This window comes from Leclercia sp. CFBP8987 (genome assembly GCF_034044995.2).
Classification (GTDB): Bacteria; Pseudomonadota; Gammaproteobacteria; order Enterobacterales; family Enterobacteriaceae; genus Enterobacter; species Enterobacter tamurae.
The window spans coordinates 3,725,561-3,783,231 of sequence record NZ_CM188255.1; the positions used below are offsets into that span (position 1 = coordinate 3,725,561).

The following is a 57,671-nucleotide window of genomic DNA, read 5'->3' on the forward strand; positions in this document are numbered from 1 at the left end:
ACTCGACCGTCACGGTCAGCAACGATCTGGGCGTTATCTTAGGCACGGCAATAGCGGATGCCAACGGGGCGTTTTCAGTGACCCTGAGCGCCGCTCAGCTCAACGGCGAGACGCTAAGCACAGCAGCCACCGACAGGGCGGGTAACGAAGGGCCAGCTACGGACCTGACTGCCCGGGACACCACCCCACCGGCAGCACCGACCGCCCTCGTGGTGGCCGCAACGGGCGACAGCGTCAGCGGTGAAGCCGAAGCCGGAGCGCGTATCTCGGTGCGTGACGCCGGGGGAACAGAGCTCGGCTCCGGTGAAGTCGGCCTCGACGGCAAGTTCACCGTCAACATCGCCCCTGACCAGCTCAACGGTGAAGTGCTGACGGTGCTCGCGTTCGATACCGCTCAGAATGAGAGCCCTCCGGGTCAGGTCACCGCCGCTGACTCCACCCCACCACCACCGCCTGCGGAGCTGGATGTCTCTACGGATGGCCTGACGCTCACCGGCACCGCGGAAGCGGGCAGTACGGTAGTGATTATGGAAGGCACCACCAGGCTCGGTGAAGTGGAGGTTGGCGAATCTGGCAGCTTCTCCTTCGCTCTGAGCCCCGCCAGGCTGAACGATGAGATCCTGAGTCTTACTGCCACCGATCTGGCGAAAAACACCAGTGCTGCCAGTACGGTAGAAGCCGATGACACCACCCCTCCGGCCACGCCAATCATTACTAACGTGGTGGATGATGTCTCCACCACCACCGGAACCATCATTAGCGGGACGACAACCGATGACCGCACTCCGCTGATCTCCGGGACGGGCGAGCTGGGCACCAAAATATTTGTCTACAGCGAGAATATTCAGATCGGCTTTACTGAGGTCAATTCTGCGGGCAACTGGTCGTTCCAGGTTCCGGCCAGTCTGACCGACGGGGCTCACTCCCTTACCGCCGATGCCGTTGACCGCCGCGGCAATCACAGCGTGATGTCCGACATCTGGGCGATTAACGTCGACCCGGCAGCGCCAAATCCGCCAACCGCAACGGTTGCAACCGCGGCATTCACCCAGAGCGAGGAGCCGGTGGTCAGCACCCTGAGCGCCAGCACCACCGGCGAAACGCTGATCTATAACGTGCTCAATGAGACCGGTGGCGACCACGTCAGCAACTTCTCGCTGGCGGCGGGGGACAAAATCGACATCAGCGAACTGCTGGTCGGCTGGAACGGCGATCGCGCCACGCTGGGGGAGTTTATCCAGGTCAGCAACAGTGATGGCAACACCGTTATCAGCATTGACCGGGACGGAGCCGACACCCGCTATGCACCCGCAACCCTGGTGACGCTGGAGGAGGTTCAGACCACATACGAGGAGCTGGTAAACCAGAACCACATCATTACCGGTTAGAAGGTAAACGCCGGGTGGCGGAGGTAAACGCAAAACGGCAACCCAGGTTGCCGTTTTTTATGTTTGCTCCCTCTCCCTGTGGGAGAGGGTTGGGGTGAGGGCATTCAGGCCGCACTATGCAACATCTTACCCGTCCTGGAAACCACAAAAACGAAAATAACCGAACAAAAGCGAAAATATTTATATTGCCCGGAATTAATAACCCTAAGCTTAATGCAATTACTATTGTGATCACACTCTCATACTATTTTTTCTACCAAATACCGCTGTTGCCTTAACTTAAACGATGGACTAAATAGCAGAGCCTTTTATTAATGCAACTTGTATATATCAATATAAAAAAACAGCTAAAGATATATCATATTCACTATCTTATTAACCCTGACTTAATTATTTACACAGCCTCACTTAAATATAATTTCGCCTGTTTTACACATCCAGATTATTCCTAAGTAATTAAATTAACATTAAAATAAGCGTCCCTCCCCCGCGCTACGCCAGCCACGCCAACCCGCAGCCCGCCTGGACTCCATGACTCAATACCCGCACAAATAACGCCTTCAATATCGCTAACGCTTTATTAATCGGTGCTTAATTTGCGCTTTTAGTACTTTCTGGCTATATCAAATTAAGTCAATCCGAAATTGTTACCAATATTAAAGACAAGGATTTTACTGCTGAGAAATATACCCCCATTCGTTTTACCCCCCCTGAATACCAAGGGCAAAATACCGCTGCCACCATCGCTTTATCGGCAGCCATTAATAACTTTTAAATAATTACCCTGGGTCATTGTTGCAAATAAACAGTTTCCCTACGGGTGGCGCTCAATCTGCTCAATAGAAATGGCTTAAACCGCTCGCCATTTCATTGCACTCTGCCGGGAGTAATATACATGAGTAAAATCACTGTCATCTCCAAACTGACGCACGTGGAATCGGTAACAGACGGGACTCAGGTCACGCTGAATGACTCCTCCATCGTTAAGATCAACGCCGAACGGGCCGACATTCTCGGCTACGAACGCAGCGGCAATGACCTGATTGTTAAGCTGGCCGACGGCGAAACCCTGACCCTCAAAAATTTCTTTGTCGCCGGCGATCAGGGTATCAGCCAGCTGGTGCTGGAAGAGGAGAATGGCGCGCTGTGGTGGATTGCCGATCCAATGGCCGCTGAGAGCTACCAGTCGATTGCCTCCATTGATGCCCTGCTGGCAGGCACTACCACCGCGTCGGCAGGTGAAGCGGCGATCTGGCCGTGGGCCCTGGGTGGCGTGGCGGTGGCAGGGGGCATTGCCCTTGCCGCCGGTGGTGGCGGCGGTGGCGGCGGTGGTGGAAGTGACAGTGATAATGGTAATGGCGGTGGCAGCGACGGCGGCAATGGCAGTAACCCCACTCCGCCGGTCACCAACCCGAACGACACCACGCCTCCCGGCGCGGCCGGCAACCTCAGATTCTCACCAGACGGCACTCAGCTTAGCGGGAGCGCCGAAGCCAACAGCATCATCACCGTCACCGACGCCAACGGGAATGTGGTCGGCAGAGGTCAGACCGACAGCAACGGTGAATTCACCGTCGATCTGGGCACCCCGTACACCAACGGCGAAACCCTGACCGTCACCCCTACCGACGGGGCAGGCAACACAGGACCGGGCACCCCGGTGACCGCCGCGGATACCACCCCGCCGCAGGCCCCAACCATCAACTCCGTTGTCGATGATGCTGGCAGCGCGACCGGATCGCTCACCAGCGGCCAGATCACCGACGACGCCCGCCCGACCTTTAGCGGCAGCGGCGAACCCGGCAGTACCATCACGGTTTACGACAACGGTAACGCCATCGGCACCGCACAGGTCAACAGCGACGGCAGCTGGAGCTTCACCCCGGACACCGCGCTGGGCGAAGGCGCACACCAGATCACCACCCGGGCCACCGATGGCGCGGGTAATACCGGCCCGGCCTCACCGGCCTTCAGCCTTACGGTTGACACCGTCGCCCCAAATGCCCCGTCCGGCGTGACGATCACTGACACCACCGGAACGGTGCAGGGCGTACTGGTCGCGGGACAGTCCACCGACGCCAACCGCCCTGCCCTGAACGGCACCGGCGACGTGGGCAGCATCATCACCCTCTATGACAACGGCCAGGTCGTGGGCCAGGCTACCGTTGGCGCGGACGGCAAATGGAGCTTTACGCCAGACACGCCGCTTGCCGATGGCGCGCACAGCATTACCCTGACGGAGACCGATTTGGCGGGCAACACCAGCGCCCCCTCCGCCCCGTTTGCCTTTACCATTGACCGCACCCCGCCGGACCAACCGACCATCGGCCTGATCCCTGGGGGCACTGAGGTCACCGGCACCGCCGAACCAGGCAGCACCATCATTATCACCGACGGGAATGGGAAGGAGATTGGCAAGGGCCAGACCGATGCTAACGGCGACTACAGTGTTCCCCTCACCGAGGCACAAACCGAAGGGGATACCATCAACGTGGTGGCCTCCGATGCTGCCGGAAACCAGAGCCCGCCAGTGAGCACCGTGGTTGGCGATGTCACCCCGCCTGACGCCCCGACCAACCTTGCGATCAACCCTGAAGGCAGCATCGTCACCGGTAACGCCGAAGCGGGCAGCACCGTCACCATTCGTGATGGCGACGACATCATCGGCAGAGGGACCGCCGGTCCGGACGGCAGCTTCGAGATTATCCTCACCACCCCACGCCTGAACGGGGAAGACCTGGCGGTCACCGCCACCGATCCGGCGGGTAACACCGGGCCGGAAGGGGCCATTACCGCCCCGGACATCACCCCACCGCAGGCCCCGGTCATCACCAGCGTGGTGGATGACGTGGAGGGCATTACAGGCGTGGTCCTTAATGGGCAGATCACCAATGACACCCGTCCGGTAGTCACCGGTACCGGCGAACCGGGAGCCACCATTAATATCTACAACGGCGCGCTCCTGGTGGGTTCTGCCGAAGTGGATGCCGACGGCAACTGGTCCAGCGAGCTGGAGCTGAACGACGACGGCGGCTATGTGCTGACGGCGCAAGCCGTTGACGGGGAAGGCAACCGCAGCGAATCCTCCAACAGCTGGACCCTCATCATCGATGCCACCCCACCGGCCACCCCGGCCATTTCCCAGGTGATCAACGATCTGCCTGAGAACGCGGTGGCCATCAGCAACAACGGCACCACCAACGACAACCGTCCGACCCTGTACGGCACCGGCGAAGCGGGTTCGACCATCAGCATTCGGGTGGATGGCGTGGAGGTTGGCACGGCGCAGGTGGGCGACGGCGGGGAGTGGAGCTTCACCCCAGCCACGGCGCTGCTGGATGGTCTGCATGAGATCACCACGGTGGCGACAGATGCCGCCGGTAACAGCAGCCCTGCCTCCGGGACCTTTACCCTGACCATCGATACCGTCGCCCCTGAGATCCCGGCGATCACCCGGGTGGTGGATAACACCGGCAGCGTGCAGGGCGATGTCAGCAACAACGTCCCGACCGACGAAACCCGTCCGGTGATCGAGGGGACTGGTCCGGCGAATTCGCAGATCAGCATCTACGAAGGCACCACCCTGCTCGGCACCACCACCAGCAATGCGGATGGCACCTGGAGCCTGCGGCTCGCCACGCCGCTGGTTAATGGCACCCACGTTCTGACCGCCTCGGTCAGCGATGCGGTGGGCAACATCTCCACCTCCGGCAACTTTAACCTGGTGGTGGATACCCTCGCCCCGGGCACCCCGGAAGTACCGGCGATCACCGTCAACCCTGACGGAAGCGGTGAAGCGCCCCTCACCTCCGGCGGCAGCACCCGCGACACCACCCCGACCCTGAGCGGCACCGGGACGGAAGGCGATATCGTCTCCATCTATGATGGCACCACTAAAATCGGGGAAACCACCATCCCACCGGGTGGCAACTGGACCTGGACCCCGCCAGCAGCACTGCCGAACGGCACCTACGATCTCAGCCTGACCGTGACCAACAAAGACGGCGCGGGCAACGAGAGCGCCCCGTCGCAGCCGGTGTCCATCACCATTGATACCGACGCGCCGGATCAACCTGATGCGCCGGTCGTCACCGATAACGTGAGCGAAATTACCGGGCCGGTGGGCAACAACGGCGCGACCAACGACACCCGTCCGGTGCTGAGCGGTACCGGCACACCGGATGACGTGATCGGCATTTACGACCAGACCACGGCTGGTAACGTGCTGGTGGGTGAAGTGGTGGTCGACATCAACGGCAACTGGACCTGGCGCGCCGAGGAGCCGCTGGCCGAGGGGTCACACAGCTTTACCGTTGTCGCCACCGACGCGGCGGGCAATGCCTCGGTGGTATCAGATGCCATCACCGTGACCGTCGACACCCTCGTGCCTGCGATCCCAACCATCGCCAGCGTGAATGACAATCCTGCCGCGGGCGGCAGCACCAACGACAACACCCCGACCGTCACCGGGACCGGCGAAAACGGTACCACGGTGATCCTCTACAGCAACGGGGTTGAAGTGGGCCGCGGGCTGGTCACCAACGGCAGCTGGTCTATCACCACGCCAGCGCTGAATGACGGCCCGACCACCCTCACCGTGGCGGCGGTGGATGCCGCCGGGAACGTCAGCGGCACCGGCAGCGACTTTGCCTTCACCATCGACACCGTGCCGCCGGGCAACCCGCAGCTGCTGGAGATCTCTGACAGCACCCTGGCCAACGGCACGCTGTACGTGAAGAGCGACATCCCGACCCTGAGCGGCACCGGCGAACCGCTGAGCACCCTCACCGTCCTGATCGACGGTAATCCGGTGGGCGAGGTGCAGGTCAACGAGCAGGGAGAGTGGACCTTCCCGCTGCCGGTCGGCAGCGAACTGTCGGATGACACCCATACCTTCACCGTGGTGGCGACCGATGCGGCAGGCAACACCAGCCAAAGCAGCCCGGTCACCCTGGTGGTGGATACTGACGCACCGGATAGTCCAGTGGTCACCGGGATCGTCTCCGGCGGCACCCCGCTGAACGGCACCGCTGAACCGGGCTCCACCATTACGGTCACCGGCCCGGGCAACGTGGTGCTGGGTACCGGCGTGACCAACGCCGAGGGGCAGTTCTCCATCGCCCTGACCCCACCGCAAAGCGACGCGGTGCTTCTCAGCCTGACCGCCAGCGACCCGGCGGGCAACGCCAGCGACCCGGCAACCTATGAAGTTCCGGCGTCAACACCTCTGCCAGCCGTGCCGACCATTGACGCCATCCTTGATGACAACGGTACAGACGGCAACGTTAACGTCAAAGGCGGCAGCTCCAACGACACCACCCCGACCCTCACCGGCACGGCGATTGCTGGTAGCCTGGTGACAATTTACCTGGACGGCAGCACCACCGCGCTGGGCACCGTTACCGCCGACGCCACGACCGGCGCCTGGTCGTACCCGGTCACCCTGACCGAAGGCAACCACAGCTTCAGCGTGACCGCCACCGTCGACGGCCAGACCAGCGGCCTGTCGCCAGCGGCAACGGTCAATATCGATCTCACCGCCCCGGACGCCCCGGCGTTTGGTTCCGTGGTGGACGACCTCGGTCCGCTGACCGGAACGGTGGTCAGCGGCAGACCAACTAACGATGACCTGCCGACCTTCACCGGTACGGCAACCCCGGGGGATGTGATCCGCCTCTACGCGGACGATACCCTGATCGGCACCGCCACGGTGGGCAACACCGGGGCCTGGAGCATCACCCTGACCGAACCGCTGGATGATGGCACCTACGCCCTGACCCTCAGCGCCACCGATCCGGCCGGGAACGAAAGCCCACGCTCGGAGCCGTTCTCGCTGGTGGTGGATACCACCGCGGGCGAAGCGATCATCACCGGGGCCAACGATGACGTCGGGCCGGTCACCGGCAACGTCGCCAACAACGGCAGCACCAACGACAACACCCCTACCCTGACGGGCACCGCGGAAGCTGGCAGCAGCGTCGCCATCTACGACGGCATCAACCTGATTGGCACCGTGATTGCCAGCGATACCGGCGCCTGGAGCTTCACCCCGACTACCGTGCTGGCGGAAGGTCAGCACGTCTTTACCGTGGTCGCCACCGACAGTGCGGGCAACGTCAGCCCATTCTCGGAGGCATACACCCTGGTGGTGGACATGACCCCACCGGCTACCCCGGTGATTGTCAGCATCAACGATGACGTGCCGGGCAATACCGGTCTGCTGACCAACGGGCAGATCACCAACGATGTGCGTCCGGAACTGACCGGCACCGGCGTGGCAGGCAGCACTGTCCACATCCTGGATAACGGAATCGAGATCGGCACCGCGCTGGTCAGCGCCAGCGGCAGCTGGAGCTTTACCCCAACCAGCGATCTGGCCGCCGGACCACACGACCTGCGCGTCAACGCCACCGATGCCGCGGGCAACGTCTCCGGTACCTCGCCAGTCTTCAATATCAATATCGATATCGCCGCCCCACTGGCACCGGTCCTCAACACCGTGGTAGATGATGTCGGCACCGTGACCGGCACGCTGGACAGTGGCGATGTCACCAACGACGCGCGCCCAACCTTCACCGGCAGCGGCGAAGTGGGGGCCACCATCCGCATCATTGTTGACGAGCTGGAGATCGGCACCGCGGTGGTTAACGCCTCGGGCAGCTGGACCTTCACCCCGGAAACGGCGCTGGCAGAAGGCACCCGCAGCATCCGCTTTACCGCCACCGACGCCGCCGGCAACACCAGTCCTGCCAGCGATCCCTTTACCCTGACGGTGGATACCCTGGCCCCAACGGCGCCGACGCTTACCGCCATCAGCGATAACGTGGGCACCATTCAGACGCCAATCACCACCTCCGGCCAGACCACCGACGACACGACCCCGACCCTGACCGGCCAGGCTGAAGCCAATTCCAGCGTGGCGATTTACGACAACGGTGCCCTCGTCGCCACCGTGCAGGCCAACGAAACCGGCGACTGGAGCTGGACCCCAGCCACGGCCCTGACCAGCGGCAGCCATACCTTCACCACCAATGCCCGTGATGAAGCGGGCAACCTCAGCGAGACCTCCCCGGGCTTCACGCTGATTGTCGATACCCTGCCTCCTGCCCCGCCGACGATTACCCTGGCGATTGACAACATCGACCCGGTGACCGGCTCGCTCACCAGCGGCCGCACCACCAACGACGACCAGCCGGTGCTCACCGGCACCAGCGAACCGAACGCCCGGATACAGATTTTTGCCGATGATGTGCTGGTGGGCGAAGGTATCGCGAATGCCGACGGCAACTGGTCGATCGAGGTTAACACCCCGCTCAGCGATGCTCAGCACAGCTTCACCGCGGTGGCGACCGATGCAGCAGGCAATGCCAGCGATCCGTCCGCCGTCTTCACCCTGACGGTGGATACGCAGGTTCCGGTCGCGCCGGTGCTGGTTTCGGTGGTCGATGATGTCGGCACCGAGGTGACCCTCACTAACGGCCAGCTGACCAACGACGCCAGACCAACCCTCAGCGGCACGGCGGAAGCGGGCACTACGGTGAACGTTTACGACGGCACGACCCTGCTGGGCAGCGCCCTCGTCGGGGAAAACAACGCCTGGAGCTTCACCCCGCTCAGCCCGCTGGCTGACGGGGAACACACCCTGACGGTGACCACCACCGATGCGGCAGGCAACGTCAGCCCGCCGACCACCGGGTTTATCGTTAACGTCGATGCTACCGCCCCGGTCGCACCGGCCATTACCTCGGTGGTGGATAACACCGGTTCGGTGCAGGGCCCGGTTCTCAACGGCAGCCCGACCAACGACACCCGTCCGACCCTCAACGGCACCGCCGAAGCCAATGCCATCGTGCGCATTTACGACGGCGAGACTCTGGTGGGCGAGACCACCGCTAACGCCGATGGCCAGTGGACGCTGGATCAGACCCTCGTCGCCCTTGAGGACGGCGAGCATAACTTCACCGCCGTCGCCATTGATGAGGCAGGCAACCTCAGCGCGGCCTCGCCGGTGGCCTCGATTATCATCGACACCCTTGCCCCGGGGGCACCGGACAGCTTCACCGTCCTTAATAACGGCACTACCCTTACCGGCCGTGGTGAAGCGGGCAGCACCATCACCGTACGCGATGGAAACGCAGTGATCGGTACCGGCGTGGTTGACGACAGCGGCAGCTTCTCCGTCACTCTCACCACGCCGAAACTGAACGGTGAACTGCTGACGGTCACCGCCACTGACATCGCCGGAAACACCGGCGCGGAAGGCCAGATCGCCGCCCCGGATACCACCCCACCGGCCATCCCGGTGATTACTGACGTGGTGGACAACGTGACCGCTGTCACCGGCACCGTCACCGACGGGCAGACCACCAACGACTCAACGCCGCTGGTGCGCGGTACCGGCCCGGCCAACGCCATCATCCAGCTCTACAGCGGTACGGTGCTGATTGGCACCACCCAGGCCAGCGCGGAGGGTACCTGGGAGATCCAGGTCAACGCTGCCCTGCCTGACGGCGGCCACGTCCTGACGGCGCAATCCGTCGACGCCGTGGGGAACAACAGCGCCGCCTCCAACAGCTGGAGCATCGTGGTGGATGCCACCGCCCCGGACGCACCAGCGATCACCTCCGTGGTGAACGATCTCTCCGGCAGCCCGGTGGCCATTGCTGACAACGGTGCCACCAACGACACCCTTCCGACCCTGAACGGCACCGGGGAAGCCGGGACCACCATCAGCATTCGGGTGGATGGCGTTGAGGTCGGTACCACCCTGGTGGGTGCAGGAGGGGTATGGACCTTCACCCCTGAGGATGCCCTCGCCGAGGGGCCGCACGCGATCACCGTGGTGGCGACGGATGCCGCCGGTAACATCGGCGAGCCTTCCCCGGCCTTTAACCTCACCATCGATACCGTCCCGCCAGTCGCCCCGGTCATCACCGTAGCGGTGGACACCAGCGGAAGCGTCACCGGCGACGTGGTCAGCGACCAGCCGACCGACGAAACCCTGCCGCTGATCCGCGGGACCGGCCCGGCAAACGCGCAGATTAGCCTCTATGACGGCACCACCCTGCTCGGCACCGCCACCACCAACGCAACGGGGGCATGGAGCATTCAGCTGACCGTGCCGCTGGGTAACGGCATCCACGCCCTGACCGCCACGGTCAGCGATGCGGCGGGCAACACCGCCACCTCCGGCACCTTTAACCTGGTGGTGGATAACGTGCCGCCTGCCACGCCGGACATCCCGGACATCACCGTCAACCCTGACGGCAGTGGCGAGACGGCTATTTCCGGCGGCGGCAGCACCCGCGATACCACCCCAACCCTGAGCGGCACCGGGAATGAGGGCGATATCGTCACCATCTACAACGGCACCACCCCGATCGGGGAAGCCACCGTGCAGCCAGACGGGACCTGGACCTGGACCCCGCCAGCGGGCCTGCCGAATGGCACCTACGATCTGAGCCTGACCGTGACCAACAGCGACGGCGCGGGTAACGAAAGTGCGCCGTCGAATCCGGTGACTATCACCATCGATACCGACGCGCCGGACGCGCCGGGGCTGCCAGTCGTCACGGATAACGTCAGCGACATCACCGGACCGGTGAGCAACAACGGCGCCACCAACGATACCCGTCCGGTGTTGAGCGGCACCGGCACGCCGGACGACACCATCACCATCTATGACCAGACCACGACAGGTAACGTGCCGGTGGGCGAAGTGGTGGTCGACATTAACGGCAACTGGACATGGCGTCCGGACCAGCCGCTGGCCGAGGGATCACACAGCTTCACCCTCACCGCCACCGACGAGGCGGGCAACGTCTCGCCGATCTCAGGCAGCATGACGGTGACCGTCGACAGCAGCGTGCCTGATACTCCGGTGATCGCCAGCGTGGCGGATAACGCCGGGCCGGTCACCGGCAACGTTACGGCGGGCGGCAGCAGCAACGATAACACCCCAACCGTCACCGGCAGCGGGGAGGACGGCACCACCGTCATTCTCTACAGCAACGGCATCGAAGTGGGTCGCGGCCTGGTCACCAACGGTAGCTGGACCATCACCACCCCAGCGCTGAACGATGGCTCTACCACCCTGACCGTGGCGGCGCTGGATGCCGCCGGGAACGTCAGCGAGGCGGGCAGTGACTTTGTCTACACCATTGACACCGTGCCACCGGCGATCCCACAACTGCTGGAGATCACCGACAGCACCCTCGCCAACGGTGCGCTTTACGCCAACAGCAGCACGCCGACCCTGACCGGTACCGGCGAGCCGCTGAGCACCATCACCGTGCTGGTCGACGGTAATCCGGTGGGCGAGGTGCAGGTCAACGCTGATGGGCAGTGGGCGCTGCCAATCCCGGCCGGTACGCCGCTGTCCGATGCCTCGCACACCTTCACCGTGGTGGCGAGCGATGCGGCGGGCAACACCAGCCAAAGCACGCCGGTTAGCCTGATCGTCGACACCCAGGCGCCGGGTGCGCCTGTGGTGACCGGCATCGTCTCCGGCGGTACGCCGCTGACCGGCACCGCCGAAGCGGGTTCCATCATTACGGTAACTGGCCCGGGCAACGTGGTGCTGGGCACCGGCGTGACCAACGCCCAGGGCCAGTTCTCGGTGGCCCTGACCCCGCCGCAAAGCGATGCGGTCACCCTGAGCCTGACCGCCAGCGACGTGGCGGGCAACACCAGCCTGCCGGGATCCTATGACGTTCCGGCTACGCCAGCCCTGCCGGACGTGCCGGTTATCGACGCCATTGTGGATGACAACGGCACCGGCGGCGGCGTTAACGTTAAAGGCGGCAGCTCCAACGACGCTACCCCAACCCTGACCGGGACAGCGATCCCGGGCAGCCTGGTCACAGTCTATCTGGACGACAGCACCACGCCGTTGGGCACCGTGACCGCCGACGCCACCACCGGAGCCTGGTCGTTCCCGGTCGCCGCCCTCGGGGAAGGTAGCCACAGCTTCAGTGTGACCGCCACCGTTGACGGCCAGACCAGCGGCCAGTCGCCAGGGGCGACGGTGAATATCGACCTCACCCCACCTGCGGCGCCGACCCTCGGCACCCTCGTGGATAACGTCGGCACCGTGACCGGGTCAGTGGTCAGCGGCACGCCGACCGACGACAACCAGCCAACCCTGAACGGCACCGCGACGCCGGGCGACGTGATCACCATCTACTCCGGTGACGCTGTCCTTGGCACCGTACCCGTGAGCGCCACTGGGGCATGGAGCTTTACCCTGCCAGCAGCGCTGGACGATGGCACCTATACCCTGCTCATCACCGCGACCGATCCGGCGGGTAACCAGAGCCAGCCTTCTGCACCGTTCTCACTGGTAGTGGATACCGTAACGGCGGCACCAGTCATCACCGGGGCTAACGACGACGTGGGGCCGGTCACCGGCAACGTGGCGAGCGGCGGCTTCACCAACGACAACACCCCGACCCTGTCCGGCAGCGCGGAAGCGGGCAGCAGCGTCGCCATCTATGAAGGCGGCAGACTGCTCGGCACCGTGCTGGCTAACGCCAGCGGGATCTGGAGCTTCACCCCAACGCTGGTGCTGGCCGAAGGCCTGCACAGCTTTACCGCCATCGCCACCGACACCGCAGGCAACGTCAGCCCGGCGTCCGGGGCTTACACCCTGACCGTCGACATGACCCCACCGGCCACCCCGGTGCTGGTCAGCGTTAACGACGACGTGGCGGGCAATACCGGCCTGCTGGTCAGCGGCCAGCTCACCAACGATGCCCGTCCGGAACTGACCGGCACCGGCGTGGCGGGCACCACCATCCGCATCCTGGATAACGGGGTCGAGATCGGCACCACGGTGGTGAACGCCGACGGTGACTGGACCTTTACCCCGACCAGCGATCTGGCCCAGGGGCCGCATGAGTTGCGCGTCAGCGCCACCGATGCGGCAGGTAACGTCTCCGGCACCTCGCCAGCCTTCTCGCTGAGCGTTGATACCGTCGCCCCCGTGGCGCCGGTTCTCGGCAGCGTAGTGGATGATGTCGGGACCATTACCGGGCCGATCACCAACGGCGGCCTCACCAACGACGCCCGTCCAACCTTTAACGGCACCGGCGAAGCGGGCTCCACGGTGCGCATTCTGGTCGACGGGCAGGAGATCGGCTCCGCGGTGGTTAACGCCTCGGGCAGCTGGACCTTTACGCCTGACACCCTCCTTGAGGACGGGCTGCACAGCGTGACCCTGACCGCCACCGACCTTGCCGGAAATACCGGTCCGGTCAGCGGAGCCTTTACCCTGACGGTGGATACTCTGGCACCAGCGGCACCGACCATCGTCGCGGCCGCCGATAACGTGGGCACCATCCAGACGCCGCTCACCGTCTCCGGCCAGGTTACCGACGACACCACGCCGACCCTGTCGGGCAGAGCCGCGGCGAACGCCACGGTCACCGTCTATGACAATGGCGTCGCCCTCGGCACCGTGCAGGCCACCGCCGCAGGCGACTGGACCTTCACGCCGGGGACCGAACTGGGCAACGGGAGCCACACCTTCACCGCCAGCGCCGTCGATGCGGCAGGCAACCTCAGTGAACTCTCGGCGGGCTTCACGGTGATTGTCGATGCGATCAAACCGATCGCGCCGGTCATCACTCTTGCCCAGGACGACGCTGGCACCATCACCGGCGCCCTGACCAGCGGCCAGCGCACCGACGACACCCTGCCGGTGCTCACCGGCACCAGCGAACCGAACGCCCGGGTACAGCTGTTTGAAGGTCAGACCCTGCTGGGCACCGCCATCGCCGATGGCAGTGGCAACTGGACCATCGCCCTGACCACGCCGCTCACCAACGCTCAGCACAACTTCACGGCGGTGGCGACGGATGCGGCAGGCAACGTCAGCGATGCCTCCGCTACCTTCAGCCTGACGGTGGATACCCTGCCGCCAGCGGTGCCGGTGCTGGTCTCGGTGGTGGATGATGTCGGCACGGTGGTGTCGCTCACCAGCGGCCAGCTGACCAACGACGCCAGACCGACCCTCAGCGGCACGGCAGAAGCGGGCTCAACGGTGAGTATCTATGACGGCGACCTGCTGCTGGGCACCGTGGTGGCCGACGCCAACAGCGCCTGGAGCTTTACCCCAGCCACGCCGCTGCCCGACGGCCAGCGCGTCCTGACGGTCACCGCCACCGATGCGGTGGGCAACGTCAGTCTGCCGACCGCGGGCTTTAACCTTAACCTCGATGCCACCGCCCCGGGCGCGCCAGTCATTACCTCGGTAGTGGATGACGTCGGCACGATCCAGGGTCCGGTACTCAACGGCAATCCAACTAACGACACCCGCCTGACGCTCAACGGCACCGCCGAAGCCAACGCCGTGGTGCGGATCTACGACGGCACCACCCTGGTGGGCCAGGTGACGGCCAACGCCCAGGGTCAGTGGACCCTGCCGCAGACCACCACCACCCTCACCGACGGAGTGCATAACTTCACCGCCACCGCGACCGATGCGGCAGGCAACCTCAGCGCGGCGTCACCGGTCACCTCCATCACCGTTGACACCGTTGCGCCAGGCGCACCGGGCGGCTTCACCGTGCTTAACAGCGGGGGCCAGGTCACCGGCACCGCCGAGGCGGGCAGCACCGTGACCATTCTCGGTACCGACAACGTGACGGTACTGGGGACCGGCGTGGCTGATGCCAGCGGCAGGTTCAGCGTCACGCTCTCCACGCCGCAGGTTAACGCCGAGCTGCTGCACGTCTTTGCCACCGACCGGGCCGGTAACGCCGGGCTGACGGTAGATCTGCGGATGCCGTACTCGCTGGTGCCGAACCCACCGGTCATCACCAGCGTCAACGACAACGTGGGCAGCATCATCGGCAACCTGCTGAGCGGCCAGAGCACGGACGACACCACCCCGACGCTGACCGGCACCGCGCAACCGCTCTCCACTATCACCCTGTATGACAACAACGTGCTGTTAGCCACGGTGACCACCAACAGCGCGGGGGTCTGGACTTATACCCCAACCGTGCCGCTGGGTAACGGCTCCCACGCCTTTACCGCCACCGCGGGCAATGCGGTCGGCACCAGCCCGTCCACGCCACTGAGCACGGTTATCGTGGATACCGTCGCCCCGGGCACGCCGCAGGGAACCTTCAACGCCGACGGCAGCGTCCTGAGCGGTACTGCCGAAGCGGGCAGCACCATCACCCTGCTGCTGAGCGATAACAGCGTGGTGACCACCACCGCCAACGCCCAGGGAGCCTGGAGCTACACCTTTCTCGACAAGCAGTCCGAAGGGGAGCGGATCACCCTCTCGGCTACCGATGCGGCGGGTAACACCTCCGTCACCGGGACGGTAATTGCGCCGAACCTGCCGCTGTCGGCCAGTGACAACGTGGTGGGGCTGGACCTGACGACCACCGCCACCGTCAGTACCGCCCAGTACAGCGACTACGGCGTGCAGCTGGTGGGCGGCGTCGGCAACGTGCTGTCCCTGCTGGGGGATAACTCCGCCCAGGTGACCTTCACCGTACCCACCGGCGGCAGCGCGAACATGGAGATCAACGCCAGCGCCACCGGCATCGTGCTCTCCCTGCTCAACACCCTGGAGGTGATTGTTCAACGCTGGAACGGCACCACCTGGACCACGGAAGTGGATACCGGTCTGCCGCAGTTCGCTAACCTGCTGACGCTGGGTGCCAGCGGCGTGACCCTCAACCTGGACGGCCTGCCGGGCGGGCAGTATCGCGTCCTGAGCTATAACACCAACCTGCTGGCGACCGGGTCCTATACCAGCCTGGATGTGGACGTCACGCAAACCACCGCGGGCACCCTGACCGGCACGCTGGTGCAAAACGGCAACGTCATCACCGACACCGATCCGGTGAGCGGCAGCGACAGCGCCCCGAACGGCACGGTGGTCACCAGCGTCACCAACGCCAACGGCGTCACCGTCAACGTGGCGGCGGGCGCGGCGGGCACCACCATCAACGGGCTGTACGGCACCCTGACCCTGCACGCTGACGGGAGCTACACCTACACCCTGACCAACACCAGCACCTCGGTGCTGGGCCGGACCGACACCTTCACCTATAACATCACCGGGAAAGGGGCGACGGACGATGCCCGCCTGGTGATCACCCTGGGTGAAAACACGGTGCGCAACAGCGTGACGGCGGTGGACGATACCGCCTCGCTGACCTTCAACACCCAGGTACAGTCCATCGACTATGGTCCATCGAGCCAGAGCGGCTTTACCGTGGTAGGTGTCAATCTGGGTACTGTACTGAACCTCAACCTGCTGGACGATCGCAGCGAGACCATGAAGTACAGCGTCCAGGAAGGCACCACCCGCACCATGACCATTCAGGGTTCTGTCGGCGGGGTAGCCCTGGCGTCGGTGTTTGACCTCTATATCTACAAGTTCAACCCGGCGACCCAGAGCTATGAGCGGATGCGCACCGAGGCGGGCTGGCTGCGCGCGCCGCTGCTGGGGGGCACCTCGGCACCGCTGACGCTGACCCTGCCGGCCGGGGAGTATCTCTTCCTGATGAACACCGCGGCGGGGATCACGGTGCTGACCGGCTACCAGATCAACATTCTGGAGGACCATGTCTACGCCGTCACCAGCACCACTGCCGCCACCACCGGCGACGTACTGCAGAGTGACATCGTGCCTGCCGGCACTGTCGTTACTCAGGTGAACGGTGTTGACGTGAACGCTACGGGCACCACCCGCATTGAGGGGCAGTACGGCACTCTGGATATCGACGCCCAGGGGAAATACACCTATACCCTGCGGAACGGGGTCGGGGCGGACCTGATCAGCACGCCGGATACCTTCGTCTATACCGTGACGGCACCGAATGGCGATAAGGACACCGCCTCGCTGAACATCACCCCAACGCCGGTGGCGCTGGATGCGGTCAACGACGTCAGCGATGCGCTGGTCTTCGACACCACCTCGCAGGTCGCAGCCTATCGCGATGATACGGTGGGTAACGCGACCTGGAACGCCGCCCTGCTGGCCTCTACCTCGGGCCGGGGTAGCGGAACATTTGTGGTGGCGGCCAACACCGCCCTGCATGACGTGGTGCTGCACTTCAACGTCGCCTCACTGTTGTCGCTGGGCGGCCTGAACGTGAACTGGACCATCACCGGGGCAGGAGTGACCCGAAGCGGTTCCTTCAATGGCGGTCTGCTGTTGGGCGGCGTGGCCACCATCAACCTGCCGGATCTGGATCTGAACGCCGGGACCTACACCCTTAACTTTACCGGGGCAATGGGTCCGCTGGGGTTAGGCCAGATCTCCATCACGCCGTACGTCACCGGTACCACGGTGTTCCTCAACAGTGAGCTCACCACCGCGGGCCACACCGTCACCGGCAATATCTTTGACGGCTCGGATTCGGGCGGCGTGCTGGATCAGCTCCATTCGGTGGACAGCCGTCTGAGCATCACCAGCTATACCGGCACCGTCACCACCCTGGACCCGTATACCACTGCCACGGCCACCGCCACGGTTCAGGGGCATTACGGGGTGCTGACCATCGGCGTGGACGGGGCGTATACCTACACCCTGAACAGCGGCGTCTCGCTGGCATCAATGACCACCAAGGAGACCTTCACCTACAAACTGACCGGCGATAATGGCACCACCGATACCGCGACCCTGACCATTAACATGGCACCACAGTTCGCCAGCTCCGAGCATAACGATACCTTCACCGGTAGCGCCTATGGCGACACGCTGATTTACGAGGTGCTCAACAGTACGGCGGGTAACGGCACGGCGGGCAACGGCGGCAACGACCACTGGACCAACTTCTCTCTGGCGCAGGGAGACAAGATCGATATCAGCGATCTGCTGGTGGGCTGGAACGGGGACAACGCCACGCTGGGCAACTATCTGAGCGTTACCAACAGCAATGGCAATACCGTGATCTCTGTCGACCGGGACGGTGCAGCAAATATTTACACCAATACTACACTGGTAACATTGGATAACGTTCAGACAACCTACGAGGAGCTGGTTAACCAACAACACATCATCACCGGATAGCGCTAATAACAAGACCCGGGCGCACGTCGCCCGGGCTTAACATTATAAAGTTGTTCAGTTTTTTAGGGATAATGCCATGAACAAAGCACCTTGCTGGTGGCTTGGGTGCTGCCTGTTGTCCGGGCACGCCCTGGCTGCCGACTCCCCTGCGGTCATTAGTTTTGGACAAGTAAATGAAAATCAGGAGCTGCCCTCGCTGAATGGCCGGGTAGCGTTGCCGACAAGCCCGGCTGCCCCCGGCACCTTAACCCTGGGCGATGCGGTGAACCGTGCCGTTAACTGGCATCCCACCATCCGCGAAGCGGTGGGCAAACTCTACGAACAGATCCAGCAGGTTGATGTCGCCAAATCGAAGTACTACCCGCAGATCAGCGCCGGGATCAACAACGGCTACAGTAACAACTCCAGCGACACCGGCTTTACCCCTTCCGTGGTGCTCTCCCTCTCCCAGATGCTCTATGACTTCGGTAAAGTTTCCAGCCAGGTGCGGGCCGAAGACGCGGGCGTGGTGCAGCAGCAGGCCAACGTCCTGCTGAGCATTGATACCGTCGCCCGGGATACCGCCACCGCGCTGGTGCAGGTGCAGATGTGGCAGCAGATGGTGGAGACCGCCGAAGAGCAGCTTGAGGCCCTCGGCAGCATCGGCAAACTGACGCGCCAGCGTAACGACGAAGGGGCTACCTCGCTCTCGGACGTGGTGCAGACCGACGCCCGTATCGAAGGGGCACGCTCGCAGCTGATGCAGTATCAGGCCAATCTCGACAGTGCCCGCGCCACGCTGATGAGCAACCTCGGCTGGAACAACCTGAACGAGGTGAGCAACGCCTTCCCGGCCAAACTGGCCCAAAGTTGCGACATCAAAGATCCGGATGACCGGCTGGTGCCCGCGGTGCTCTCCTCCTGGGCGCAGGCCAACGTGGCGCAGGCCAATCTGGACTACGCCAACGCCCAGATGACCCCGACCATCTCGCTGGAGCCCGAGGTTCGCCACTACATTAACAATCGCTATCCCGGCCACGACACGCTGGATAAAACCCAGTACAACGTGTCGGTCAACGTCGAGATGCCGATCTACCAGGGCGGCGGCCTGGACGCCCGGCGTAACGCCGCCAGCCACGCGGTAGAGGCGGCGCAGTCCAACGTGCAGCGCACCCGGCTGGACGTGCGGCAAAAATTGCAGGAGTCGCGCAGCCAGGTGATGAGCCTGATGAGCACCCTGCAGATCCAGTCCCGCCAGGAGACCCTCAGCCAGCGCACCCGCGAACTCTATCAGCAGCAGTATCTGGATTTGGGCTCCCGCCCACTGCTGGACGTGCTGAACGCCGAGCAGGAGGTCTACCAGACCCGCTTTACCCAGTGGCAAACCGCCGGACAGCTGCACCAGCTGCAGATCAACTGCCTGTATAACACCGGGCGAATGCGCAACTCCTTCAGCCTTGAAAACCACACTATTCAGTCAGTGGAGATCCAGCCATGACGCGAGACGATATCCTTCACGAGGAGCCACTGACGCAGGAGGCGCTGGAGCACTGGGCGCAGGCGTTTGGCTATGTCGCCACCCGCTACCGGGTGGCCTGCTCCCCCGGCGCGCTGGTGGCTGGCGCCCCCTGGCTACAGGGGAAGAGCAAAACCCCGGCCCTGAGCGGGCTGGCCCGTGAGGCGGGGCTCTCCTTTAAGCTGCTCAATAACGGCCAGGAGTCGATCAACAGCTGGCGTCTGCCGGTGGTGGTGGAGCTTAATGACGGCAAGATCGGCGTCATTGAGCACTTCGACGGGGAAGACATGCTCGACGTCTGTTTCTTTGACGGCAAGGCCCAGACCAACCGCATCTCGCTGGCGGCGCTGCTGCCGGCCATTCATCAGGTGGTGGCCCTGCGTCCGCTGGCGGCGTTAAAAGACAGCCGCGTGGATGCCTATATCTCAAAATATCGCCCGGACTGGCTCTACCGGCTGGTGATGCGCGACCTGCGCCCCTACACCTACGTGATGCTGGCGGCGCTGTTCATCAACCTGCTGTCGCTGGCCGGGATTCTGTTTTCGATGCAGGTCTATGACCGGGTGATCCCCGCCCAGTCCTACCCTACCCTCTACGTGCTGACCATCGGGGTGCTGATTGCCACCCTGTTCGGCTTTATCCTGCGTCTCGCCCGCTGCCACATTATGGATCTGCTGGGCAAACGGGCCGACCTGCGCGTCTCGGATCGGGTGTTCGGCCATGCCCTGCGCCTGCGTAACAGCGCGGTGCCGCGCTCCACCGGCAGCTTTATCTCCCAGCTGCGCGAGCTGGAGCAGATCCGCGAGATGGTCACCTCCTCGACCATCTCCACTATTGTTGACCTGCCCTTCTTCTTCCTGTTTGTCGGCGTGCTGGCGATCATCGCCCCGTCGCTGGCGTGGATCGCCCCGGTGGCGGCGGTGCTGATGGTATTGCCGGGCCTGCTGCTGCAGAAAAAGCTGGCGGCGCTGGCGAAGCAGTCGGCCCATGAATCAACCCTGCGCAACGCGGTGCTGGTGGAGAGCGTGCAGGGGCTGGAGGACATCAAGCTGATGCAGGCGGAGAACCGCTTCCTGCAACAGTGGAACAGCTACATTCAGATCACCGCCGAGTCGGGCCTGAAGACCCGCGAGCTGACCCAGGGCCTGATCAGCTGGGGAATGACCATTCAGAGCCTGGTCTACACCGCGGTGATTGTGGTGGGTGCCCCGATGGTGATCGAAGGCGAAATGACCACCGGTGCGGTGGTGGCCGCCTCGATGCTGGCCTCGCGGATGATTGCCCCGATGGCGACCCTGTGCGGCGTGCTGGCCCGCTGGCAGCAGGTGAAGGCGGCCAAAGAGGGGCTGGACAACATTATGCAGCTCCCCACCGAGAACCAGCGTGAAGAGACGCCGATCCGCCAGGATGTGCTGCGCGGCCACTACCTGTTCGAACAGGCGCAGTTTGCCTACGGCGGTGACGTGCAGAACCCGGTCCTGCGCATCAACCGGCTGGAGATCAAACCCGGCGAGCATGTGGCGATCCTGGGCCGTAACGGCGCGGGCAAATCGACCCTGCTGCAGGCGATGGTCGGCGGGATGGATCTGGTGGGCGGCGAACTGCGGCTCGACAACCTCAGCCTGCCCCATCTCGACATGGCGGACGTGCGTCGTAACGTCGGCCTGATGAGCCAGAACGCGCGGCTGTTTTACGGCACCCTGCGGGAGAACATCACCCTCGGGATGCCCCGCGCCACCGACGAGGAGATTTTTGCCGTGCTGGAGATGTGCGGCGCGGCCACCTTCGTGCAGAAGCTGGCGAAGGGGCTGGACCATCCGATCATGGAGAACGGCGTCGGGCTCTCCGGCGGCCAGCGCCAGTCGATTTTGCTGGCGCGTATGTTCCTGCGCGATCCCAATGTCGTCCTGCTGGACGAACCTACCGCCTCGCTGGATGAGCACACCGAACGCGAATTCATTCAGCGCCTGAGCCAGTGGCTCGGCAACCGGACCCTGATCGTCGCCACCCACCGGGTGCCGATGCTGGAGCTGGTGGAGCGTGTGGTGGTACTGAAAGAGGGAATGCTGGTGATGGATGCGCCGAAAGCCCAGGCGCTGAGCAACAGCCGGATGCAGCAACAATCGCAGCAGGCAAATGGCCGGGAGTGGAAAAATGAAAATCAGTCAGCATGATGCCGCCGCGATAGACGACCTGGATAACACCCTCGGTTCCGAGAGCGGCTATACCGGGGCCAGAAGCATTGTGTTAATCAGCCTGCTGCTGTTTATCATCGGCGGAGTCTGGGCGTGGTACAGCATTCTGGATGAGGTATCGACCGGCACCGGGAAGGTGATCCCCAGCTCCCGCGAGCAGGTTTTACAGTCGCTCGACGGCGGGATCCTCGCCGAGCTGAAGGTCCACGAGGGGGATCAGGTGCAGGCCGGTCAGGTGCTGGCCCGTCTCGACCCGACCCGCTCTGAATCTAACGTCGGGGAAAGTGCCGCCCGCTACCGCGCGTCGCTGGCCTCCAGCGCCCGTCTGCATGCGGAGGTGAACGATCTGCCGCTCACCTTCCCGCCCGAGCTGGCGAAATGGACCGATCTGATCGCCGCGGAAACCCGGCTCTACAACTCCCGCCGCCAGCAGCTGGAAGACTCCCGGCGCGAGCTGCGCCAGGCGCTGGAGCTGGTTAACGCGGAACTCGCCATCACCCAGCGGCTGGTGAAAACCGGAGCCGCCAGCCACGTCGAAGCCCTGCGCCTGCAGCGCCAGAAGAGCGACCTGGAGCTGAAGCTCACCGACCTGCGCTCGCAGTATTACGTGCAGGCCCGGGAAGCGTTGTCCAAATCCAATGCCGAAGTGGACATGGTCTCTGCGGTGCTGAAGGGGCGTGAGGATTCAGTGACCCGTCTGACGGTAACCTCCCCGGTGCGCGGCATTGTGAAGAACATCAAGGTCACCACCATCGGCGGCGTTATCCCACCGAACGGCGAGATGATGGAGATTGTGCCGGTGGACGATCACCTGCTGATTGAAACCCGCCTGTCACCGCGCGATATCGCCTTTATCCACCCGGGACAGAAGGCGCTGGTGAAGATCACCGCCTACGATTACGCCATCTACGGCGGGCTGGACGGCGTGGTGGAGACCATCTCGCCGGACACCATTCAGGATGAGGCGAAACCGGAAGTGTTCTATTACCGGGTGTTTATCCGCACCAGCCAGGATTATCTGGTCAACAAAGCGGGGAGGCACTTCTCGATTGTGCCAGGGATGATTGCCACGGTGGATATTAAAACCGGCGAGAAATCGGTGATGGATTATATGATCAAGCCGTTTAACCGCGCGAAAGAGGCGCTGAGGGAAAGGTAGTTTTTCTCATCTCCCGCACGGACGATCCCCTCTCCCTTGAGGGAGAGGGTTAGGGTGAGGGGGAACATGCGACTCAGGTGGGGGGTTCAGTGCACCTCCTCCCCCCTGGGGTATGTGAACGGTACTATTCAGGCAGTGCGTACACCACCACCTGATCGCCCACCTGATCCTTCAGGATAGTATTCCCGCCTGCAACGAACGCCACATACTGACGGCCTTTGTACTCATAGACCGACGGGTTCGCTACCGCAGGGGCTTCAACCTGATCGGCCCACAACTCTTCACCGCTCTCTACCGAGTAAGCGCGCACTTTGGCATCCATCGAGGCACCGATAAAGACCACGCCCCCTGCTGTCACCGCCGGGCCGCCAATAGTCGGTGAACCCCAGCTTTCCGGCATAAAGAAGCCATACTGCTGGGATGCGCCAACAGGACGACGCCACTTCACATCACCGGTATGCATATCCAGCGCCACGATTTCACCAAACGGCGGCTTCCAGCACGGCATACCCAGCCAGTTATTCGCCACCATCAGGCGCAGGCCGTAAGGTGCCCCTTCCTGAGGCGCAAAGCCGCTCTCATTCCCGGCGCTTTTATCCGCTTTATCGTAATCTTCACGGCTGTAGAGCTTCACGTACTGCACGATATGGGAGGTGTTAACGATGGCAATCTGCTTGTGCGGATCGAACGCCACACCGCCCCACTGCACGCCACCGGCGCTGTCCGGATAGGTCAGCGTGCCTTCACCTTTGGTCACAGGCGGGGTGTACATGCCCTCATAGGTGAGATTGTCCCACAGCCGAGTACACTGCCCGGCACCGACGACATCCGCCAGCTTCCAGATCTCGGGTTTTTTCGACTGATCGAGCAGCGGCGCAGGTTTCGTCGGGAAAGGTTGCGTTGGCGAGAGAACTTCGCCCTGCACCGAACCATCGCCCTGCGGTACCGGACGCTCTTCGATAGGCCACACATCTTCGCCCGTCAGACGGTTAACCACAAACAAAAAGCCCTGCTTGGTGGCCTGAATCAGCGCCGGGATCTGCTTGCCGTTGACGGTGATATCCATCAGCGTTGGGGCAGAGTTGATATCGTAATCCCACACGTCGTGGTGCACCCACTGACGAGACCAGACCACTTTGCCGGTATTGATATCCAGCGCGGTGGTAGAGGTGCCGAGTGGAATAGGATCGACGCGGTTACCCCCCCAGTAGTTAGGGGACGGGGATGACACCGGGAGATAGACCAGACCGTTGGCCTCATCGGCGGACATGTGCGTCCAGACGTTGGCCGTCCCGGTACGCTGGCGGATCTCAGCCGGGATCGCATCAAAGGTCCATTCGCGCTCGCCGGTGCGGGCATTGATAGAAAATACGCTGCCCGGAGGCGCTTCGGCATAGGCCCAGTCTTTGCCGGCCCAGCCGACAATCAGATGGTCGCCCACGACGGTTGGCGGCTGCAGGATGGAGAGCGGGTACTTGGCATTAACCGTGTTCCACTGATTGATGTTCAGCACGCCCTTGTCCGCAAAGCCGCTGCACGGCTTGCCGGTATCGGCATCCAGCGCAAAGAGCATGCCGTCAACGGTGCCCATGTAAACCATCTTCTGACACGCCTCTCCGGCGACCGGATTTTTTGCCTGCCAGTAAGAGACGCCGCGGTTTTTCAGCACCGGCTGGGTCAGCGCCTTGCGTGAAGATTTGGTGTCATAGTGCCACTTCTCTTTACCCGTGCCCGGGTCCAGCGCAATCAGGCGATCGAAAGGGGTGCCTATGTAGATGGTCTCATTGGCGAAGATGGGCGTCGCGGACCAGACGGTAGCTGGGGTATCGCCTTTACCATCCGAGACGTCGCCGGTATGGAACTCCCAGACTTTGGTTAATTTACCGACGTTCTCCGCTGTAATCTGGGTCAGCGGACTGTATTTCTGGGCGTTAAGCTGCCCATGGAAGCTGTCCCAGGTGGCGGCAGAGGGCACCAGCGGCGTCGCAGGTTGATTGACCGACGCGACTTTCTGTCCGCCTTCCTGACCGGTTGACGCCTCGTCAGTGGTTTTTGTGGTGCCCGGCGCCTGCTGATCGGCCGCATCCACATTGAGTTCTTCCTGGGTCCCCTGAGAGGCTTCAGCGGCTTTATCCTGCGCCTGCAGCGAGAGTGGAGTAACCAGCAGCGCCAGCGCAGTCATGCTGACCTTAAGGACGGAATAGTGTTTATCGTTATGCACGGGTGGCTCCTCAGGCTCTGACGCGGGGATTGTGACGAACGGAATTGCTGCTCAGCATAATCAGACCGACCAGGCCGACCACCATAGCTGCCGTAATGATGTACTGGTGCAGCAGCGCGGCTGCAAAACCAATCCCAAACAAGAACACGAGGGTGACAATAATCAGGAAAATGCGCCCGCCGCGACGGGATGCGGCACGCAAAATAAAGCTCAGGATTGCCAGAAACAGGCAGGCGATGGCCACGCCCAGCGCACCGATAGTACCGGTGACGCCAGTAAGCGGTGTCAGCCACGCGTATAACGCCACCGCGAAGCCAATGACCGCAGCCAGCAACAGCAACAGGCTGCCGACGCGGGAGGGTTGAGAGTGCAACATACCAGGAAGTCCCCTTATAAAATGAACAAATAACTCAAACGGCGTTTTTGTGGGTATGTGCAGCTGTTATTGGCGCGGGCGGTAGCTAAAAAATCAACGCAGCGTGAAGAACAGCGGCATAATTCACTAAACGTAAATGAGTATAGAAGAGGATTTATTTAAGGCGATTCCTGGCCAGGTGATGTTTAACTTTTCACCCGCTGTAAATTTTCAGGTACGCGTCGCGTCGCCTGTTTGAACGCATCAGCATGATAACCGAGAGACTTCAGCTGGCCCCGGCTCTCTTCTAACGCCGTTTCAAGCTTATCGACTTCATTAGAGAGACGGGAAACCATGACGAAGAGTATGGCGACCCCTATTACGACTGGAACAATTATCCACCATGACAGAAACATGTGCGTAACCCTGAAAGATAATCAACGTAGTTACAGTCTTATAGTTAGCTAATTAAAAACAATAATAACAATTCATTAATTTGTATTTGCGCGCATCGGAGCGGTGTTCCAGGCCGGGTAAGGCGTAGCCGCCACCGGGTGATGCAGTGCGGCCTGTCCCCCCTCACCCCAGCCCTCTCCCTCAAGGGAGAGGGAGCAAGGCAATTACGCGCCCGGTGCCTTCGGGAAAATCTCCAGATATTTCTGCGAGCCATAAAACGGGATCACCAGAAACGCCATGCCCGCGCCGCCTTTGGCTAACTGCACCGCCATATCGCCATTGCGGGTAATAAACAGCGTGCGGCCCTGCCAGCGACAACCGACGCTCATATCCGGGGTGCAATTTTTATACTTCGTCAACAGTACACCCTCTTTGGTCAGGAAGAAGTACCGGCTTTCGACATCGGACGGTTTTGCCGCCGACGCATCCAGCAGCGCGTAAGTCTCCTCCCGCAGCGTTCTGTTCTGCGCATCCAGCGATTTCACCTGCAGCGATCTGCCGGGATAGTTGAAGCGTAACTCCACCATCGCCGCGTTGTCGGCTCTGACATACAGCGTCTCGGCCAGATCGTTTGCGCCGTAGTATTTCCCCCCACCCGGCTTGAGCGGTTTCGTCATAAAGCGGTACAGCGTGTGACTGCGAATATCCTGGCGGTTGGGATACTCCGCATTAAATTGCGCTTTTTGCGGCGAGCTGACGACGCACCCGGTGAGTAACAGCAGACAGAACAGGACTGACAGTTGACGCATTTACCTTCTCCTTTGAGCATTAACCTATGATTGCCAGTAAAGCGGCGAACCAAAGGCCTCCACGTAGTAATCAATCACTGCCCGCACATTCAGCGGCGGATGGCGCGTATGGGGGTAGATCGCCGCAATAGTGAGCGGCTCGGTATTGATGGAGGCCTCGTGGTCCGGCAGGAGTTTTATCAACTCACCATTGTGGACCCGGTCGCCAATCAGCCAGTCGGGGAACAGCACCATCCCCATTCCGCCCAATGCCGCGATAAGCAGGGTTTCGGCGTTGTTGGATGACATCAGCGGCGTGACGGGATAGTGGGTCCACGCCTCGCCGGGCCGACGCAGCAGCCAGCGGTTGGGGCCGGACGAGCCGCGATAAACCAGGCATTTGTGGCCCATAATATCGTCCGCCGATCCCGGCGTGCCGTATTTGCGCAGGTACGCCGGCGAGGCGGCCAGGTGATAAAACTGCTGCCCCAGCACACGGGCGTGAAAAGTGGAGTCGGTCAGCGCGCCGATACGAAAGATCACGTCGGCGGCATCCCGATGGGGATCGATATAATCATCGGTCAGCGTCAGCTCGATACTAAGCCGGGGATAACGTTCCGTCAGGCCAGGGAGGCCGGGTGCGATATGCCGCTGGCCGAAAAAGACCGGGGCATTGATGCGCACCACGCCGGAAGGCTCCCGCTTGCGCTCGTCCAGTTCCCGGCGCGCATCGTCAAGATTACTGACCATCGCCCGGGCAAAGCGGATAAACAGATGACCGCTCTCGGTAGGGATGATCGCCCGCGTGTTGCGGTAGAACAGCTGCTGGCCGAGGGCGTCTTCAAGCTGATGAATCACGCGGGAGACCTGCGAGGCCGAAACCCCTTCCCGCCGCGCCACCACCGAAAAGTTCTGGGTTTCATAGACCGCAATAAAGATCAGCAGCCAGCGAATATTGATGTTTGCGGCGTCGTACATTAATGCATTTCCTGCACAGGTGTTTATTGCATTATGGCATTTTTCTCACGGATGTTCAGGCGTACGCTTCCCGACCTTAACGATGGAGAGACGGCGTAGTATGCAACTGATATTGATTTTATTCGTGATCGCGGGCGGCATGGGGCTGTCCGTCGAGGCTGGGCTGCTGGGGCCGCTCGGCGGCGAGGTGGGCGATCTGTGGGCCACGTTCAGCGTGTTCGGCGTGGGTGCCGCCCTGACCTTTTTGCTGATGCTGTTTTTCAGCCCGCGCAACAGCCCGTCGTTTTTCGCCCAACCCTCATGGCAACTGCTGGGCGGGGTGCTCGGCCCGGTCTACGTCATTATTCTGACCATCGCCACACCGGCCATCGGCATCGCCATGACCATGATTGGCATCCTGGCGGGCCAGGTCTTTAAGAGTCTGATCATCGACCATTACGGCCTGCTAGGCACGCCGCACCGCAAAATTGACAGTAAACGCATCATCGCGCTGGGGTTCATCATCGCCGCGCTGGTTCTGGTTGCACAGGGGTAACACAATGACATTTATCATGATTATTCTGGCGGTCATCGGCGGTGCGACGCTGAGCATCCAGGCCGCCATCAACGGCCAACTGGGCAGCAAAGTCGGCGTCTTCAAAAGCGCGTTCCTGACCTTTTCCGTCGGCGCGCTGGTCACCGCCCTGCTGATCTTCTTCTTTGAGCCGAAGCATGCCGTCACCCTGATGGATGTGCCTAAATGGCAGCTGCTGGGGGCGATGTTTGGCGTGCCCTACATCGTGATTATGGTGCTGGCCGTGCAACGTATCGGTACCGCGGTCGCCACGGTGGCGGTGATTTTTGGTCAGCTCACCATGAGCATGCTGATCGACAATTTCGGCTGGCTGGGCAATGCGGCCATTCCGTTTTCGATGAGCCGTCTGGGGGCTGTCGTCTGCCTGGGGATCGCGTTGTTCTTTATCTACTCCAGCAGCAGAACGCCGGAAACGAAAGAAGAACCTGCGCAGGCAACATAATGCCCGGCGGCGCTGCGCTTGCAGGGCCTACGAGGGTGTTGTAGGCCGGGTAAGCGTAGCGCCACCCGGCAAATACAGCCGATTCGCCAGCCCGCGGCAAATTGGTTATCATCCCCGCCTCTTTTATCCTCCGGTCAGCCTGATGTCTGCCATTATCGATACTTTTATTGCCCCGCCGTGCCACACTCCGATAGAGACGCTGTGGCAGGACGATCATCTGGTGCTGATCAATAAACCCAGCGGGCTGCTCAGCCTGTCGGGGAAAAATCCGCAAAATCTCGATTCTGTGCATCACCGGCTGGTGCAAACTTTCCCCGGCTGCACGCTGGTGCATCGCCTTGATTTCGGCACCTCCGGGCTGATGGTGATTGCCCGCAACAAGGCGATCAATGCTGCCCTCTGCCAGCAGTTCAGCCAGCGCAGCGTGACCAAGATCTATACCGCCCTGCTCTGCGGTCATCTGGCCGATGACGAAGGGGTGATTGATGCGCCGATTGCCAAAGATCCGGCGCTGTTCCCGCTGATGTCGATTTGCGCCATAAACGGCAAACCGGCCCGCTCCCGCTATCGGGTGGTGGAGCGTTTTTATCACCAGGGAGAAGTGCCGGTGACGCGGGTTGAACTCATCCCGGAGACCGGGCGCACCCACCAGCTGCGTATCCACTGCCAGCAGTTGGGCCATCCGATTCTGGGCTGCGATCTGTATGGCGGGCTCCTGCCGCCCGGCACCGAGCGGACGCCACGGCTGATGCTGCACGCCAGCGAGCTCCATTTTGCCCATCCCATCAGCGGGGAGCCGATCGTCGCCCGCCATGCCAGTCCGTTCTGAACAGGAATCACCTGAACTCAAAGGAATTTTTAAACCTCGTTTAGCATGGAGATCGCCACGCCAGTAAAACCTGCGTCGATCGTTCGGTGACGTTTTTCATTTTCCCATGAGTGCCTGTGTTAATTTGCACGCTAAGGAAGTACCTTCCATGCATTGCTTTTAATCACTTCATTCAGGACAGTAAATGAAAAGACGGTATGTTGTGGCTGATGTTTTTACTGACACCCCCTTTCTGGGCAATCCTGTCGCCGTGGTTTTAGATGCAGAGGATCTGAGCACCGGGCAAATGCAGCGGATTGCCGTTGAGTTTGGCTACAGTGAAACGACCTTTGTGCTTCCGCCGGACGATGCTGCCCATACCGCGCGGGTGCGAATTTTTACCCCGTCACGTGAGATCCCGTTCGCGGGCCATCCCAACGTCGGTACCGCTTACGTGCTGGCAACCTATGCGGCGATGAATGACACGCCTCTGCCTGAGACGCTGCTGTTCGAGGAAATTGCAGGTCTGGTTCCCGTCAGGCTGTTAAAAGACAACGGCACGGTGACTGGCGCGGAGCTCGTGACGCCGGAAGCCTTATCCTGCCGCTCTGAAGTGAGCCCGGAAAAGGTTGCCGCCTGCCTGTCGCTGACTGCAGAGGATATTCGCACCGAGGTGCATTACCCGCTTGTCGCCTCGGTTGGCCTGCCGTTCCTGGTGGTGGAACTCGCCTCCCGGGATGCGCTGCGCCGCTGCGTGCCGAACTTGCAGGGCTTCCGCGCGGTGCTGCCGCTTGATGGTGCGGTCTCTGTTTATGCCTATACCCTCGATAAAGATGCCGGTGAGCCAGGCGACCTGCAGGCGCGGATGTTGACGCCGCGCATGACGGAAGATCCGGCCACCGGCAGCGCCACCGCCGCGGTGACCGCTCTGCTGGCGTTGCATCGGGATAAAACTACGCTGTCCCTGCAGGTTAGCCAGGGCGTTGATATGGGGCGGGCCAGTACGCTGTATTCGGGGTATGACGCCTCGTCAGGAAAGTCCGTTGTCCGGGTGGGTGGCAGCTGTGTCATCACCATGGAAGGGGCGTTTACGCTGTAAGGTTGCATCGGTGGAACATTGCCGGGTGGCGGCTACGCCTTACCCGGCCTACGCACATCCCCTTTTCTGAAGACGCCTCGCAGACCTTACATTCTCCCCAGCGCTACGCTTCCACACGCTAAAACTCCAGGTTAATTTGCCATTACGGACCATGTAAACAAACGCACTTGCGCACAGTGCATGAGTGCATTAGACTGACCTACGTTCACCAGGATGGAGAATGACCACACCACTTACGTTAAGGAGCATCTCTGACTTTCGCGATACCTGGCTTGAGGAGTTTTTTCTATATGGACGTCCGCATGGAAAAATCCCGGCAGAGATAGCGTCAGCTCTGATGCGAAAACTCGACATCATCAACGCAGCGACCTCATATCGGGATCTGCGTAGCCCACCCGGCAACAAGCTTGAAGCGTTGAGCTCGCCGCTTCTGGGTTGTTATTCGATACGCGTGAACAGGCAATACCGACTGATTTTCATCTGGTCAGGCGGTAAGGCGAAAGGGATTTATCTTGATCCTCATACCTACAATGCTCACCGATGAGTGATGTAGATGGGGACACCCGCTAAACAAGGCAGGTCATAAAATGGCATTCACAAACAGCACCCGTAAACCGACCACACCCGGCGATATTCTGCTTAACGAGTTTCTTGAGCCGCTACATTTAAAAATTGCCGATCTGGCAGAGATGCTTAACGTGCACAGAAACAGCGTCAGCGCGCTGGTCAATAACAACCGAAAACTGACCACGGACATGGCCGTGCGGCTAGCCCGGGCTTTTGATACCACCATTGAATTTTGGCTGAACTTGCAGCTGAACGTGGATATCTGGGAAATTCAGCACGACGAGCGCATGCAGGCGGAACATCAGCAGATCATTACTGCGGCAGAGATGCTGGCTAAGAGGAAAGCGCAATCGTCTGTGGCGTAATGCTACGACAATACGCCTCTCGCCCACCCTTCTGGTGGGCTTTTTTACGCCCAAATTATGTAACAGCGCTCCAGATTCACATTCGTTTCTGAAGACGCCTCGCAGGAATGAAAACTGCCTTATCTCCCTGCTTTAACAGTGGCTATTTGCGGCGTAGGGTGTCGGTACGTCAGCAACATCTGGCGTCGGGATTGGCATCCCGGTTAAACTTAATGGTGACGCGGGGCTGTAACGCACCGCGCGTCTGGCAACACTTCTATGGTGGGCTGGACGGGGGCGTCGTTAGACGCGCCGGTATCCATTAAGGCCGGTAATGCCAACTCCGTTCAGTTCTGCCACCCGCGAAATTGGCATTTCCGGGTGGCGGTAAATAAACCACTTAATGGAACATAAATATGGCTACTATCAACCCGCTCATTACCGCCCCCTTCGACCACAACACCGATTTCACCGAACTGGCCGATAACTGCGAACGCTTCTGCGAAGCGATGCTGTGCGAAGAGGATCCGACAATGAAAATCGCCCTGTGCGGCCGCCTCGCTGCCTGCCTGGCACTGCTGAAACCGACGCTGCATGAGCCCATTCCCCGGGATCTTGAGGCATATCTCACCGTTGATTCCCTGCCCCTGCATCAGCCGGAGTTCGCACCGGAATCCGATGCGCTGTGCGGTTATTGTGAAGCGATCGCCCGGCTGTTAATCAGCAATACGCTGGCACCGGATACCGCCTGCACCATGAGCGATCTGCTGGCAGAGTTAACCAGCTATTTTGCCGAGCGCCTGAAGGCGCCGCGCTGGCTGGCAACCGATGCGGGAGTGGAGTGGATTAACTAATGTGAATGTTTCCCCTCACAATAGCGTGAGGGGAAGATGACAGCTAAGGATGGCTGATGACATGAGCAATTTATCGCTCCAGGAAATACATGAACACTGCCTTCATACTACTCAAAAAATCATTCAGAGCTTCGGTTGGGATAGCATCATCGTAGGTTCGTTAAGCGAGGAAGACAAAACTTACCTTTGGAATGAGAACGATAACGCGGTTCTTAACTGGCGCTGGGCAATAGAGCATTATCGTGGAAATGCCAACGATAACGGTATCTTAGATATAAGCCTAAAAAGTACGAAGGGATATGATTCTGCTGTCCTGCATGCAGCAATAATTTGCAAATATGATGCTCGCAGGGAGGAGTTCGCCATTTGCATGCTGGAAAATCTGATAGCTCACAAAAAGAGTGCGCTTACAGGTAACGTCTTTATTATTGCCCTGATCTATTCGACAACATTTTGCAGCATGATGGAACTTGATGATGTGGTGATACATGACCCCCTGGAGGACATGAAACCACGCTATCGATCGTATGGATTCTCACAAGTGTTTTACGCCCCCAACAAAATGTCCTCTGCAGTAGCTGATATTCAGACAACGATTCGACGCAAAGTGATGGGTATCCACTGAGATAAAAATCGACTGTTTGTCAGGCAAACGCGACCGCTGTAAACTCTGATGAAATGGTTAAAAACCAACCGGGAGACGTTATGATCAAGCAAAACAAAAAAATCGATTCTGTTAAAGCGACTGCTGCTGCCAAACGCGCCGCAGACTTCTGGGCAACTATTGACGGCAACAAACTTGCACAAGTGGGCCAGCGGGAAAAAGAGATGGACCTCGTTGGGCCAACAAAGAAAGCTGAACTCGTTAACGTCGGCTAACGGAGTATCCCACTACGCGGCACGTTCATCCCAGCCCTCTTCCTCCAGGGAGAGGGGATTTCCCTCACCCCACTTCCCGCATCTCCGCCGCCAGATACACCCGCACATAGCGCACAAACTTGCCGACAAACACCCCGGCGAACAGCCCGCCGGTGATGATGGCGAACGCACTTACCCCTGGCCGCTGCAACACGTCGGGTGCGATGGCGCTCATCACGCCCAATACGTACTTCACCGCAAAGGCCAGCATCATAAAAGGCAGAGCCGAATAGTCCGCCTCACGATAGATGCTGCGCGGGGCGGCGGCGCGCGTGACGACCGTGCGTTTGCTCAGGATGTAGCCCATCGCCGCACCGCTGAGCAATCCCACCAGCCACAGGGAGCCGGTCGCCAGCGTCAGCGTGCGGAAAACCAACAGATCGTAGATGTCCCAGAGCAGAAAAATGGCCGGGATGATGGCCAGCTTTTCCAGCGCCACGGTCGCGGGCTTGCGCGCCTTGAGGCCCCGGCTTATCAGAAACAGAAGGATGAGATAGACCCAGAAGGGAGTGTGGATCAGGATACCCGAAATGAAATCAATCATATGGCTCACCGTTGCAGCTAGCAGGATGACACCGCGTCACCGCTCCGGCTCAGTATTGTCGATGGCAGCAGATCCACCATCATACTTTATCAGGGTTTTAATCCGGCCCTTCGCTTACCCTTTTCGAAGTAGAATTTTCGATGAATCATTGTAATCCATGCATAATATACTTAACCGCTTCGCTAGATTATTTTTTAGTCACTCCTTAGCGCTGCGAATAATATAAGAAATCAATTAAGACTAATCCCACGTATTTTAATTTTTTATGCGCTATGCATCGCTTACCCGATTTGTAAACTTCAGTAAAGAACCCCGCCGCGTCTGGATCCGCACGCTTCAGCGAGACACAGAAAAGCGTACAAAGCCCTCAACCCGGAAGGTCGTTTGATAACATAACCTTGTAGAAGAATATTTTGAAAACAAGCGAACCGATATATTCATACAACTCAGCACCAGGGCAGGAAATTATACGAAAAATCTGGTTTGACTCTTCAAAATTACTGGCTAAATTTAATTCTGAACGACAACGGATACGAATGAAAACGTATCTTACTGACATAAACGATGTATATGAGGAAACATAATATGGCAGAGCAACGTGGTGGTTCAGGTAATTTCTCGCAAGATCGTGAAAAAGCCTCTGAAGCAGGGAAAAAAGGTGGACAGCAAAGCGGCGGTAATTTCAAAAACGATCCGCAGCGCGCTTCTGAAGCAGGTAAAAAGGGCGGTCAGCATAGCCATGGTGGCGGACGTAAGTCTGACAACTCTTAATTCATCTCATTATTAAAGCCTGTTATTCACTTTAATCGGTAATCTGCGGGTCCGCGGGCTCGCAGAATTTTTATGTCACTGGAGAAAAGCGTATGAATATGAAAAGTATAGAAGATGTATTTATTCACTTGCTATCCGACACCTACAGTGCTGAAAAACAGCTGACCCGTGCCCTGGCTAAATTGTCCCGCGAAGCCTCCAGCCCGGATCTGAGCGCTGCGTTTAAAGCGCACCTGGAAGAGACCCACGGCCAGATTGAACGTATCGATCAGATCGTGGAGAAAACGCCGAATATTAAACTGAAAAGAATGAAATGCGTTGCAATGGAAGGCTTAATTGAAGAAGCCAATGAAGTCCTTGAAAGCACAGAGAAAAACGAAGTGCGCGATGCTGCCTTGATCGCCGCAGCGCAGAAAGTCGAACACTATGAAATTGCCAGCTATGGCACGCTCGCCACGCTGGCAGAGCAATTAGGCTATACCCAGGCGGTAAAACTATTAGCCGAGACGCTGGAAGAAGAGAAATCCACCGATCTTAAACTCACCGATCTGGCCGTCGGTAATATTAATCAGAAAGCAGAAAAGTAAGCCGGAATTAACCGAACCCGAGGAAGAAAATATGAATCACGTAGAACATTACCATGACTGGCTACGCGATGCTCACGCCATGGAAAAGCAAGCTGAATCTATGCTCGAATCTATGGCCAGCCGCATCGATAATTATCCTGATGTACGCGCTCGCATCGAGCAACATATAACTGAAACAAAACACCAGATTACTCTGCTGGAAGAGATCCTTGATCGTAACGATATTTCCCGTTCGATGCTGAAAGACTCCATGAGCAAAATGATGGCGTTCGGCCAGTCTATGGGCGGTATGGCCGCGTCGGATGAGATCGTGAAAGGTTCTATTAGCGGCTACGTTTTCGAACAGTTTGAAATTGCCTGCTACACCTCTCTGCTGGCCGCGGCGAAAAAAGCCGGAGACGTGGCGTCAATACCTGCTATCGAATCTATCCTTGCGGAAGAACAACGCATGGCCGACTGGCTCATCCAGCACATTCCGGATACCACGGAACAATTCCTCCTGCGTTCAGATGCTGACGGCGTGGAAGCGAAAAAATAACCCAGGAGTGAGCCTATGTTTAGACACGTAAAACAGCTGCAGTACACCGTTCGCGTTGCCGAGCCGAATCCTGGCCTCGCGAACCTGCTGCTTGAACAATTTGGCGGCCCTCAGGGTGAACTGGCCGCTGCCTGCCGCTACTTTACGCAGGGGCTGGGCGATGACGATCCAGGTCGCAGAGAGATGCTGATGGATATCGCCACCGAAGAGCTGAGCCACCTTGAAATCATCGGCACAATGGTGGGTATGCTGAATAAAGGTGCCAAAGGCGAACTGGCAGAAGGCACCGAAAGCGAAGCGGAACTCTACCGCTCCCTGACGCAAAACGGTAACGACAGCCACATCACCTCCCTGCTGTACGGGGGTGGGCCACCGCTGACCAACTCCGCGGGCGTACCCTGGACTGCGGCCTATATTGACACCATTGGTGAGGCCACAGCCGACCTGCGCTCGAACATCGCGGCAGAAGCACGTGCCAAGATCATCTATGAACGCCTGATCAACGTTACCGACGATCCTGGGGTGAAAGATGCCCTCGCGTTCCTGATGACCCGTGAAGCCGCGCACCAGCTCTCGTTTGAGAAGGCGCTGCAGTCGATTCGCAATAATTTCCCACCGGGGAAATTGCCGCCAATCGAACAATACGCCACCACCTACTACAATATGTCTGCAGGTGATGATCTTCGCGGCAGCTGGAACAGCGACGAAAACTTCGAGTACGTTGCCGATCCGCAACCTGCCGTTGACGGTGGGGACGGTAGTGCTCAGGTCACGCTGTCGAAAGAGCAGGCCGCTCTGTTGAAAGCGATGGCGAAACGCTCCGAGTCGGATCCGAAAGCCAATCCGCTAACTGGCGCTGAGCTGGGGGCCGGTAAGAAAAAACCGTAACCCCGCGCCGAAGAAAAATGCTGTACCACAATGCCCCGTTCCTTGCGGGGCATTTCGCTGACAGGGGTAGAGTACGATGTTCGAACTCGATGCGTTCCATCTCGCCAGGCTTCAGTTCGCCTTCACAGTGTCGTTTCACATTATCTTCCCGGCCTTAACCATCGGCCTCGCCAGCTATCTGGTGGTGCTTGAGGGCATGTGGCTGAAGACCAAAAATGACGTCTGGCGCTCGCTGTATCACTTCTGGTTAAAAATCTTCGCGGTTAACTTCGGGATGGGCGTGGTCTCCGGCCTGGTCATGGCCTACCAGTTCGGTACCAACTGGAGCGGCTTTTCCCAGTTTGCCGGGAGCATCACCGGCCCGCTGCTCACCTATGAGGTGTTGACCGCCTTCTTCCTCGAAGCGGGATTCCTCGGCGTAATGCTATTTGGCTGGAACAAAGTCGGGCCCGGCCTGCACTTCTTTGCCACCTGCATGGTGGCGCTGGGCACCCTGATGTCCACCTTCTGGATCCTCGCCTCCAACAGCTGGATGCACACCCCGCAGGGCTTCAGCATCGAGAACGGCCAGGTGATCCCCGAGGACTGGTTCGCCATCATCTTTAACCCCTCCTTCCCCTACCGCCTGATCCATATGTCCATCGCCGCGTTCCTCAGTAGCGCCCTGTTTGTGGGTGCTTCGGGAGCCTGGCATCTGCTGCGCGGGAACGACAGGCCGGCGGTGCGCAAGATGTTCTCAATGGCGCTGTGGATGGCGCTGCTGGTTGCGCCGATTCAGGCCTTTGTCGGGGATATGCATGGCCTGAACACCCTCGAACATCAACCGGCAAAAATTGCCGCCATTGAAGGCCACTGGGAAAATCCACCGGGTGAAGCCACGCCACTGCTGCTGTTCGGCATCCCGGATATGGAAGAGGAACGCACCAAATACGGGCTGGAGATCCCGGCGCTCGGCAGCCTGATCCTCACCCACAGCCTGGATAAGCAGGTTCCGGCCCTGAAAGACTTCCCGAAAGATGAGCGACCCAACTCGCTGATCGTCTTCTGGTCATTCCGCGTGATGGTCGGCCTCGGGATGCTGATGATCCTGATGGGCGTGGTGAGTCTGTGGCTGCGTCACCGCCACCGGCTGTATCACTCCCGTCCGTTCCACTGGTTTGCCCTGAGCATGGGGCCGGCCGGCGTGGTGGCGATCCTCGCGGGCTGGATCACTACCGAGGTTGGCCGCCAGCCGTGGGTGGTGTATGGCTATCTGCGCACCATTGACGCGGTATCGCTGCACAGCACCCTGCAGATGAGCATTAGCCTGCTGGCGTTTATCGTTGTCTACTGCTCGGTGTTTGGCGTGGGGTTTGTCTATCTGGTGCGATTGATTAAGAAGGGACCGCAGCCTACCGACAATCTCTCGGTGAATACTGACGGCAGACCTGCGCGTCCGCTCTCGGCGGCGGAACCGGTACCGGAAGAGGAGAAACCATAATGGGCGTCGATATCTCAGTGATCTGGTTTGCTATCATCGTCTTCGCCACCCTGATGTACATCATCATGGATGGTTTCGATTTGGGTATCGGCATGCTCTTCTGTTTTGAGCGTGACCCGCAGGCGCGTGACGTGATGGTCAACAGCGTCGCCCCGGTCTGGGACGGAAACGAAACCTGGCTGGTGCTGGGGGGCGCGGGGCTGTTTGGTGCCTTCCCGCTGGCCTATGCGGTGATCATCGACGCCCTGACGATCCCGCTCACCGCCATGCTGATCGGGCTGATCTTCCGCGGCGTGGCCTTTGAGTTTCGCTTTAAGGCCACGCCGTCGCACCGCAAATTCTGGGACTACTCCTTCGCGGGCGGTTCGCTGCTGGCGACCTTCAGCCAGGGGATTGTGGTCGGGGCGATGATTAACGGTTTCGACGTCGAGGGCCGCCGCTTTGCCGGTTCTGCCCTTGACTGGCTGACCCCGTTCAATCTCTTCTGCGGGCTGGGGCTGATGGTGGCCTATACCCTGCTGGGCACGACTTGGCTAATCATGAAAAGCGAAGGGGCGTTGCAGCGTCATATGCGGGAGCTGACCCGTCATGTGCTGCTGGCGCTGCTGGTGGTGGTGGCAGTGGTGAGCGTCTGGACGCCCTTTGGCTGGCAGTATGTGGCGGATCGCTGGTTCTCGCTGCCGAACTTCTTTTACTTCATGCCGGTGCCGGTACTGGTGGCGGTATTCGGGGTATGGATCTGGCGGCTCACCCGCAACCCGCACAGCCACGCCCGGCCATTCCTGCTGACGCTCGGGCTGATTTTCCTCGGCTTTAGCGGGCTGGGCATCAGCCTGTGGCCCAACATTATCCCGCCCCGTATTACCATCTGGGACGCGGCAGCCCCGCCGTCCAGCCAGCTGTTTATGCTGGTAGGCACGCTGCTGATCATCCCGTTGATTCTGGTTTATACCGCCTGGAGCTACTACGTGTTTCGCGGCAAGGTCAGGGATACCGAGGGTTACCACTAAGCCGGGTGGCGCTGAAGCTTACCCGGCCTACAAAATCCCGCAGCATGCAAGATCCGTAGGCCCGGCCAGCGCAGCGCCGCCGGGCGTTGCCGCACCCGGCCTGTTTGCTATTTCCGCCGGGTGAGACACTTTCCAATTAACAGCAGTCCGGCCAGCGCGGCGGTGCCCAGCAGGGCTTTGCCCGGTACGCCGGAGGTGATCGCCGCGGCGCGGGATTTGGCCTCCGGGGTAAAATGGCCGTGCACCCGGTGCTCGCCGCCGACCGGGTTGGTCAGGTTATCCCGCCGATCGGGTGGATTGAGCACCTCCTCCATCTGCCCTTCCCAGGCCTTTTTCACCATCATCCGGTCGAGAAAGCCGGGGAACAGGAACTGGCCGACAATCGCCCCGATGGTGCTGCGCCCTACCCACAGCTCGCGCACCGGCTTCTGCGCCACGCCGTAGATCGCCTCGGCGGCGACCTCCGGCTGAAACACCGGTGCCACCGGACGCATACTGTAGGCGAACTTATTCCGCGCCCAGTCAAACTGCGGCGTGTTGAGACCCGGCATCTGTACCATCGCCAGATGCACGCCGCTGCGCTCATGCATCAGCTCGGTTCGCAGCGCGTCGGTAAAACCACGGATCGCCGCCTTGGCGCCGCAGTAGGCCGATTGCAGTGGAATGGAGCGGTAGGCCAGCGCGGAACCAACCTGAATAATCACCCCGCTGTCGCGCGGTATCATATGCTCCATAGCGGCCCGCGTGCCGTTGACGCAGCCCAGATAGGTCACCTCCATCACCCGACGAAATTCATCATCGGTCATGCTGTAAAATGGCGCCAGGGTGGTGCACATGGCGTTGTTTATCCACACGTCGATAGCGCCCAGCCGATCGACCAGCGTCCGGGCCGCCTGGCTCAGCGCCCCGGCATCCACCACGTCCACGCTCACCGCATGGCAGTTGACGCCGTAGTTCGCCACCTCCGCCCGCGTGGCTTCCAGACTGTGGTTATCCCGGGCAATCAGCCCCACATCGTAGCCCGCCGCTGCAAAACGCAGCGCCGTGGCTTTGCCTACCCCAGCCGTAGCGCCGGTAATCACCACCACACTCATAGCCTCTCCTTAGTGCAACTGCTTTTTCCAGTGCGGGATCTGCCGCAACAGTTCAGAAAGCGCGTAGCGAACCGCTTTCTCAATCACATCTTCACACTCGCCGGTGAAGTGCTGCACGGCGGTAGTTACCTCGCCGCGGAAGCACCAGCCAAACCAGACGGTACCCGCCGGGGTGCCATCCTCGCCGCCGTCCGGGCCGGCGTAGCCGCTGATGGCGATGCTGACATCCGCATCGGCCAGCTTCAGCGCCCCCTCGGCCATCTCCCCTACCGTCTGGCTACTCACGGCAGTGTATTTTTCAAGGGTGGCATTACTCACCCCCAGCACCTTGTGCTTGGCTTCATTGTTGAAGGTCACCACGCCGGTGCCAAAGAACGAGGCGGTATCCTTTTCGGCGCAGAGCGCAGAGGCCACATTGCCACCGGTGCAGGACTCCGCCGTGGTGAGCAGCCAGCCTAAATCAGTTAACACCGTCGACACCTGGCTGGTGAGTTCCTTGGTGGTTTTGGCCTGGTTCCAGATATTTTCTTTCATGATTCACTCTCTTCGGGAATAATCGAAATATGCCCGTTACGTTCAAGGATGGCGTATTTAATTTTCTCCAGCTGGTATATACCGTGATTTTGTCGGGCCGATACCAATATATCGTCGCAGGAGACATCCACTTTTTTTAATTTTTCGTTCTGTAATTCACCGTGTACCACCAGAATAACCGGGGAACCATCGAGCATCGATTCCGCGCCGGAGATATATTTTTTTGCCACGCCGAAAAGCATATCAATCACCACCAGCGTAATAATGGTTAACATGGCACCGGTAACCGAAAAATCCTCACCCAGCAGCGCCTGCTGGGTGGCCTCACTGATAATTAATAACAGGATCAAATCAAAGCTGGTCATCTGCAGCAGCGCCCGCCTTCCGGCAATTTTAAACACCACCAGCAAAATCAGATAAATCGCCACTGCCCTGAGTATCATTTCCATGCGGGACCCCTAAGGATAGATAAATTGCCAGAAAGAGAGCCCCGGCTGATTATTTACTGTGACGGTAGTGACGGTTTTACCCGGCTGTTGCGGGGTGCTGTAGAGCCAGACGGTAAAATCCTGACGCGCTTTTGCCGCCTGATAAACCAGCACCAGCTCCCCGCCCTCGCTGCGCATTTCATCGGGCTGCGGCCAGATATTATCGGTTTGCGTTCGTGCCATATATTCTCCGCCAATGCGCAGCGTCAGCGGAGTCTCACCCTGACCCGGCGAGGTAATTTTCAACTCCACGGGAGAGAGCAGTCGGCCAAAACGCTGATATTCCACCTGCACGCTGTTGGCGGCGTTGGTTTTTGTCGCGTCGCTAAAATAACCGCCCGAAAAAAGCCCTGACAGCGCAGCGGCAATAATCAGCAATAACAGTACAAAACCGAAGCGGTGAGCGTTGTATTCAAACTGCAGGGCGGCATGGCTCTGTTTCACGCCGGGCAAAGAAGGGGATTTTTCTTTTGCATTCGCCATATATCACCTCACCGTCTCGCTTATTAATATTATGCAGCCAGATGATTTTTATAGATAATTTTGATTAAGACTGTTCCTGTTTGCAAAATAAAAAATAGCAACCAGGCTTAATCTGTCAAGCCAGTTAAACCAAGGAGGCTGTATGAAATTAACTGTCGCACCCTTATTGTGTTGTCTTTTAATCCCGGCGGCGTATGCCGAAGATAATGGTGGACTGAAGGAAGATACTGCCCCTCCGGCGCCACATGCGCTGGATGATGGTTATCGTGGCGCGGAAGATGCCAGAATCATGACCGTAGAGCAGGCCAAAGAGATGCACGACGGGGCTACGATCTCCTTGCGGGGTAATTTAATTGATGGCTCAGGTGGGGATAAATTTAAATTCCGCGATAAAACCGGCACTATTGATACCATTATTCCCCAGGCCGTATTTGATGGCCGCACCGTTCAGCCCGATAATATGATCAGCATTAACGGCAGTCTGGATAAGAAATCCAACCCGCCTGTGGTACGTGTCGACCGCATCCAGAAATAATCGTCAATTTCACTTAAGTTTCGCGTGGATATTTCCTGACATCCACGTGAAACCCCCAATATATTCTCTCAAGACGCAAACCTACCAGAATTGAGGAGCCCAAAACTCGGATAATTCTGTGCTTTAGGATTAATCCCCCTTTCCTTCCCCTCGCAATACTTAAACAATTTTACACAAATTCACATTGTATTCTTTTTTGCTTACACAGCACGGATTCGCCGATGAACGCCCGACACAATATCGCCATAATAATAACGACAGCCACCGGGCTGTCTTTACTGTTTCCTGCCCAGGCGGCGGAGCCGGATAATCAATTTATTATTCAGCAGCAGCGCCAGCGAGCATTAGAGCAACAATTAACCCCGCCCGTACCGGACGTGCGTCTGTCCGAGCCCTCATCCGGCTTTGGCAAGATTGCTTTTCCCACAGAAAAGCCCTGCTTCCCGATTAACCGCGTCGAGCTGAGCGGTCAGGAGGCCCTGCCCCACTGGCTGCCGCTCCAGCGTATTGCAGACCAGGCCCAGGGGCGCTGTCTGGGCGGAAAAGGGATTAACCTGCTGATGAGCACGATGCAGAACCGCATCGTCGACCACGGCTGGATCACCACCCGCGTGCTGGCTCCGTCGCAGGATCTGAAGAGTGGCACTCTGAAGCTGGCCATCGTGCCGGGCACCATCCGCCATGTGAAGCTCACTGAAGATAGCGACGACTATATCCAGCTCTACAGCGCCTTCCCGGCTCACGAGGGGAACCTGCTGGATCTGCGCGATATTGAACAGGGGCTGGAGAACCTACAGCGCCTGCCGACGGTCGAGGCCAACATGGAGCTGCTGCCGGGAGAGAATCCGGGCGAGAGCGACGTGGTGATCACCCGTAAGCAGAGCAAAATGTGGCGTATCGGCCTGTCGCTGGACGATGCCGGGACTGAAACCACCGGGCGCTACCAGGGCGGCGTCACCCTGTCGCTGGATAACCCCTTCTCCCTGAGCGACCTGCTGTATGTCTCAGCCAGCCACGATCTGAATGACAAGGGCGGTAAAGGCAGCAAAAACTATACCGCCCACTACTCGGTGCCCTTCGGCTACTGGATGCTGGGCATCACCGGCAGCGACTACGACTACCACCAGACCGTTGCCGGGCTGAACGAAGATTATCGCTACAGCGGTAAGAGCAAAAACCTCGACATTCAGCTCAGCCGCGTGCTGCACCGCAGCGGCTCGCAGAAGACCACCTTCTCTTACGACGTGCTGGCGCGGGAGACCCGCAACTATATCGACGATACGGAAGTGGGCGTTCAGCGTCGTCAGACCGCGGGCTGGCGCATCGGGCTGGATCATCGCCACTACATCGGCCAGGCGACGCTGGATGCGGGCATCAGCTATCAGCGCGGCACCCGCTGGTTCGGGGCGCAGCCTGCGCCGGAGGAGTACTGGGGCGATGCCACCGCCCTGAGCAAAATTACCCAGCTCAGCGCCGGACTCGATCTACCGTTTGCCATCGGCACGCAGAACTTCCGCTACAACGTGCAGTACCTGCGCCAGATCAGCAATACGCCGCTGACGCCGCAGGATCAGTTTGCCATCGGCAACCGCTGGACGGTGCGCGGCTTTGACGGCGAGCGCACCCTGAGCGCCAGCCACGGCTGGTACGTGCGCAACGATCTGGCCTGGCGCACGCCGCTGCCGAACCAGGAGTTCTATCTGGGTGCCGATTACGGCGAAGTGGGCGGTTACAGTTCGGATCTGCAGGTGGGTAAACACCTGGCAGGCGGCGTGGCGGGCCTGCGCGGCAACGCCTTTAACACCGGCTACGACCTGTTCGCCGGGACGCCGTTCTCGAAGCCGGACGGCTTTGAAACCAGCGATCTCACGCTCGGCTTTAACCTCAACTGGAGCTGGTGATGCGCGTCGGAAATCTGGAGATTAAAGCCCCGCTGATCCTCGGCGGGGAAGAGAGCGAGGCCGAAGTGCTGGGGGCCACCGTCTGGCTGTGGATGCACTCCCCGATGCACCGGGATGCTCCCCTGCACGCCCTGCCCACCCTGCTGCTGCCGATCATTAAGCGCCGTCAGTACGTGCTGGTTATCGAGAACGACCGCCCGGTCTTTTTCCTCAGCTGGGCCTGGCTGAATGAGGAGGCGGAAGCCCGCTACCTCACCCGCCCGTCCATTGAGATGCCAGAGGCGGACTGGGACAGCGGGGATCGGATCTGGTTCTGCGACTGGATAGCCCCCTTCGGCCACACCCCCGCGATGTACGACCTGATGCGCCGCGATATCTTCCCCGACCACGTCTGCCGCGCGCTGTATCACCGCGGCGCAGAGCGTGGCAAGCGCGTGATGCTGTTCCACGGCAGCCACGTCAGCCGTCAACACGCCAGAGAGTGGCAACAGAATCACCCGCTCGCAGTAAGCCTGCCGGAAGCGTTTAAAGGAACGAACCATGAATAAGAACCTGTACCGAATTGTCTTTAACAAAGCGCGCGGCATGCTGATGGTGGTGGCGGATATCGCCCGCTCCGGCTGCGCCGGTTCGTCCCGTTCTTCCGGCATCGGCCATACCCACAGCCAGCTTATCGGCAAGGTGAGCGCCATCAGCTTTAGCCTGTGGCTGGCGATGGGGGCCGTGCAGACGGCGCAGGCCACCATCGTGGCAGACGCCGGTGCGCCAAAAAACCAGCAGCCGACGGTGGTCAACAGCGCCAATGGCACGCCGCAGGTCAATATCCAGACCCCGTCCGCGGCCGGGGTGTCACGCAACAACTACACCCAGTTCGACGTCGACAACAAAGGGGCGATCCTCAACAACTCGCACAAAAATGTGCAGACCAATTTGGGCGGCATGGTGGCGGGCAACCCGTGGCTGGCGAAAGGCGAAGCCAAAGTGATCCTCAACGAGGTGAGCTCCCGCGACCCGAGCAAGCTGAACGGCATGATCGAAGTGGCGGGTAAAAAAGCCCAGGTGGTGATCGCCAACCCGTCGGGCATCACCTGTAGCGGCTGCGGCTTTATCAACGCCAACCGCGCCACCCTCACCACCGGCCAACCGCAGATGAAAGATGGCGCGCTGACCGGGTTTAACGTCGAGCGCGGCGAGGTGGTGGTTGAAGGCGCGGGGATGGACACCTCCGGCGCGGATTACACCGACATCATTGCCCGCTCGGTGAAGGTTAACGCCGGGCTGTGGGCTAACGATCTGAAAGTCACCACCGGACGCAACAAGGTGGATGCCGCCCACGAGGTGATCGAAAAAGGCAGCGACGATCCTGCCACCCGCCCGCAGCTGGCGGTAGACGTGGCCAGCCTCGGCGGCATGTACGCAGGCAAGATCCGCATGGTCGGCACCGAGACCGGCGTCGGGGTGCGTAACGCCGGGGCCATCGGTGCCCAGGCAGGCAGCGTAACCATCTCTGCCGACGGGCGCATCGAGAACAGCGGCACCGTGCGCGCGGGCGACGCTGCCAGCCTGCAAACCGCCAGCGAACTTAACAACAGCGGGGTGATCACCGCTGCCAATAACGTCCGTGCGAACGCCGCCAGCCTGACCAGCAGCACCAACAGCGTGCTGGCCGCCGGGGTGAAAAGTGACGGCAAGCTCGCCGACGCGGGCGATCTGGAACTCAGCTCCAGCGGCCAGTTGACCGCCCACGGCCAAAACCTCGCGGGCGGTAACCTCAGCGCCCGCGGCCAGGGTGTGGACGTCAGCGGCAGCCAGACCCAGGCTAAACGCGTTCTGCTGGACGGCGGCGCGGGGGATGTGAGCACCGCCAGCGCGAAGGTCAACGCCAGCGAACTGAACGTCCGCAGCGGTAAGATGCTCAACAACACCGGGGGCGCGCTGAGCGCGGAGACAATTAACCTTAGCGCTCACGACCTCAGCAACCAGCAAGGTAAAATCGTTCACAGCGGCGGCAGCGCGCTGGCAGTGGATCTGCCGGGCAAGCTCGATAACCGTCAGGGGCAGATTGGTGCAGCCAACGGCGTGCAGCTTAAAGCGGCAGCCATCGACAACACCGCAGGGCAGATCGTGGCGGTGGCGGGCAACACCCGACTGGACGCCGGAACCCTCAACAACCAGCAGGGGCTGATCTCTGCGGCTGCGGGCGACGGCGAGATCCAAAGCCAGCAGGCGGTGAATAACGCCAAAGGGCGTATCGAGGCGGCGAAAACCCAGCGCATCAACGCCGGGCGCCTCGACAACCAGCAGGGGGTGATTGTCGCCGACGGCGCAACCCTGGCCCTGAATGAATTTGATAACCGTTCCGGCTCCCTGCTCTCTCAGGGTTCCCTGAACCTCGAGAGTGGCGCGCTGAACAACCAGAGCGGCTTCCTCGCGAGCGACGGCGATTTTAATCTGAGCGCGGGTGCCATCGACAACAGCGACGGCCAGATCGGCGCGAACCGGACGTTGACCGCCGGATTCGACACGCTCACCAATAACGGCGGCGCGCTGAAATCGGTCGGTACCATGACCCTGAGCGGCGGCCTGCTGGATAACAGCCATGGCACCACCTTCTCCGGGGATAGCCTCGCCTTCAGTGGCGACACCCTGAACAATACCGCCGGGCAGCTGGCGGCGACAGAGAGCCTGTCGCTGGCTACCACCGGCCTGAATAACCAGCGCGGCGTGCTGCAGGGCGACGGGGTTAACCTCACCTCCGGCGCGGTCGATAACAGCTCAGGTACCCTCAACAGCCTGGGTGCCCTGAACTTCTCGGCAGAACGCATTAATAACCAGGGAGGCACCCTGGCCGCCAGCGGCGCGGCGGATGTGGCGGCCACGGATCTTGATAACCGCAGCGGCGGGCGCATCATTGGCGAGACCGATACCGCCCTGCACAGCCAGAACCTGCAAAATAGCGGCGGGCAGATCCAGTCGGTGGGCGATCTGCTCCTCGACAGCGCCCGGGGCACCGTGGATAACGTCTCGGGGCTGATCCGCAGCGGTAAAAGCGTGACCCTGACTGCCCTGCACTTTGCTAACCAGAATACCCTCGGGGAAAACCAGGGCCTCGAAGGCCAGAGCCTTGTGCTTAATACCGACAGCCTGGATAACCAGCGCGGCAGCATCCTGGCGAATAACACCCTGAGCATGGACAACAGCGGTGTGCTGAACAACAGCGCGGGGGTGCTGGCCTCGGGCGAAACGCTGGATCTCAGCGGTAACGGCCTGGACCTGCTGAATGCGGGCGGCATCCTGAAAGCGGGTAAAGCGCTGAGTGTGGATGCGGCTTCCCTCGATGCCAGCGGCCAACTGCTGTCGCTGGGGGATATGGATCTCCACAGCACCAGCGGCGTGAACAACACCGGCACCACCATCGCCAACGGCAACCTGACCTTGACCACCGACGGCGATCTCACCAACAGCGGCCAGCTGATGGCGGGTAGCGCCCTCGACGTGCAGAGCGCCAACCTGACTAACCTCGCCAGCGGCGAAATCAACGCCGGCAGCACCACCCTGACCGCCACCGGGACAGTACGCAATACCGGCCTGATCGACGGGATTGTCACCCGCATTAACGCCAATACCCTGACCAACATCGGCACCGGGCGGATCTACGGCGATGCGGTGGGGGTCAATGTGGATACCTTCAACAACCTCGCAGAAAACGGCACCGCGGCGACGCTGGCCGGACGCGAGCGCGTGAACCTCGGCGTGCAGACCCTGAACAACGCCGACCATGGCCTGATCTACAGCGCAGGCAGCATGACCATTGGCGGGGCGCTGGACGACAGCGGCGCCGTCACCGGTCGCGCCGGAACCATCAATAACCACAGCTCCACCATCGAATCCGCCGGGGATATGGCGATTGCTGCCGGGCAGATCAACAACATCAACGACCACTTCTCCACCGAAGTGGTACGCGTCTCCGAGGACGATCTCACCGACTATCAGCACACCGGATCAACCAACCGCTGGAGTTCGACAGAGCAAGGTGTCTGGGTGGATGACAACTCCTCCGACGGCCTGAAAAACCTCAACACCCCGGAGCGTTCCGGCCACGGCAACGATAATTTCAACCAGTACGACTACACCCGTACCATTGACGAAACCCGCATCAAAGAGAGCGACCCGGCGAAGATCCTCGCGGGTGGCAACCTGCTGATGACCGGCGACAAACTGTTTAACGACAAGAGCCAGGTGATCGCAGGCGGCACGCTGGCGATTGACCAGATGGGCAGCGTGCAGAACGAGGACGTGCCCGGCAAGCGTTACACCACCGATGAGGGCACCGTCACCCACTACTACCGTATTCGCCACAAAGGCGACGACGAGCAGGGGCGCGATCGCACGGCGTACACCCCGCCAACCACCATTCAGGATATCGCCCTGAAACCGGGCCAACTGGTCAGCAACGGCAGCGTCGAGGGTAGCAATCTCAGTATCACTCCGCTGGTGTTGCAGGGAACGGATGTGGCGATTGGGCAGGCTGCAGGGGTGAAACCCGCGCCGCAGCAGACCGTCTCCCCGGGCGAGCCGGTGACCCCGCCTGCCGGGCAGCAGTTTGAAGTGACCCCGGCCGACGGCGCGATCCGCATTATCGGGCCGAATACCACCCTGCCGGACAACAGCCTGTTCAAGGTGAATCCATCGTCAGACGTGCCGTATCTGGTGGAGACCGATCCGCGCTTTACCAACGAGCGCCAGTGGCTCGGCAGCGACTATATGCAGGACGCCTTTACCGCCAATGGCGACAACACCCAGAAACGGCTGGGGGATGGCTACTACGAGCAGCGCCTGATCCGCGAGCAGGTGATTGGCATTACCGGCCAGCGCTATCTCGACGGCTACAACAACGACGAAGAGCAGTACAAGGCGCTGATGGATCGCGGTATTACCTTCGGCAAGCAGTACGATCTGAAGATCGGTGTGGCGCTGACGCCAGAGCAGATGGCGCTCCTGACCGGGGATATCGTCTGGCTGGTCAACACCCGGGTGAAGATGCCGGACGGCTCAACCGAGAACGTGCTGGTCCCGCAGGTCTACGCCAAAGTGAAACAGGGCGATATCGACGGCTCAGGGGCGCTGATTGCCGGGAACAACGTGTCGATCAAGCTTAACGGCGACTTGTTTAACCGCGGGACGATTGCCGGGCGCAAAGTGCTGCAACTGGACGCCGACAACATCACCAACCAGACCGGCACCATTCAGGGGGCGGACGTTAACCTCAACGCCCGCACCGATATCAACAACATCGGCGGTGCCATCGTGGGCGACAGCAGCGTGCTGGCCAGCGCCGGACGCGACATCAATCTCACCAGCACCACCCTCAGCGCCGACAGCGTTAACGGCGAGAACAGCTTTGCCCGCACCACCATCAACAGCGTCTCCGGCATTTACGTGCAGGGCGACGACGGTAAGCTGGCCCTGCAGTCCGGGCGGGATATCACCCTGACCGGGGCGCAGGTGATCGCCAGCGGCGAGAACGGCAAGGCGCAGCTGGTGGCCGGGCGGGATATGACCCTCAATACGGTGGAAACCGCCAGCCGCGATAACCTGGTGTGGGATGGTGACAACAGCCTGAAGCAGGGCCAGACCCAAACCGTTGGCAGCGAAGTGACCGGCAAAGGCGACGTCACCCTTGCCGCCGGGAACGATCTCAACGCCCGCGCCGCCGCCCTCTCCGCCGGGGAGGCGCTGAACGTCAGCGCCGGGAATAACCTGACCCTGACGGCGGGTGAGAATACCCAGGATCTGGACGAACGGCATAAAGTGGTGGGCGGTAACGGCTTCCTGTCGAAAACCACCACCACCACCCGCGATCAGATTGACCGTCAGACGGTGCAGAGCAGTGAGCTGAACGGCAACACCGTTAACCTCACCGCCGGAAACGATCTCACCGTGCGCGGCAGCAACGTGGCGGGTACCGGGGACGTATCCCTGCTGGCAGGCAACAACCTGACCGTCGAGACCCAGGCCGAGCGCAATAACGAGCTGCACCAGAAGCAGGAGAAAAAATCAGGGCTGTTAAGCTCGGGCGGGATCGGCTTTAGCGTCGGCACCCAGAGCATCAAAACCACCGACACCGGCGCGGACGCCACCCAGGCGGGCAGCACGGTGGGCAGCGTCAACGGCGACCTGACCCTTCGGGCGGCAGATCGCCTGACGGTGAGTGGCTCGGATCTGGTGGCCGGTCAGGATATGACCCTGACGGGTAAAAACGTCGACATCACGGCGGTGAATAACCGCAGCCAGCAGACCCACGAGGTGGAGCAGAAAACCTCCGGGCTGACCCTGGCGCTCTCCGGCACCGTCGGCAGTGCGCTCAACAGCGCCGTCGAGGCCTCCCAGCAGGCGAAATCCTCCGGCAGCAGCCGCCTGCAGGCGCTGCAGGGCGTGAAGGCCGCGCTCTCCGGGGTGCAGGCCGCTCAGGCCGGACGGATGGATCAGGCCCTGGGCGGGGATGCCTCTAACACCAATACCGTGGGCATTAGCCTCTCTTACGGCAGTCAGTCGTCGAAATCGACCCAGTACAGCGAGCAGAACACCGCCCAGGGCAGTACCCTCAACGCCGGGCGCGATCTCAGCGTGATCGCCACCGGCAGCGGCGCGCGCGGCGCGGACGGGGATCTGACCGTGGAAGGCAGCCAGCTCAGAGCGGGTAACGACCTGACTCTCGCCGCCAATCGCGATCTCTACCTGCGCTCGGCGCAAAACACCCAGCTGCTGGACGGCAAAAACGAGAGCAAGGGCGGCAGCGTCGGGGTTGGGATCGGCGTCGGTTCCGGCGGCTTTGGCCTTAACATCTCCGCCAGCGTCAACCGGGGCAAGGGCAACGAGAGCGGCAACGGCACCACCCACAGCGAGACCACCGTGGATGCGGGCCGCCAGGTGAATATCCTGACCGGACGTGACGCCACCCTGACCGGGGCGCAGGTGAGCGGCGAAACCGTGAAAGCGGACATTGGCCGCAACCTCACCCTCACCTCCGAGCAGGACAGCGATCGCTACGATTCGAAGCAGCAGAACGCCAGCGCGGGCGGGAGCTTCAGCATCGGCTCCATGACCGGCTCGGCCAGCGTCAACCTCAGCCGCGACAAGATGCACAGCAACTACGACTCGGTGGTGGAGCAGACCGGGATCTTCGCCGGCAAAGGCGGCTACGACGTGACCGTGGGCGAGCATACCCAGCTCAACGGGGCGGTGATTGGCTCGACGGCGACCGCCGATAAAAACCGTCTCGATACCGGCACCATCGGCTTCAGCGATATTGAAAACCGCGCCGATTTCGAAGTGGAACACCAGAGCGTGGGGATGAGCACCGGGGGCAGCATCGGCAGCCAGTTTGCCGGTAATATGGCCAACGGCCTGCTGGTGGGCGCAAACCGCGACGGGCATGACAGCAGCACCACGCACGCCGCGGTATCGGACGGTACGCTGATCGTCCGCGACCAGGATCGGCAGGTCCAGAATGTAAACCTGCTCAGCCGCGACGTGGAGCACGCCAACCAGACGCTCTCCCCTATCTTCGATAAGGAGAAAGAGCAGGAGCGACTCCAGCAGGCGCAGCTGATCGGCGAGATTGGTAATCAGGTGGCGGATATTGCCCGCACCGAGGGCAGCATCCGCGCCACCAACGCGGCGAAAGAGAAGTTGAAAAACGTCAACGCGCAGGATCTGCAGGAGGCGAAAGCCGCGTGGGAAAAAGCCAACCCGGGCAAAACCGCGACCCTTAGCGACATCAACGGCCAGATCTACCAGACGGCCTACAACGACGCGCTCAGCGCCTCCGGCTTTGGTACCGGTGGGCAGTATCAGCAGGCAATTCAGGCGGCGACGGCGGCGGTTCAGGGACTGGCGGGGAGCGATCTCGGCGCGGCCCTCGCGGGCGGTGCCGCACCGTACGTGGCAGAGGTGATTGGTCACTACAGCGGCCTGAACGACGCGGGCAAAGTTGCCGCCCACGCGGTGGTCAACGCCGCGCTGGCCGCCGCCCAGGGGCAGGACGCACTGGCGGGTGCCGCCGGTGCCGCCACAGGCGAACTGGTGGGGATGATCGCCACCGAGATGTATGGCAAATCTGCCGATGAGCTGGACGAAACGCAGAAGCAGACGGTTTCTGCCCTGGCAACGCTGGCGGCGGGTCTTTCTGGCGGGCTGGTGGGCGACAGCTCAGCTTCAGCTGTGGCGGGGGCGCAGGCGGGTAAAACGACGGTTGAGAATAACTATTTGAGTACGGCAGAAGCGCGTCAGCTGGATAAAGAGCTACTGGAGTGTAAAGCCTCCGGCGGTGACTGCATGAAAGTGGTTGAGAAGTATCTGGCAATCAGTAATAAGAAAAGCAAAGAGCTTGCGGATGCCTGTACCGGCGGAGGGGTGACCTGTGTTACCTGGCAGGAGCTGATCCAGGCCTCGACCAACGTGGCCAACGATCCGCAGCCGGGGCAGTTCCGCCTGGATGAAAAACTCAAAGATCCGACGGCAGCGGCACTGGTGAATTACCTGAACGGCGCGGACCTGAAATTCCTTCAGGACAATATCACAACAGGCGATCGTGTACTGTCTGTGGTGATGGATCCTACCTCCTGGCCGGTGATCATCATGGGCGGCCGAGCGATTCTGACCAATGCCGTAAACAACAGCAAAGAGCAGCTTATCGCTGTGGGCGTGGGTGTCGGTTTAGGGGCGGGTATTCAGTACAAGACGACAGGTGAAGTCAAACTTGCCGATCTTATTGGATCCGGGGTTATCGGGGCGATCACCGCGGGTAAAGGTTATAACCCAACCGTGACATGGAACGCAGCAGGTGGTTACTATCAAGCTCAAATCAATGGTGACGATCCTATGCTCGCAGCGTTACTGAGTAAGGCGGGTGCTTCTGCTGGTTTCGCTACAGGGAACATGATCAAAGTGCCGTTTGATAAAATATTCAACCCGGTATCAAAACAGTACGAGTGGGTTCCAACAGGCGTCTGGACAATAACCAAACCTGTACCACAACACCCATTACCTTCAATACTGGGTAACGCAGGGGACTCTGCGATGTCGGGTATGGTTTCAGATAAGCTGAAAGAGAGCGGCAGTAAGAATGAAAAACAGCACTAAATCGTTCATTAACCTTGTTTACCTGTGCTGCGCAATAGGTCTGGCCGTGTTCATCCTGACGCTCCTTGGCCGTTTAGTCGGCGCAGGATTAGCATGGAATGTGAAAGAGGGTTTTCCCTTCTCTTTCAAAGACGTGTTGATATGTCTTGAGTTAACCTGGCTGGGGCTGCCTGCGGGTTTGGTCATCTGGTTTTTTTATCACCGGTAAAAGCCCAGGACAGGTTGCAATGTGAATCACCTCCCGCCCTTCCGGCGGGAGGTTGGCTTTATGGCAAAGTAAAATGAGACTCGATAATTCCAAAAAAATCCCTTTGGGCGCTTATGGGCATATGTTTTTTGATGTGCATCGCATTGATGATAATTGGTCTTTTTTCTTATCTGGTGAAAGGCTGGTTAATCTGGGACTTTGATAAGCCTTTTCCTTTCGGGAAAAAAGAAATGATCACTATCTTAAAAATCAGTTTCTTAGGTATACCCGCGGGGATGGTGTTCTGGATTTTTGGTATCCGTTAGGAGTATATTCGCGAGGTTCGCTGATATGTTAGTCAATATTGATGAAATACAAAGACAAGCTGATGAGATGATTTTACGAGCAGGCTTTCCAAAGCATTCAGTGAATCTTTCTTCTGCTCCCTATGGCGATGGCACTCCCTATATTTCATTCGAAAATGATTCATATAATTATATTTATTCAGAAAGAGGATATGAGTTTTCCCGAAAAGTCACTCACTCTTTGAATACGCTGCTTTATTGGATAATGTCCGAATTCGCCTATCAAATTGCCTACCAATATGAGTTAGTTCACAGGGTTGAAGGCAGGGATGGACGGCGCATCGCTTTTCCAAAATTTATTGAAATAATGGCGAATATGAATCCAGCCTGGGAGTCGGAAGCGCGAGTTGACATTCAAAAAATTCTGGCTGAAGCGCCCTACGACGATAGTCTCTATACATAGTTGAGGGGAACATCGCAGCGGCACTGATGCAAAGTAAACCACAAAGCAAGTGGCTAAAAGCAGATGAAGGTCGAAAATGAATGCTATAAGCGCGAAAAATGTAGGAATACTTGCAGCGATTACCATTGCAGAAGTTGGTCCAGCGTCTGATGTAAAAGGTTTTTTTAATCTGGTGCTCTCTTTATTAGAAAACGGCACCAAAGGTAGCAAGTATCCCTGGGTAGTGGAAAAATTTTATCGCGAGTCTTTAGCTTATGATGAGCTTTACAAAGTCAAAAACGAGCTGGACTCTATTAAAAATGAATTTTTATCAATATCACTTGGTAATATTGAGTGGTCATCATTTGGGGTAGATAAAAACAACTCCCGATTAAATTTTGAAGGAGAGAATATGTTTTCAATCTTTAAGCGGTTTTTTAAAGCTTTTGATGAAGCATTTCAGGCGCTTCGCGAAGTATGTCGCGGCCTTTAGGAGGATAGCTAGCTCCTCAGCCTGTTCCGCCAGTTGGCTTTTGAGACGGGCATTCTCAGCGGCGAGTTCATTTTCACGGTCAGAGTATGAAAGCTGTTGCTGCTGTTTACTGCGCCAGGTATAGAGCTGCGATTCATACAAACTGAGCTCGCGGGCTGCTGCGACAACACCAATGCGCTCAGCCAGTTTAAGGGCTTCCTGGCGAAATTCAGGTGTGTGCTGCTTGCGTGGTTTTTTGGTGGTTGATGCTGGTTTCGTCATGTGAGCTACCTCTGGTTGAGAGTTTACTCACTTAGTCGCGTGTCCACTATTGCTGGGTAAGATCACTACAAGCTAATTAATGAACCGTTGAGCTGGTATTAAAAATTTACTATGACTCATTTAATAATGAAGCCCTGAACAGTACCAGGTAATAAAACCCGAATTGACGGACGGCACTGAACAGGGAAATCATAGTGTACTGTTAATACTAACAGATTTCATTTAAAAATAGATGGATTACAAGGAAATAAAACCAACAAGACTCTAAATCCGCCTGTCATGTTTATTCTATAGGTGGATTTAGAATCGCTGTAAGAGTTTTACTTTACAGTGCCAAGTATTTCTCTTAAAAAATCATTGAAGTTATCAAATGAACCAAATATGTTTTCTGTAGCAACATTATCCCTAATTTCAAACAAATTGCTTATAGAGTTATAAGTGAATAATGAAATGCTATCATTGCCGATTACTAAATTCTTCATCAGATCAGGATTAATGAAGTCATCATTGTTCCTATAGAAATCATTCATTACAAAGAGATTTTTAACTAATGGTTCAGGTATTGAAAGACTGAATAAAATTAACCCGTTGCATTCAAAACCATCCATTGTTTTTAAAAAATTTAAATAATCAGGTTGGTTATTACATAACTGATAGAGTTCATTACACACACTACTTATTACCGGCTGTAATTTCTCACTATGATTTTCTTTAGTTATGCTCTCTATGAATGAAAATTCAAGAGGTTTTTCTACTGGATAATTCAATTTGTCCAACATCATCTTTAATTCGATAAGAATTTCTTTTGTCTCATTTTCCATTTTTATTCCCTCCAAATTATTTAAGTGGATAAATTGAGCCAGTAGGTATAGCCCACGGAGTCACCTTACTTTCACCTACTATCATACCTCTTGTTACAGATGATTGCATGTTTGTGAAGACTTTATGGAATGGTTCATTCTCGATCAACGTTAGGTTACTAAAAGCGTTAGTACCTCCATCATCGAGAGGCAATTTATGGTGAACACTCCATCCATTAGGTATTCCACCTTCAGACATTCTCATAAGATCAGAAGGGTTAAAAGTATTAGCAGCATCTTTAGTATTTGCTAATTTGTTAAGAAAATTTTTTCTTACGGTACTATTAAATTCTTTTCGTAATACTGCTGTTTCTATAGGATCACGTTTGACGTAATTAATTTCTTTTACTGTAATTCCATCAAGCAGTTTTGATTCACCTCTTAATTTCCCTAAGTAAGTATTCATACCCTCTACATTTGTAGCTCGCTTTGCTAACAGAATTGATGCTGCTGCAATAGCGGTACCTGCTGTTTGTTCATTTAATACCTGATCATACCCCTTAATAGCATCCCCGCCCAACTGTTCTGCTGCTTTTCTAAAACCCTCCACGTTACCATTATATATACCGCCAGCAGCTAGCAAACGCCCGGCGGCTTTGCTATTAATTGTTTTAGCCGCTTGTGCGTGTTGTATTGGAGCATCCGAATAATGTATCTTTTGTGTTGGGGCTGGTTTACGCCCCTGATGATTATTCAAGCATTTTTCATAAGCCGTTCGAACTTCCATTTCGAACCACTCATGCCAATGTTCCATAAAGCAATCATAGATAAGATCTCCATTCTCATCAAAATAGAAAGGATTATTATAATAGCTCCATTTTTCAGACTTATCGAAACCAAAATACCAGCCTGTATCTATATTATGCTCTGTGTGATCGTAAGCCCCATCATACATACCATTCTGTTTACGCTGATACATTGATGAAAAGGGATTTATAAAGCCACTCTTTCTATTTGGCATTTGGTGTATAGAAAAATGATTATAGTTCTCATATTCAAGATCATAGTAGACTCTGGCCTTCTCGAAGGCTACGGCTGGTCGGAGTATGTACTGAAAGTCTTCTGGTACAAGTTCTCTGCAAGCATCCCATGCCTGAATCAGTCTAAATCCGCTCATCTAGTCCTCTGATATTAATATAGTTTCCATTCTGTCATTCTCACACACTTTATAAGGTTTTGTACAGTAATTGGCCTGTAGGCATAATCAAAACAACTAAGCACATTTCCGTGGTGTCAGTTCGGAACGAAAAAAAATACGACATTGTAAGTACAAAAAAGCAAAGGGGCATTATGTCCCTATTATTTAAAATATCCGTCTGTTCAAATTAGTATGGCTGTATGATCGTACCCACGTAATGTGGACACAGCCCTAAGCGAGGTTCTGATTTTCAAACCGTTCCGGACTGAGGCCGTCACAGACACTGTGACGGTGCCACCGATTGTAATCGCACTCAATATAATTGAGTACCGTCGTCCGCATTATTTCACGGCTGGTAAAGTCCTC

The 57,671-nt window shown here is 59.0% G+C and carries 38 protein-coding genes and 4 pseudogenes (2 of these 42 running past the window's edge); 28 read left to right on the forward strand and 14 right to left on the reverse strand.

Annotation, left to right across the window (positions count from 1 at the left end):
- The 6 genes and pseudogenes from SOM40_RS17960 to SOM40_RS17985 form a co-directional block, all read left to right on the forward strand.
- Nucleotides 1–938 (forward strand): annotated as a pseudogene (locus SOM40_RS17960) (Ig-like domain-containing protein); its annotated part reaches 1,414 nt to the left of the window's first position; the annotation flags it as partial.
- Between the two features lie 138 nt (nucleotides 939–1,076).
- A pseudogene (locus SOM40_RS17965) lies at nucleotides 1,077–1,388 on the forward strand (type I secretion C-terminal target domain-containing protein); the annotation flags it as partial.
- 895 nt (nucleotides 1,389–2,283) lie between these two features.
- Entirely contained in the window at nucleotides 2,284–18,429 is a 16,146-nt protein-coding gene (locus SOM40_RS17970; protein ID WP_320530482.1) for a BapA/Bap/LapF family large adhesin, read from the forward strand.
- Nucleotides 18,430–18,505: 76 nt separating this feature from the next.
- The gene (locus SOM40_RS17975) at nucleotides 18,506–19,906 is read left to right on the forward strand and encodes a TolC family outer membrane protein (RefSeq protein ID WP_320530483.1); all 1,401 of its coding nucleotides are present in this window, start codon (nucleotides 18,506–18,508) and stop codon (nucleotides 19,904–19,906) included.
- Complete coding sequence (locus tag SOM40_RS17980) at nucleotides 19,903–22,098, forward strand: type I secretion system permease/ATPase (RefSeq protein WP_166183494.1); 2,196 nt, start codon at nucleotides 19,903–19,905, stop codon at nucleotides 22,096–22,098. The genes SOM40_RS17975 and SOM40_RS17980 overlap by 4 nt, the downstream gene beginning before the upstream one ends.
- On the forward strand, nucleotides 22,079–23,278 hold the full coding sequence (locus SOM40_RS17985) for a beta-barrel domain-containing protein (RefSeq protein WP_166183497.1): 1,200 nt from the start codon (nucleotides 22,079–22,081) through the stop codon (nucleotides 23,276–23,278). The genes SOM40_RS17980 and SOM40_RS17985 overlap by 20 nt, the downstream gene beginning before the upstream one ends.
- Nucleotides 23,279–23,402: 124 nt before the next feature.
- Here the strand turns inward: SOM40_RS17985 and SOM40_RS17990 are convergent, their stop codons facing one another.
- The 5 genes from SOM40_RS17990 to SOM40_RS18010 form a co-directional block, all read right to left on the reverse strand.
- On the reverse strand, nucleotides 23,403–25,499 hold the full coding sequence (locus SOM40_RS17990) for a pyrroloquinoline quinone-dependent dehydrogenase (protein WP_320530484.1): 2,097 nt from the start codon (nucleotides 25,497–25,499) through the stop codon (nucleotides 23,403–23,405).
- Nucleotides 25,500–25,509: 10 nt separating this feature from the next.
- Nucleotides 25,510–25,875, reverse strand: a complete 366-nt coding sequence (locus SOM40_RS17995; RefSeq protein ID WP_166183501.1) for a hypothetical protein — start codon at nucleotides 25,873–25,875, stop codon at nucleotides 25,510–25,512.
- Nucleotides 25,876–26,060: 185 nt separating this feature from the next.
- On the reverse strand, nucleotides 26,061–26,270 hold the full coding sequence (locus tag SOM40_RS18000; protein WP_106994969.1) for a hypothetical protein: 210 nt from the start codon (nucleotides 26,268–26,270) through the stop codon (nucleotides 26,061–26,063).
- Between the two features lie 204 nt (nucleotides 26,271–26,474).
- A complete protein-coding gene (locus SOM40_RS18005; protein WP_320530485.1) occupies nucleotides 26,475–27,059 on the reverse strand; it encodes a hypothetical protein in 585 nt (194 codons plus the stop codon).
- 24 nt (nucleotides 27,060–27,083) lie between these two features.
- Nucleotides 27,084–28,016, reverse strand: coding sequence for a LysR family transcriptional regulator (locus SOM40_RS18010; RefSeq protein ID WP_320530486.1), 933 nt, complete (start codon nucleotides 28,014–28,016; stop codon nucleotides 27,084–27,086).
- A gap of 100 nt (nucleotides 28,017–28,116) precedes the next feature.
- On the opposite strand from SOM40_RS18010, the gene SOM40_RS18015 reads away from it, so the two are divergent.
- The 9 genes from SOM40_RS18015 (at nucleotide 28,117) to SOM40_RS18055 (ending at nucleotide 33,583) form a co-directional block, all read left to right on the forward strand.
- A complete protein-coding gene (locus SOM40_RS18015; protein WP_032613369.1) occupies nucleotides 28,117–28,551 on the forward strand; it encodes a DMT family transporter in 435 nt (144 codons plus the stop codon).
- Between the two features lie 4 nt (nucleotides 28,552–28,555).
- Entirely contained in the window at nucleotides 28,556–29,032 is a 477-nt protein-coding gene (locus SOM40_RS18020; RefSeq protein WP_225758238.1) for a DMT family transporter, read from the forward strand.
- A gap of 142 nt (nucleotides 29,033–29,174) precedes the next feature.
- On the forward strand, nucleotides 29,175–29,861 hold the full coding sequence (locus SOM40_RS18025) for an RluA family pseudouridine synthase (protein WP_225758237.1): 687 nt from the start codon (nucleotides 29,175–29,177) through the stop codon (nucleotides 29,859–29,861).
- A 184-nt stretch (nucleotides 29,862–30,045) separates the two neighbouring features.
- Entirely contained in the window at nucleotides 30,046–30,939 is an 894-nt protein-coding gene (locus SOM40_RS18030) for a PhzF family phenazine biosynthesis protein (RefSeq protein WP_320530487.1), read from the forward strand.
- Nucleotides 30,940–31,159: 220 nt separating this feature from the next.
- Nucleotides 31,160–31,483: a type II toxin-antitoxin system RelE/ParE family toxin gene (locus SOM40_RS18035; RefSeq protein ID WP_166183527.1), complete on the forward strand. Its 324-nt coding sequence runs from the start codon at nucleotides 31,160–31,162 to the stop codon at nucleotides 31,481–31,483.
- Between the two features lie 43 nt (nucleotides 31,484–31,526).
- Nucleotides 31,527–31,871: a HigA family addiction module antitoxin gene (locus SOM40_RS18040; RefSeq protein WP_166183529.1), complete on the forward strand. Its 345-nt coding sequence runs from the start codon at nucleotides 31,527–31,529 to the stop codon at nucleotides 31,869–31,871.
- Between the two features lie 395 nt (nucleotides 31,872–32,266).
- Complete coding sequence (locus SOM40_RS18045; protein ID WP_106994956.1) at nucleotides 32,267–32,704, forward strand: hypothetical protein; 438 nt, start codon at nucleotides 32,267–32,269, stop codon at nucleotides 32,702–32,704.
- Between the two features lie 61 nt (nucleotides 32,705–32,765).
- Nucleotides 32,766–33,329, forward strand: coding sequence for a hypothetical protein (locus SOM40_RS18050; protein WP_106994955.1), 564 nt, complete (start codon nucleotides 32,766–32,768; stop codon nucleotides 33,327–33,329).
- A gap of 80 nt (nucleotides 33,330–33,409) precedes the next feature.
- The gene (locus SOM40_RS18055; RefSeq protein ID WP_166183533.1) at nucleotides 33,410–33,583 is read left to right on the forward strand and encodes a hypothetical protein; all 174 of its coding nucleotides are present in this window, start codon (nucleotides 33,410–33,412) and stop codon (nucleotides 33,581–33,583) included.
- A 64-nt stretch (nucleotides 33,584–33,647) separates the two neighbouring features.
- Here the strand turns inward: SOM40_RS18055 and SOM40_RS18060 are convergent, their stop codons facing one another.
- Complete coding sequence (locus tag SOM40_RS18060; RefSeq protein WP_106994954.1) at nucleotides 33,648–34,166, reverse strand: hypothetical protein; 519 nt, start codon at nucleotides 34,164–34,166, stop codon at nucleotides 33,648–33,650.
- A gap of 585 nt (nucleotides 34,167–34,751) precedes the next feature.
- On the opposite strand from SOM40_RS18060, the gene SOM40_RS18065 reads away from it, so the two are divergent.
- The 6 genes from SOM40_RS18065 to cydB all read left to right on the forward strand — a co-directional run bounded on the left by SOM40_RS18065 (nucleotide 34,752) and on the right by cydB (nucleotide 39,440).
- Nucleotides 34,752–34,937 carry a con-10 family general stress protein gene (locus SOM40_RS18065; protein ID WP_032613375.1) on the forward strand — a complete coding sequence of 62 codons (186 nt, stop codon included), beginning with the start codon at nucleotides 34,752–34,754 and terminating at the stop codon, nucleotides 34,935–34,937.
- 92 nt (nucleotides 34,938–35,029) lie between these two features.
- On the forward strand, nucleotides 35,030–35,524 hold the full coding sequence (locus tag SOM40_RS18070; RefSeq protein WP_106994953.1) for a YciE/YciF ferroxidase family protein: 495 nt from the start codon (nucleotides 35,030–35,032) through the stop codon (nucleotides 35,522–35,524).
- A gap of 31 nt (nucleotides 35,525–35,555) precedes the next feature.
- A complete protein-coding gene (locus tag SOM40_RS18075; RefSeq protein ID WP_320530488.1) occupies nucleotides 35,556–36,062 on the forward strand; it encodes a ferritin-like domain-containing protein in 507 nt (168 codons plus the stop codon).
- Nucleotides 36,063–36,077: 15 nt separating this feature from the next.
- A complete protein-coding gene (locus SOM40_RS18080) occupies nucleotides 36,078–36,950 on the forward strand; it encodes a manganese catalase family protein (RefSeq protein ID WP_106994951.1) in 873 nt (290 codons plus the stop codon).
- Nucleotides 36,951–37,026: 76 nt separating this feature from the next.
- Nucleotides 37,027–38,430 (forward strand): cytochrome ubiquinol oxidase subunit I, encoded by a 1,404-nt coding sequence (locus SOM40_RS18085; RefSeq protein ID WP_106994950.1) that lies wholly within the window; start codon nucleotides 37,027–37,029, stop codon nucleotides 38,428–38,430.
- Nucleotides 38,430–39,440 carry a cytochrome d ubiquinol oxidase subunit II gene (cydB, locus tag SOM40_RS18090; RefSeq protein ID WP_106994949.1) on the forward strand — a complete coding sequence of 337 codons (1,011 nt, stop codon included), beginning with the start codon at nucleotides 38,430–38,432 and terminating at the stop codon, nucleotides 39,438–39,440. Before SOM40_RS18085 ends, cydB begins: the two co-directional genes overlap by 1 nt.
- A gap of 107 nt (nucleotides 39,441–39,547) precedes the next feature.
- Here the strand turns inward: cydB and SOM40_RS18095 are convergent, their stop codons facing one another.
- The 4 genes from SOM40_RS18095 to SOM40_RS18110 are packed head-to-tail and all read right to left on the reverse strand — an operon-like array spanning nucleotide 39,548 to nucleotide 42,039.
- On the reverse strand, nucleotides 39,548–40,534 hold the full coding sequence (locus SOM40_RS18095; protein WP_320530489.1) for an SDR family oxidoreductase: 987 nt from the start codon (nucleotides 40,532–40,534) through the stop codon (nucleotides 39,548–39,550).
- Between the two features lie 9 nt (nucleotides 40,535–40,543).
- The gene (locus tag SOM40_RS18100; protein ID WP_106994947.1) at nucleotides 40,544–41,068 is read right to left on the reverse strand and encodes a 2-oxo-tetronate isomerase; all 525 of its coding nucleotides are present in this window, start codon (nucleotides 41,066–41,068) and stop codon (nucleotides 40,544–40,546) included.
- Nucleotides 41,065–41,517, reverse strand: a complete 453-nt coding sequence (locus tag SOM40_RS18105) for a DUF421 domain-containing protein (protein WP_106994946.1) — start codon at nucleotides 41,515–41,517, stop codon at nucleotides 41,065–41,067. The genes SOM40_RS18100 and SOM40_RS18105 overlap by 4 nt, the downstream gene beginning before the upstream one ends.
- Before the next feature lie 9 nt (nucleotides 41,518–41,526).
- Complete coding sequence (locus tag SOM40_RS18110; protein WP_320530490.1) at nucleotides 41,527–42,039, reverse strand: hypothetical protein; 513 nt, start codon at nucleotides 42,037–42,039, stop codon at nucleotides 41,527–41,529.
- 142 nt (nucleotides 42,040–42,181) lie between these two features.
- Between SOM40_RS18110 and SOM40_RS18115 the strand changes: the two genes are divergently transcribed.
- The 7 genes from SOM40_RS18115 (at nucleotide 42,182) to SOM40_RS18145 (ending at nucleotide 55,046) form a co-directional block, all read left to right on the forward strand.
- Complete coding sequence (locus tag SOM40_RS18115; RefSeq protein WP_262672578.1) at nucleotides 42,182–42,574, forward strand: YdeI family stress tolerance OB fold protein; 393 nt, start codon at nucleotides 42,182–42,184, stop codon at nucleotides 42,572–42,574.
- 221 nt (nucleotides 42,575–42,795) lie between these two features.
- Nucleotides 42,796–44,475: a ShlB/FhaC/HecB family hemolysin secretion/activation protein gene (locus tag SOM40_RS18120; RefSeq protein WP_106994943.1), complete on the forward strand. Its 1,680-nt coding sequence runs from the start codon at nucleotides 42,796–42,798 to the stop codon at nucleotides 44,473–44,475.
- Nucleotides 44,475–45,023: a toxin-activating lysine-acyltransferase gene (locus SOM40_RS18125; RefSeq protein WP_262663106.1), complete on the forward strand. Its 549-nt coding sequence runs from the start codon at nucleotides 44,475–44,477 to the stop codon at nucleotides 45,021–45,023. The genes SOM40_RS18120 and SOM40_RS18125 overlap by 1 nt, the downstream gene beginning before the upstream one ends.
- Nucleotides 45,016–53,619: a two-partner secretion domain-containing protein gene (locus SOM40_RS18130; protein ID WP_320530491.1), complete on the forward strand. Its 8,604-nt coding sequence runs from the start codon at nucleotides 45,016–45,018 to the stop codon at nucleotides 53,617–53,619. Before SOM40_RS18125 ends, SOM40_RS18130 begins: the two co-directional genes overlap by 8 nt.
- The gene (locus SOM40_RS18135) at nucleotides 53,603–53,827 is read left to right on the forward strand and encodes a hypothetical protein (RefSeq protein ID WP_106994940.1); all 225 of its coding nucleotides are present in this window, start codon (nucleotides 53,603–53,605) and stop codon (nucleotides 53,825–53,827) included. Before SOM40_RS18130 ends, SOM40_RS18135 begins: the two co-directional genes overlap by 17 nt.
- Before the next feature lie 330 nt (nucleotides 53,828–54,157).
- A complete protein-coding gene (locus tag SOM40_RS18140; RefSeq protein WP_320530492.1) occupies nucleotides 54,158–54,574 on the forward strand; it encodes an Imm63 family immunity protein in 417 nt (138 codons plus the stop codon).
- Between the two features lie 76 nt (nucleotides 54,575–54,650).
- Complete coding sequence (locus tag SOM40_RS18145) at nucleotides 54,651–55,046, forward strand: Imm70 family immunity protein (protein WP_320530493.1); 396 nt, start codon at nucleotides 54,651–54,653, stop codon at nucleotides 55,044–55,046.
- Here SOM40_RS18145 and SOM40_RS18150 read toward each other — a convergent pair.
- The 4 genes and pseudogenes from SOM40_RS18150 to SOM40_RS18165 form a co-directional block, all read right to left on the reverse strand.
- Nucleotides 55,009–55,307: pseudogene (locus SOM40_RS18150) on the reverse strand (transposase); the annotation flags it as partial. The gene SOM40_RS18145 and the pseudogene SOM40_RS18150 sit on opposite strands and share 38 nt — an antisense overlap.
- A gap of 320 nt (nucleotides 55,308–55,627) precedes the next feature.
- Nucleotides 55,628–56,128, reverse strand: coding sequence for a YrhA family protein (locus SOM40_RS18155; RefSeq protein WP_320530494.1), 501 nt, complete (start codon nucleotides 56,126–56,128; stop codon nucleotides 55,628–55,630).
- Nucleotides 56,129–56,144: 16 nt separating this feature from the next.
- Nucleotides 56,145–57,284: an HNH endonuclease signature motif containing protein gene (locus tag SOM40_RS18160; RefSeq protein ID WP_320530495.1), complete on the reverse strand. Its 1,140-nt coding sequence runs from the start codon at nucleotides 57,282–57,284 to the stop codon at nucleotides 56,145–56,147.
- Nucleotides 57,285–57,536: 252 nt separating this feature from the next.
- Nucleotides 57,537–57,671: pseudogene (locus SOM40_RS18165) on the reverse strand (IS3 family transposase); its annotated part runs 150 nt beyond the window's last position; the annotation flags it as partial.

Excerpts from the sequence above, each read along its gene's own strand:
- SOM40_RS17970 (WP_320530482.1), top strand. The coding sequence starts at position 2,284 with ATGAGTAAAATCACTGTCATCTCCAAACTGACGCACGTGGAATCGGTA.
- SOM40_RS17975 (WP_320530483.1), top strand. The coding sequence starts at position 18,506 with ATGAACAAAGCACCTTGCTGGTGGCTTGGGTGCTGCCTGTTGTCCGGG.
- SOM40_RS17980 (WP_166183494.1), top strand. The coding sequence starts at position 19,903 with ATGACGCGAGACGATATCCTTCACGAGGAGCCACTGACGCAGGAGGCG.
- SOM40_RS17985 (WP_166183497.1), top strand. The coding sequence starts at position 22,079 with ATGAAAATCAGTCAGCATGATGCCGCCGCGATAGACGACCTGGATAAC.
- SOM40_RS17995 (WP_166183501.1), bottom strand. The coding sequence starts at position 25,875 with ATGTTGCACTCTCAACCCTCCCGCGTCGGCAGCCTGTTGCTGTTGCTG.
- SOM40_RS18000 (WP_106994969.1), bottom strand. The coding sequence starts at position 26,270 with ATGTTTCTGTCATGGTGGATAATTGTTCCAGTCGTAATAGGGGTCGCC.
- SOM40_RS18005 (WP_320530485.1), bottom strand. The coding sequence starts at position 27,059 with ATGCGTCAACTGTCAGTCCTGTTCTGTCTGCTGTTACTCACCGGGTGC.
- SOM40_RS18010 (WP_320530486.1), bottom strand. The coding sequence starts at position 28,016 with ATGTACGACGCCGCAAACATCAATATTCGCTGGCTGCTGATCTTTATT.
- SOM40_RS18015 (WP_032613369.1), top strand. The coding sequence starts at position 28,117 with ATGCAACTGATATTGATTTTATTCGTGATCGCGGGCGGCATGGGGCTG.
- SOM40_RS18020 (WP_225758238.1), top strand. The coding sequence starts at position 28,556 with ATGACATTTATCATGATTATTCTGGCGGTCATCGGCGGTGCGACGCTG.
- SOM40_RS18025 (WP_225758237.1), top strand. The coding sequence starts at position 29,175 with ATGTCTGCCATTATCGATACTTTTATTGCCCCGCCGTGCCACACTCCG.
- SOM40_RS18030 (WP_320530487.1), top strand. The coding sequence starts at position 30,046 with ATGAAAAGACGGTATGTTGTGGCTGATGTTTTTACTGACACCCCCTTT.
- SOM40_RS18035 (WP_166183527.1), top strand. The coding sequence starts at position 31,160 with ATGACCACACCACTTACGTTAAGGAGCATCTCTGACTTTCGCGATACC.
- SOM40_RS18040 (WP_166183529.1), top strand. The coding sequence starts at position 31,527 with ATGGCATTCACAAACAGCACCCGTAAACCGACCACACCCGGCGATATT.
- SOM40_RS18045 (WP_106994956.1), top strand. The coding sequence starts at position 32,267 with ATGGCTACTATCAACCCGCTCATTACCGCCCCCTTCGACCACAACACC.
- SOM40_RS18050 (WP_106994955.1), top strand. The coding sequence starts at position 32,766 with ATGAGCAATTTATCGCTCCAGGAAATACATGAACACTGCCTTCATACT.
- SOM40_RS18055 (WP_166183533.1), top strand. The coding sequence starts at position 33,410 with ATGATCAAGCAAAACAAAAAAATCGATTCTGTTAAAGCGACTGCTGCT.
- SOM40_RS18060 (WP_106994954.1), bottom strand. The coding sequence starts at position 34,166 with ATGATTGATTTCATTTCGGGTATCCTGATCCACACTCCCTTCTGGGTC.
- SOM40_RS18065 (WP_032613375.1), top strand. The coding sequence starts at position 34,752 with ATGGCAGAGCAACGTGGTGGTTCAGGTAATTTCTCGCAAGATCGTGAA.
- SOM40_RS18070 (WP_106994953.1), top strand. The coding sequence starts at position 35,030 with ATGAATATGAAAAGTATAGAAGATGTATTTATTCACTTGCTATCCGAC.
- SOM40_RS18075 (WP_320530488.1), top strand. The coding sequence starts at position 35,556 with ATGAATCACGTAGAACATTACCATGACTGGCTACGCGATGCTCACGCC.
- SOM40_RS18080 (WP_106994951.1), top strand. The coding sequence starts at position 36,078 with ATGTTTAGACACGTAAAACAGCTGCAGTACACCGTTCGCGTTGCCGAG.
- SOM40_RS18085 (WP_106994950.1), top strand. The coding sequence starts at position 37,027 with ATGTTCGAACTCGATGCGTTCCATCTCGCCAGGCTTCAGTTCGCCTTC.
- cydB (WP_106994949.1), top strand. The coding sequence starts at position 38,430 with ATGGGCGTCGATATCTCAGTGATCTGGTTTGCTATCATCGTCTTCGCC.
- SOM40_RS18095 (WP_320530489.1), bottom strand. The coding sequence starts at position 40,534 with ATGAGTGTGGTGGTGATTACCGGCGCTACGGCTGGGGTAGGCAAAGCC.
- SOM40_RS18100 (WP_106994947.1), bottom strand. The coding sequence starts at position 41,068 with ATGAAAGAAAATATCTGGAACCAGGCCAAAACCACCAAGGAACTCACC.
- SOM40_RS18105 (WP_106994946.1), bottom strand. The coding sequence starts at position 41,517 with ATGGAAATGATACTCAGGGCAGTGGCGATTTATCTGATTTTGCTGGTG.
- SOM40_RS18110 (WP_320530490.1), bottom strand. The coding sequence starts at position 42,039 with ATGGCGAATGCAAAAGAAAAATCCCCTTCTTTGCCCGGCGTGAAACAG.
- SOM40_RS18115 (WP_262672578.1), top strand. The coding sequence starts at position 42,182 with ATGAAATTAACTGTCGCACCCTTATTGTGTTGTCTTTTAATCCCGGCG.
- SOM40_RS18120 (WP_106994943.1), top strand. The coding sequence starts at position 42,796 with ATGAACGCCCGACACAATATCGCCATAATAATAACGACAGCCACCGGG.
- SOM40_RS18125 (WP_262663106.1), top strand. The coding sequence starts at position 44,475 with ATGCGCGTCGGAAATCTGGAGATTAAAGCCCCGCTGATCCTCGGCGGG.
- SOM40_RS18130 (WP_320530491.1), top strand. The coding sequence starts at position 45,016 with ATGAATAAGAACCTGTACCGAATTGTCTTTAACAAAGCGCGCGGCATG.
- SOM40_RS18135 (WP_106994940.1), top strand. The coding sequence starts at position 53,603 with ATGAAAAACAGCACTAAATCGTTCATTAACCTTGTTTACCTGTGCTGC.
- SOM40_RS18140 (WP_320530492.1), top strand. The coding sequence starts at position 54,158 with ATGTTAGTCAATATTGATGAAATACAAAGACAAGCTGATGAGATGATT.
- SOM40_RS18145 (WP_320530493.1), top strand. The coding sequence starts at position 54,651 with ATGAATGCTATAAGCGCGAAAAATGTAGGAATACTTGCAGCGATTACC.
- SOM40_RS18155 (WP_320530494.1), bottom strand. The coding sequence starts at position 56,128 with ATGGAAAATGAGACAAAAGAAATTCTTATCGAATTAAAGATGATGTTG.
- SOM40_RS18160 (WP_320530495.1), bottom strand. The coding sequence starts at position 57,284 with ATGAGCGGATTTAGACTGATTCAGGCATGGGATGCTTGCAGAGAACTT.